58 protein-coding genes and 1 pseudogene (2 of these 59 cut by a window edge) are annotated in these 55013 nt (G+C 66.4%); 31 read left to right on the top strand and 28 right to left on the bottom strand.

The genetic code is table 11. From position 1 onward, the window contains the following. On the bottom strand, positions 1–109 hold the start of the coding sequence (locus ACIA8C_RS02385; protein ID WP_397130445.1) for a DUF4245 domain-containing protein. Its footprint begins 458 nt before the window's first position; the window shows 109 of its 567 coding nt (coding positions 1–109); the start codon lies at positions 107–109; the stop codon falls past the left edge of the window. 194 nt (positions 110–303) lie between these two features. Between ACIA8C_RS02385 and glpX the strand changes: the two genes are divergently transcribed. Together glpX and ACIA8C_RS02375 are read left to right on the top strand one after the other, a co-directional pair. After that, positions 304–1347 carry a class II fructose-bisphosphatase gene (gene glpX / locus ACIA8C_RS02380; RefSeq protein WP_397130444.1) on the top strand — a complete coding sequence of 348 codons (1044 nt, stop codon included), beginning with the start codon at positions 304–306 and terminating at the stop codon, positions 1345–1347. A gap of 299 nt (positions 1348–1646) precedes the next feature. Then, the gene (locus tag ACIA8C_RS02375) at positions 1647–3053 is read left to right on the top strand and encodes a class II fumarate hydratase (RefSeq protein ID WP_397130443.1); all 1407 of its coding nucleotides are present in this window, start codon (positions 1647–1649) and stop codon (positions 3051–3053) included. Positions 3054–3398: 345 nt separating this feature from the next. Here ACIA8C_RS02375 and ACIA8C_RS02370 read toward each other — a convergent pair whose 3' ends face one another. From ACIA8C_RS02370 to ACIA8C_RS02360, 3 genes are all read right to left on the bottom strand, one after another. Then, entirely contained in the window at positions 3399–4253 is an 855-nt protein-coding gene (locus ACIA8C_RS02370; RefSeq protein ID WP_397130442.1) for an acyl-ACP desaturase, read from the bottom strand. Positions 4254–4351: 98 nt separating this feature from the next. Then, positions 4352–4897, bottom strand: coding sequence for an LGFP repeat-containing protein (locus tag ACIA8C_RS02365; RefSeq protein WP_397130441.1), 546 nt, complete (start codon positions 4895–4897; stop codon positions 4352–4354). 170 nt (positions 4898–5067) lie between these two features. Beyond that, positions 5068–6453: a PhoH family protein gene (locus ACIA8C_RS02360; protein WP_150402248.1), complete on the bottom strand. Its 1386-nt coding sequence runs from the start codon at positions 6451–6453 to the stop codon at positions 5068–5070. Between the two features lie 507 nt (positions 6454–6960). Here ACIA8C_RS02360 and ACIA8C_RS02355 point away from each other — a divergent pair. Then, the gene (locus tag ACIA8C_RS02355; RefSeq protein WP_396994116.1) at positions 6961–7233 is read left to right on the top strand and encodes a hypothetical protein; all 273 of its coding nucleotides are present in this window, start codon (positions 6961–6963) and stop codon (positions 7231–7233) included. Positions 7234–7249: 16 nt separating this feature from the next. On the opposite strand, the gene ACIA8C_RS02350 is transcribed toward ACIA8C_RS02355, so the two are convergent. Next, positions 7250–7456: a ferredoxin gene (locus ACIA8C_RS02350; RefSeq protein WP_397130440.1), complete on the bottom strand. Its 207-nt coding sequence runs from the start codon at positions 7454–7456 to the stop codon at positions 7250–7252. A 9-nt stretch (positions 7457–7465) separates the two neighbouring features. Further along, positions 7466–8542, bottom strand: a complete 1077-nt coding sequence (locus ACIA8C_RS02345; RefSeq protein WP_397130439.1) for a cytochrome P450 — start codon at positions 8540–8542, stop codon at positions 7466–7468. 110 nt (positions 8543–8652) lie between these two features. Between ACIA8C_RS02345 and ACIA8C_RS02340 the strand changes: the two genes are divergently transcribed. Then, positions 8653–9357 (top strand): helix-turn-helix domain-containing protein, encoded by a 705-nt coding sequence (locus tag ACIA8C_RS02340; RefSeq protein WP_397130438.1) that lies wholly within the window; start codon positions 8653–8655, stop codon positions 9355–9357. A gap of 18 nt (positions 9358–9375) precedes the next feature. On the opposite strand, the gene ACIA8C_RS02335 is transcribed toward ACIA8C_RS02340, so the two are convergent. Together ACIA8C_RS02335 and ACIA8C_RS02330 are read right to left on the bottom strand one after the other, a co-directional pair. Continuing rightward, on the bottom strand, positions 9376–9795 hold the full coding sequence (locus ACIA8C_RS02335) for a limonene-1,2-epoxide hydrolase family protein (protein WP_397130437.1): 420 nt from the start codon (positions 9793–9795) through the stop codon (positions 9376–9378). Between the two features lie 61 nt (positions 9796–9856). Then, entirely contained in the window at positions 9857–10588 is a 732-nt protein-coding gene (locus ACIA8C_RS02330; RefSeq protein ID WP_397130436.1) for a TetR/AcrR family transcriptional regulator, read from the bottom strand. Positions 10589–10699: 111 nt separating this feature from the next. On the opposite strand from ACIA8C_RS02330, the gene ACIA8C_RS02325 reads away from it, so the two are divergent. The 6 genes from ACIA8C_RS02325 (at position 10700) to ACIA8C_RS02300 (ending at position 15526) form a co-directional block, all read left to right on the top strand. Continuing rightward, positions 10700–11896 (top strand): FAD-dependent monooxygenase, encoded by a 1197-nt coding sequence (locus ACIA8C_RS02325; protein ID WP_397130435.1) that lies wholly within the window; start codon positions 10700–10702, stop codon positions 11894–11896. 168 nt (positions 11897–12064) lie between these two features. Then, the gene (locus ACIA8C_RS02320) at positions 12065–12454 is read left to right on the top strand and encodes a hypothetical protein (protein WP_397130434.1); all 390 of its coding nucleotides are present in this window, start codon (positions 12065–12067) and stop codon (positions 12452–12454) included. Then, complete coding sequence (locus ACIA8C_RS02315; RefSeq protein WP_397130433.1) at positions 12451–13044, top strand: DUF3558 family protein; 594 nt, start codon at positions 12451–12453, stop codon at positions 13042–13044. The genes ACIA8C_RS02320 and ACIA8C_RS02315 overlap by 4 nt, the downstream gene beginning before the upstream one ends. Positions 13045–13067: 23 nt before the next feature. Next, positions 13068–14303, top strand: coding sequence for a hypothetical protein (locus tag ACIA8C_RS02310; protein ID WP_397130432.1), 1236 nt, complete (start codon positions 13068–13070; stop codon positions 14301–14303). After that, positions 14300–15043 (top strand): ESX secretion-associated protein EspG, encoded by a 744-nt coding sequence (locus tag ACIA8C_RS02305; protein ID WP_397130431.1) that lies wholly within the window; start codon positions 14300–14302, stop codon positions 15041–15043. Before ACIA8C_RS02310 ends, ACIA8C_RS02305 begins: the two co-directional genes overlap by 4 nt. A gap of 39 nt (positions 15044–15082) precedes the next feature. Continuing rightward, positions 15083–15526, top strand: a complete 444-nt coding sequence (locus ACIA8C_RS02300; protein ID WP_397130430.1) for a hypothetical protein — start codon at positions 15083–15085, stop codon at positions 15524–15526. 6 nt (positions 15527–15532) lie between these two features. Here the strand turns inward: ACIA8C_RS02300 and ACIA8C_RS02295 are convergent, their stop codons facing one another. From ACIA8C_RS02295 to ACIA8C_RS02285, 3 genes are all read right to left on the bottom strand, one after another. Further along, positions 15533–16306: an SGNH/GDSL hydrolase family protein gene (locus ACIA8C_RS02295; protein ID WP_397130429.1), complete on the bottom strand. Its 774-nt coding sequence runs from the start codon at positions 16304–16306 to the stop codon at positions 15533–15535. 535 nt (positions 16307–16841) lie between these two features. Continuing rightward, positions 16842–18137 carry a serine hydroxymethyltransferase gene (glyA, locus tag ACIA8C_RS02290; RefSeq protein WP_397130428.1) on the bottom strand — a complete coding sequence of 432 codons (1296 nt, stop codon included), beginning with the start codon at positions 18135–18137 and terminating at the stop codon, positions 16842–16844. Positions 18138–18238: 101 nt separating this feature from the next. After that, on the bottom strand, positions 18239–18814 hold the full coding sequence (locus ACIA8C_RS02285) for a TetR/AcrR family transcriptional regulator (protein WP_397130427.1): 576 nt from the start codon (positions 18812–18814) through the stop codon (positions 18239–18241). A 240-nt stretch (positions 18815–19054) separates the two neighbouring features. On the opposite strand from ACIA8C_RS02285, the gene ACIA8C_RS02280 reads away from it, so the two are divergent. The 3 genes from ACIA8C_RS02280 to ACIA8C_RS02270 all read left to right on the top strand — a co-directional run bounded on the left by ACIA8C_RS02280 (position 19055) and on the right by ACIA8C_RS02270 (position 20207). Then, on the top strand, positions 19055–19513 hold the full coding sequence (locus ACIA8C_RS02280; RefSeq protein WP_397130426.1) for a PaaI family thioesterase: 459 nt from the start codon (positions 19055–19057) through the stop codon (positions 19511–19513). 18 nt (positions 19514–19531) lie between these two features. Then, complete coding sequence (locus ACIA8C_RS02275; RefSeq protein ID WP_397130425.1) at positions 19532–19981, top strand: nitroreductase family deazaflavin-dependent oxidoreductase; 450 nt, start codon at positions 19532–19534, stop codon at positions 19979–19981. Positions 19982–20048: 67 nt separating this feature from the next. Next, entirely contained in the window at positions 20049–20207 is a 159-nt protein-coding gene (locus ACIA8C_RS02270) for a hypothetical protein (protein ID WP_397130424.1), read from the top strand. A 243-nt stretch (positions 20208–20450) separates the two neighbouring features. On the opposite strand, the gene ACIA8C_RS02265 is transcribed toward ACIA8C_RS02270, so the two are convergent. Then, entirely contained in the window at positions 20451–21647 is a 1197-nt protein-coding gene (locus ACIA8C_RS02265; protein WP_397130423.1) for a DUF885 domain-containing protein, read from the bottom strand. 235 nt (positions 21648–21882) lie between these two features. Here ACIA8C_RS02265 and coaA point away from each other — a divergent pair, with 235 nt between their 5' ends. Further along, the gene (gene coaA / locus ACIA8C_RS02260; RefSeq protein ID WP_396994135.1) at positions 21883–22815 is read left to right on the top strand and encodes a type I pantothenate kinase; all 933 of its coding nucleotides are present in this window, start codon (positions 21883–21885) and stop codon (positions 22813–22815) included. Between the two features lie 6 nt (positions 22816–22821). On the opposite strand, the gene ACIA8C_RS02255 is transcribed toward coaA, so the two are convergent. Continuing rightward, entirely contained in the window at positions 22822–23436 is a 615-nt protein-coding gene (locus ACIA8C_RS02255; protein WP_397130422.1) for a hypothetical protein, read from the bottom strand. 33 nt (positions 23437–23469) lie between these two features. Further along, entirely contained in the window at positions 23470–24249 is a 780-nt protein-coding gene (locus tag ACIA8C_RS02250; RefSeq protein WP_397130421.1) for an isoprenyl transferase, read from the bottom strand. Positions 24250–24429: 180 nt separating this feature from the next. On the opposite strand from ACIA8C_RS02250, the gene ACIA8C_RS02245 reads away from it, so the two are divergent. The 3 genes from ACIA8C_RS02245 to ACIA8C_RS02235 all read left to right on the top strand — a co-directional run bounded on the left by ACIA8C_RS02245 (position 24430) and on the right by ACIA8C_RS02235 (position 26910). Further along, complete coding sequence (locus ACIA8C_RS02245) at positions 24430–25080, top strand: hemolysin III family protein (RefSeq protein ID WP_397130739.1); 651 nt, start codon at positions 24430–24432, stop codon at positions 25078–25080. Between the two features lie 100 nt (positions 25081–25180). Then, entirely contained in the window at positions 25181–25318 is a 138-nt protein-coding gene (locus ACIA8C_RS02240; RefSeq protein ID WP_397130420.1) for a hypothetical protein, read from the top strand. Beyond that, positions 25315–26910, top strand: a complete 1596-nt coding sequence (locus tag ACIA8C_RS02235) for an adenylate/guanylate cyclase domain-containing protein (RefSeq protein ID WP_397130419.1) — start codon at positions 25315–25317, stop codon at positions 26908–26910. The genes ACIA8C_RS02240 and ACIA8C_RS02235 overlap by 4 nt, the downstream gene beginning before the upstream one ends. Positions 26911–26963: 53 nt before the next feature. Here ACIA8C_RS02235 and ACIA8C_RS02230 read toward each other — a convergent pair whose 3' ends face one another. After that, positions 26964–29009: a thioredoxin domain-containing protein gene (locus ACIA8C_RS02230; protein WP_397130418.1), complete on the bottom strand. Its 2046-nt coding sequence runs from the start codon at positions 29007–29009 to the stop codon at positions 26964–26966. Between the two features lie 149 nt (positions 29010–29158). Between ACIA8C_RS02230 and ACIA8C_RS02225 the strand changes: the two genes are divergently transcribed. Continuing rightward, entirely contained in the window at positions 29159–30361 is a 1203-nt protein-coding gene (locus tag ACIA8C_RS02225) for a Fic family protein (protein WP_397130417.1), read from the top strand. A 163-nt stretch (positions 30362–30524) separates the two neighbouring features. Here the strand turns inward: ACIA8C_RS02225 and ACIA8C_RS02220 are convergent. Then, positions 30525–30686: pseudogene (locus tag ACIA8C_RS02220) on the bottom strand (DUF255 domain-containing protein); the annotation flags it as partial. A gap of 452 nt (positions 30687–31138) precedes the next feature. On the opposite strand from ACIA8C_RS02220, the gene ACIA8C_RS02215 reads away from it, so the two are divergent. From ACIA8C_RS02215 to ACIA8C_RS02200, 4 genes are all read left to right on the top strand, one after another. Continuing rightward, the gene (locus ACIA8C_RS02215) at positions 31139–33070 is read left to right on the top strand and encodes a lipoxygenase family protein (RefSeq protein ID WP_397130416.1); all 1932 of its coding nucleotides are present in this window, start codon (positions 31139–31141) and stop codon (positions 33068–33070) included. Between the two features lie 12 nt (positions 33071–33082). After that, the gene (locus tag ACIA8C_RS02210; RefSeq protein ID WP_397130415.1) at positions 33083–34222 is read left to right on the top strand and encodes a YncE family protein; all 1140 of its coding nucleotides are present in this window, start codon (positions 33083–33085) and stop codon (positions 34220–34222) included. Between the two features lie 45 nt (positions 34223–34267). Then, positions 34268–35044 (top strand): acyl-[acyl-carrier-protein] thioesterase, encoded by a 777-nt coding sequence (locus tag ACIA8C_RS02205; protein WP_397130414.1) that lies wholly within the window; start codon positions 34268–34270, stop codon positions 35042–35044. A gap of 69 nt (positions 35045–35113) precedes the next feature. After that, entirely contained in the window at positions 35114–36205 is a 1092-nt protein-coding gene (locus ACIA8C_RS02200) for a hypothetical protein (protein WP_397130413.1), read from the top strand. Between the two features lie 28 nt (positions 36206–36233). On the opposite strand, the gene ACIA8C_RS02195 is transcribed toward ACIA8C_RS02200, so the two are convergent. Further along, positions 36234–36842: a DNA-binding response regulator gene (locus ACIA8C_RS02195; protein WP_397130412.1), complete on the bottom strand. Its 609-nt coding sequence runs from the start codon at positions 36840–36842 to the stop codon at positions 36234–36236. Positions 36843–37192: 350 nt separating this feature from the next. Here ACIA8C_RS02195 and ACIA8C_RS02190 point away from each other — a divergent pair, with 350 nt between their 5' ends. After that, entirely contained in the window at positions 37193–38419 is a 1227-nt protein-coding gene (locus ACIA8C_RS02190) for an FAD-dependent oxidoreductase (protein WP_397130411.1), read from the top strand. 4 nt (positions 38420–38423) lie between these two features. Here the strand turns inward: ACIA8C_RS02190 and ACIA8C_RS02185 are convergent, their stop codons facing one another. Then, positions 38424–39407, bottom strand: a complete 984-nt coding sequence (locus tag ACIA8C_RS02185; RefSeq protein WP_397130410.1) for an MBL fold metallo-hydrolase — start codon at positions 39405–39407, stop codon at positions 38424–38426. Positions 39408–39499: 92 nt separating this feature from the next. Here ACIA8C_RS02185 and ACIA8C_RS02180 point away from each other — a divergent pair, with 92 nt between their 5' ends. Both ACIA8C_RS02180 and ACIA8C_RS02175 read left to right on the top strand, forming a co-directional pair. Continuing rightward, positions 39500–40519 carry an AraC family transcriptional regulator gene (locus ACIA8C_RS02180; protein WP_397130409.1) on the top strand — a complete coding sequence of 340 codons (1020 nt, stop codon included), beginning with the start codon at positions 39500–39502 and terminating at the stop codon, positions 40517–40519. A 67-nt stretch (positions 40520–40586) separates the two neighbouring features. Beyond that, a complete protein-coding gene (locus tag ACIA8C_RS02175) occupies positions 40587–43289 on the top strand; it encodes an AAA family ATPase (protein ID WP_397130408.1) in 2703 nt (900 codons plus the stop codon). On the opposite strand, the gene ACIA8C_RS02170 is transcribed toward ACIA8C_RS02175, so the two are convergent. The 5 genes from ACIA8C_RS02170 to ACIA8C_RS02150 all read right to left on the bottom strand — a co-directional run bounded on the left by ACIA8C_RS02170 (position 43249) and on the right by ACIA8C_RS02150 (position 47372). Continuing rightward, positions 43249–43767, bottom strand: a complete 519-nt coding sequence (locus ACIA8C_RS02170; RefSeq protein ID WP_397130407.1) for a DUF1772 domain-containing protein — start codon at positions 43765–43767, stop codon at positions 43249–43251. The genes ACIA8C_RS02175 and ACIA8C_RS02170 overlap by 41 nt on opposite strands. A gap of 65 nt (positions 43768–43832) precedes the next feature. Further along, positions 43833–44207, bottom strand: coding sequence for a DUF4267 domain-containing protein (locus tag ACIA8C_RS02165; RefSeq protein WP_397130406.1), 375 nt, complete (start codon positions 44205–44207; stop codon positions 43833–43835). Between the two features lie 32 nt (positions 44208–44239). Beyond that, on the bottom strand, positions 44240–45658 hold the full coding sequence (locus ACIA8C_RS02160; protein ID WP_397130405.1) for an amidase family protein: 1419 nt from the start codon (positions 45656–45658) through the stop codon (positions 44240–44242). A gap of 157 nt (positions 45659–45815) precedes the next feature. Then, on the bottom strand, positions 45816–46289 hold the full coding sequence (locus tag ACIA8C_RS02155; RefSeq protein ID WP_397130404.1) for a DUF2871 domain-containing protein: 474 nt from the start codon (positions 46287–46289) through the stop codon (positions 45816–45818). 156 nt (positions 46290–46445) lie between these two features. After that, a complete protein-coding gene (locus ACIA8C_RS02150) occupies positions 46446–47372 on the bottom strand; it encodes an MBL fold metallo-hydrolase (RefSeq protein WP_397130403.1) in 927 nt (308 codons plus the stop codon). Positions 47373–47506: 134 nt separating this feature from the next. On the opposite strand from ACIA8C_RS02150, the gene ACIA8C_RS02145 reads away from it, so the two are divergent. Next, positions 47507–48451 (top strand): LysR family transcriptional regulator, encoded by a 945-nt coding sequence (locus tag ACIA8C_RS02145; protein WP_397130738.1) that lies wholly within the window; start codon positions 47507–47509, stop codon positions 48449–48451. Here the strand turns inward: ACIA8C_RS02145 and ACIA8C_RS02140 are convergent. After that, on the bottom strand, positions 48403–49305 hold the full coding sequence (locus ACIA8C_RS02140) for a serine hydrolase (protein ID WP_397130402.1): 903 nt from the start codon (positions 49303–49305) through the stop codon (positions 48403–48405). The two genes, ACIA8C_RS02145 and ACIA8C_RS02140, sit on opposite strands and share 49 nt — an antisense overlap. Positions 49306–49395: 90 nt before the next feature. Here ACIA8C_RS02140 and ACIA8C_RS02135 point away from each other — a divergent pair, with 90 nt between their 5' ends. Continuing rightward, positions 49396–49959 (top strand): GyrI-like domain-containing protein, encoded by a 564-nt coding sequence (locus ACIA8C_RS02135; protein ID WP_397130401.1) that lies wholly within the window; start codon positions 49396–49398, stop codon positions 49957–49959. 278 nt (positions 49960–50237) lie between these two features. Beyond that, positions 50238–50423, top strand: coding sequence for a hypothetical protein (locus tag ACIA8C_RS02130; protein ID WP_396994153.1), 186 nt, complete (start codon positions 50238–50240; stop codon positions 50421–50423). 6 nt (positions 50424–50429) lie between these two features. Here the strand turns inward: ACIA8C_RS02130 and ACIA8C_RS02125 are convergent, their stop codons facing one another. Next, positions 50430–51008, bottom strand: coding sequence for a TIGR03086 family metal-binding protein (locus tag ACIA8C_RS02125; protein ID WP_397130400.1), 579 nt, complete (start codon positions 51006–51008; stop codon positions 50430–50432). Positions 51009–51455: 447 nt separating this feature from the next. Between ACIA8C_RS02125 and ACIA8C_RS02120 the strand changes: the two genes are divergently transcribed. Next, the gene (locus ACIA8C_RS02120) at positions 51456–51848 is read left to right on the top strand and encodes a VOC family protein (protein WP_397130399.1); all 393 of its coding nucleotides are present in this window, start codon (positions 51456–51458) and stop codon (positions 51846–51848) included. 10 nt (positions 51849–51858) lie between these two features. On the opposite strand, the gene ACIA8C_RS02115 is transcribed toward ACIA8C_RS02120, so the two are convergent. Both ACIA8C_RS02115 and mca read right to left on the bottom strand, forming a co-directional pair. Beyond that, positions 51859–52128 (bottom strand): hypothetical protein, encoded by a 270-nt coding sequence (locus ACIA8C_RS02115; protein WP_396994155.1) that lies wholly within the window; start codon positions 52126–52128, stop codon positions 51859–51861. Then, positions 52128–52994 carry a mycothiol conjugate amidase Mca gene (gene mca / locus ACIA8C_RS02110; protein WP_397130737.1) on the bottom strand — a complete coding sequence of 289 codons (867 nt, stop codon included), beginning with the start codon at positions 52992–52994 and terminating at the stop codon, positions 52128–52130. Before mca ends, ACIA8C_RS02115 begins: the two co-directional genes overlap by 1 nt. A 119-nt stretch (positions 52995–53113) precedes the next feature. Here mca and ACIA8C_RS02105 point away from each other — a divergent pair, with 119 nt between their 5' ends. Then, positions 53114–53563 (top strand): DUF4307 domain-containing protein, encoded by a 450-nt coding sequence (locus ACIA8C_RS02105; protein WP_397130398.1) that lies wholly within the window; start codon positions 53114–53116, stop codon positions 53561–53563. A 300-nt stretch (positions 53564–53863) separates the two neighbouring features. Continuing rightward, complete coding sequence (greA, locus tag ACIA8C_RS02100; RefSeq protein WP_040738717.1) at positions 53864–54358, top strand: transcription elongation factor GreA; 495 nt, start codon at positions 53864–53866, stop codon at positions 54356–54358. A 106-nt stretch (positions 54359–54464) separates the two neighbouring features. Here greA and ACIA8C_RS02095 read toward each other — a convergent pair whose 3' ends face one another. Continuing rightward, on the bottom strand, positions 54465–55013 hold the 3' portion of the coding sequence (locus tag ACIA8C_RS02095) for a cystathionine gamma-synthase (RefSeq protein ID WP_397130397.1). 594 nt of this gene lie beyond the right edge of the window; 549 of the gene's 1143 nt are visible here — the last part of the coding sequence; the start codon falls outside the window, past its right edge — the gene reads right to left on this strand; it ends in the stop codon at positions 54465–54467.

The following is a 55013-nucleotide window of genomic DNA, read 5'->3' as shown; positions in this document are numbered from 1 at the left end:
TGCATTGGCTCGCGAGACCTGCGAAAACCACGGCGATCAACACGAGCGGGATCAACGACCAGAACAGATCCCGGTAGTCGTTCATGATGCGTGGCTTTTGTGGGGACACGCACTCAGTATCCACTCGCGTGTTCAGTGCTCCATCTCCCACCCCGAACCGGCGAGCAGGGTGTACGCCCGTCCCAGTCGGAGTGAGACAATCGTCCGGACCGTCGCGCGCGGTCAGGGCCGGAGGCGGCAGCTTGCGTAGACCCCGCGCGCGGCGCATCGAATTCTGTACCGACGCACAGGAGGCACCCCGCAATGACGGCATCTTCCCCGACACCGAGCCGCCGCGAGGCGCCGGACCGCAACCTCGCGCTAGAGCTGGTCCGCGTCACCGAGGCCGGTGCGATGGCCGCTGGCCGGTGGGTCGGCCGCGGCGACAAGGAGGGGGGCGACGGCGCCGCCGTCGACGCGATGCGGCAGCTGGTGAACTCGGTGTCCATGCGCGGCGTCGTTGTCATCGGCGAGGGCGAGAAAGACGAGGCGCCCATGCTGTTCAACGGCGAGCTGGTTGGTGACGGCACCGGTCCCGAGGTCGACTTCGCGGTCGACCCGGTCGACGGCACCACGCTGATGTCGAAGGGCTCGCCCGGCGCCATCGCGGTGCTCGCGGTCGCCCAGCGTGGCGCCATGTTCGATCCGTCCGCGGTGTTCTACATGAGCAAGATCGCGGTCGGCCCGGACGCCGCCGACGTGATCGACATCTCCGTCCCGATCGGTGAGAACATCCGCCGGGTCGCCAAGGCCAAGAACCTGTCGAAGTCGGACCTGACCGTCTGCATCCTGGACCGGCCCCGGCACGCCGGGCTGATCCAGGAGGTCCGCGACGCGGGCGCGCGCATCCGGCTGATCTCCGACGGCGACGTCGCGGGCGCCATCGCCGCGGCCCGCCCCGACTCCGGCACCGACATCCTGGTCGGCGTCGGCGGCACCCCCGAGGGCATCATCGCGGCCGCGGCGATGCGCTGTATGGGTGGCGAACTGCAAGGAATGCTCGCCCCCACCGACGACGACGAGCGCCAGAAGGCGATCGACGCGGGCCACGACCTCGACCGCGTCCTCACCACCGAGGACCTGGTAGCCGGCGACAACGTCTTCTTCTGCGCGACCGGCGTCACCGACGGCGACCTACTCCGCGGCGTCCGCTACTACGGCGGCGGCGCATCCACCCAATCCATCGTGATGCGCTCCAAATCCGGCACCGTCCGCATGATCGACGCCTACCACCGCCTGACCAAGCTCCGCGAGTACTCCTCGGTCGATTTCATCGGCGACGAACACGCAACCCCGCCCCTCCCCTGATCCGACCGAAGGCGCCCTTCACTTGGCCAGACCGACCGACGGACCGCTTCAGTCGGCAGTTGTGTTCGACCGAAGGGGCTCTTCAGTCGGTCGATAGACCGAGGACCCCCTCGGTCGGTGTGCGATCCGATCGAAGGGCGCCTTCGTTGGGTCGGGCGGGGCGCGGGAGACATTTGGTCGAGGATGGGTGGACAGGGGCGGATGGGCCTGCGGGTCTGTTCTATTCCGGCCGCCGTATGTGCGAATCACTACAGGCGTGGCAGCCCCGTGGGCGCTCGAGGCGGCATAGGGTCGAAATCATGACCGAGGAGACGCAGCAGTATCGGATCGAGCACGACACGATGGGCGAGGTCAAGGTTCCGGTGGACGCGCTCTGGCGGGCGCAGACCCAGCGGGCCGTGGAGAACTTCCCGATCAGCGGCCGCGGCCTGGAGCGCGCGCAGATCCGCGCGCTCGGCCTGCTGAAAGCCGCCTGCGCCAAGGTGAATCGGGATCTCGGCCTGCTCGACCCGGCCAAGGCCGACGCCATTGTCACCGCGGCGAACGAGATCGCCGAGGGCAAGCACGACGATCAGTTCCCGATCGATGTGTTCCAGACCGGCTCGGGCACCAGCTCGAACATGAACGCCAACGAGGTGATCGCCTCGATCGCCAAGGCGAACGGCGTCACGGTGCACCCGAACGACGATGTGAACATGTCGCAGTCGTCCAACGACACCTTCCCCACCGCCGTGCACCTGGCCGCCACCGAGGCGGTCATCACCGATCTGGTGCCCGCGCTCGAGCACCTGCGGCTGGCGCTGCTGGACAAGTCGACCGAGTGGCGGACCGTGGTCAAGTCGGGCCGCACCCATCTGATGGACGCGGTGCCGGTGACGCTCGGTCAGGAGTTCGGCGGTTACACCCGGCAGATCGCCGCGAGCATCGATCGTCTGATGGCGACGCTGCCGCGGCTCGGTGAGCTGCCGATCGGCGGCACCGCCGTCGGCACGGGCCTGAACGCACCCGACGGTTTCGGCGGGAAGGTCGTCGCGGAACTGGTCCGCTCGACCGGTCTGGACGCGCTGCGCGAGGCGGCGGATCACTTCGAGGCGCAGGCGGCGCGGGACGGACTTGTCGAGGCGTCGGGCGCGGTGCGCACCGTCGCGGTGAGCCTCACCAAGATCGCCAACGACATCCGCTGGATGGGTTCGGGACCGTTGACCGGTCTCGGCGAGCTCCAGCTGCCCGATCTGCAGCCCGGCAGTTCGATCATGCCAGGCAAGGTCAATCCGGTACTGCCCGAGGCGGTTACGCAGGTCGCCGCGCAGGTGATCGGTAATGACGCCGCGGTCACTTTCGGCGGCGCGAACGGTGCCTTCGAGCTCAATGTCTATATCCCGGTGATGGCGCGCAATCTGCTCGAGTCGATTCGCTTGCTGGCCAATGTTTCCCGGCTCTTCGCCGACAGGTGTGTGCGCGGGCTGGTCGCCAATGTCGATCACCTGCGCACGTTGGCGGAATCTTCGCCGTCCATTGTGACGCCACTGAATTCGGCAATCGGCTACGAGGAAGCGGCGGCCGTCGCCAAGGAAGCGTTGAAACAGAAGAAGACAATTCGCCAGACGGTTATCGATCGCGGCCTGCTCGATGAAAAGCTCACCGAGGAAGAACTCGACCGGCGATTGGATGTGCTGTCGATGGCGAAGGTCAAAGATAAGAAATAGCAATTACTTTCGACGCTACGTCGAGCGGCACGTTGGACACCCTCATGGTCCAACGTGACGCCCGAACGTGCGTGTGCGCGGGTATGTCAGCCGAAGCAGACGTACCCGCGCCGGGCATCACAAAAAGATGCCGAGTGCGGCGAGAAATGCAGTCGCGCCGACAGAGGCCAGCGCAAAGAGGCCGCCGAGAATTGCTGCAATCATGATTCTTTCCTTTCTTGCGTCCGCGCATTGCGGATGTACTCAGCTAATCGCGAGCAATGCCGCGTGTGTTTCATCACATTTTTCGCGGCGCAAGAAAGAATCCGGTCGGCGCGGTAAATCCACGCGCCGACCGGGAGTAATTCAGCGCAGGTACGCGAGTTCGGCGCGGGCCTTTTCGCCCTCTTCGCCGAGATCCGTCCGGGTGAAGACGTTCCACCGCTGCAGCAGCGGCTTGAACACCAGCTCGTCTTGCTTGGCCGGATCGTAGATCCCGGCCTCGGCGAGCACGTCGTCACTGTTGCGCCCGTCGGCCAGCGTCACCGACGGCACCGTGAAGCCGGCGACTTGGTCGGCGATGGCGCGCATCGCCTGGTCCGGCGCCACGTTCAGGCCCGCCTCGACCAGTTCGGCGAAGACCACCGCCTGCAGCTCGTCGTCCACCGCGATGCGTTCGGCGATCGCGGTGACCATCGGGCTCTCGCCGAGCGCGGCGGTGTTGCGATGCCGGATCGCGGCGGCGATCTCCTCGAACGCGCAGGCGGCGAGCACGTCGAGCAGGTGCATGCCGGGGCGGCGGAAGCCGGTGGTCATGTTGTCCATCCGCATCCGCTCCAACGCGACCGGGTCCACCGACCTGGTCGTCATGAGGAAGTTGCGGATCAGGATCTCGTGCCGGTTCTCCTCGGCGGTCCACCGCCCGACCCAGCGCCACCAGGCACCGGTGCGCAGGTACTTGCCGAGCTCGCGGTGGTACGAGGGCAGGTTGTCCGCGATCAGCACGCTGACCGTCAGGGCCAGCTTGGCGACGTCGCTGAGCTCGGATTGCTCCGGCGCCCAGTCGGTGCCATGCAGGAACGCGAAGTTGCGACCGTCGTCCCACGGCACGAAGTCGTGCGGCTGCCATCCGTCGGCGGCGTCGATGTGACGGCGCAGAATGGATTCCACGTCCAGCGCGAGGGATTCGAGCAACTCGCGATCGGTCAAGAGAGTTTGCACCTAGACAACCTAGCGGTTGAGCCCGTGATACGGGGATTTTTGGAATGAGACTGGACGGGCGTCCGGGACCGGTCGTGGCGTCCCGGACGCCGCACCGACTACTGCTTCGGGGTGACCGTGGTCTTGCCGTCGACCCAGGTGATCGTGCCACCGGAGAAGTCGCTCTCCTTGCCGCCCGCGATGTCCTTCTCGTCGCTGGTCGGGTAGCCGAGCTTGCCCATGGCGCCGCCGTTGTCTTCCCACGCCTTGCGGATCTCGCCCCAGACGATGTGCGCCTCGCCGTCCTTGGCCTTGTACACCGTGCCGCCGACGAAGTCCTGGTACTTGCCGTCCTCGGGACCGGACTCCTGCGCCTCCAGCGGAGCGCCGAGCGCGCCGGCCGGACCGCCCGACGCCACGTACTTGTTGAAAATCGCACCGGAGACGGTGAGGTCACCGCGCTGCGTAGCGATCTTGGTCTCCTCCGCGGCACCCGAGGCGTGCTCCTCGCCGTGCTGCATCGCGGCCGCGGTGGTCGTGATGGACGCCGCCGCGTTGTTGTCGTTCTTGTCGTCGTCCTTGCTGCAGCCGGCGACGATCAGGCCTGCTGCGGCGAGCAGGGCAGTGTATCCAGCCGTTCGTCGAGCGAAGTGGTGCATTTCCATCCTCTCGAAAGTGGCTTACCGAGGACGTCGCCGACTCGGTGACGCCGCTGGCAGCCTAGGCCGATGTTCAGCAATGACCCGGCGAATCCACCAGGGACACGCCGGGTCATGCCGAACAGCTATCGCAGGGATATTACCCGGCGACTGTGAGCGGAAACACACCACCCAACTCAGGCGTTGGGGCCGTACTCCTCCAGCATCTCGGTGACGAGCGCCGCGATCGGCGAGCGCTCACTGCGGGTCAGCGTGATGTGCGCAAACAACGGGTGACCCTTGAGCTTCTCGATCACCGCGGCCACCCCGTCGTGCCTGCCGACGCGCAGGTTGTCGCGCTGGGCCACGTCGTGGGTGAGCACCACCCGCGAACCGGTGCCGAGCCGGCTGAGCACCGTGAGCAGCACGTTGCGTTCCAGCGACTGGGCCTCGTCGACGATCACGAACGAGTCGTGCAGCGACCGGCCGCGAATGTGGGTGAGCGGCAACACCTCCAGCATGTCGCGGGCGAGCACCTCCTCCATCACCTCGCGACTGGCCAGCCCGTCGAGCGTGTCGAAGACCGCCTGGGCCCACGGACCCATCTTCTCGCTCTCGCTTCCCGGCAGGTAGCCGAGCTCCTGGCCGCCGACCGCGTAGAGCGGACGGAAAACAACCACCTTTCGCTGAGTTCGCCGCTCCAGCACCGCCTCCAGGCCCGCGGTCAACGCGAGCGCGGATTTGCCGGTGCCCGCCCGGCCGCCGAGCGAGACGATGCCGATGCTCTCGTCCAGCAGTAGATCCAGCGCGATGCGCTGCTCGGCGGACCGGCCGTGCAGGCCGAACGCCTCGCGTTCGCGCACCAGCTGAACCCGCTTGTCCGGCGTGACCCGGCCGAGCGCGCTGGAGCTACTGCCCAACAACCGGATGCCGGTGTGGCAGGGCAGTTCCCGGGCATCATCGATATCGAGGACGGAGTCCGAGTAGAGCTGGTCGATCTGCGCCGTGCTGACGTCGAGTTCAACCATGCCGGACCAGCCGGAGGTGACGACGTCCTGTGCGTGATACTCGTCGGCTTGCAAGCCCACCGCACTCGCTTTGACCCGCAACGGAATGTCCTTGGACACGAGCACCACCTGGCGGCCCTCGGCCGCCAGATTCAGTGCGCAGGCCAGGATTCGGGAATCATTGGTGTCGGTGCGGAATCCGACCGGAAGGACCGCGGGATCGGTGTGGTTCAGTTCCACCTGCAGCGTTCCACCCTCGGTGCCGATCGGCACCTGCTGATCGAGCCTGCCGTGCTGCAGGCGAAGATCGTCCAGGTTGCGCAGGGCTTCCCGCGCGAACCAGCCCAATTCATGGTGATGCCGTTTGCCTTCGAGTTCGCTGATGACCACCAGCGGTAGCACGACGTCGTGTTCGCCGAACCTGGTGAACGCCCAGGGATCGGACAAAAGGACCGAAGTGTCGATGACAAAGGTATCGGCCGGGGAATGCGAGGGGTGTGCACCCTTCGCGGCGGTTCCGCCTTTCGCGGAACGGGATTGCGCCGAGGGAGCGGGAACGGAGCGTGAAGCAGTCACGGTGGGCTCCTCTTTGTCCGCGCGGCACCCGCACGAACGATCTCGCTGGACCGGTCCGTCCTGATGGGATCTGGCGTTACCGTCAGATGCCACGAGGGCCGGGTGCCGGCCCCCTCGTACTGATCAGCTCAGTCACGGTCAGGACCTCCCGTACGAGCCACACCGCCGCGGCCCGCACCATCGACGCTACCGCCGAACTACGCTTCCCCGCTCCCGCACAGGTAGGCGTGTCCGTGAATTTGTCGTTAACCCCGAAACACCCAGGCCCGCGTACCCCGCGCCAGCCGTTCCCAAACCGGCCGGTGCGCAGTGATACGGCCGCTCAACGGCGCCTTCGCGGCCGCGGCCGAGTCCAGCGCGGATTCATCTCGACGCCGACGACGTGACCAGCATCATTGCCGCATCATCGGCGATCAGCCAGTGCTGAACTACGTCGGCACGACGACTGGGCTCAGCGGACGGACCGGCCCTCGCCGCCGGTCGGTGGGTCCCGTTAGAGTCGCGGGTATGGCCGGTAACGAGGACCTGGAGAAGTTGTCGTCGAAGGAACTGCACGATCGGGCGGTGAAGCTGGCCGTGCGGCACGGGGACGTGAAGTTCCTGTGGCGGCTGCTCACCTCGATCCCGGCGGCCGAGGCCGCCGCGGGCAACCTTGGTGAGAGCGAGGCGGACATCAAATACGTGCTGCCGATGCTGGACGACTACATCCACGCGGGCGACGGCGAGATCGCCGAGGTGCTGCGGCCGTTCTATCTGGAGTATCTGACCGAGCACAACTGATCGCCCGGTCCGTCGGCTACGAATTCCCGTCCGGCGCAACCATGATGGCGCCGGCCGGGCACACCTGCTCCGCTTCTCTGCTCATCGTGTGTTGCGCGGGCGGCGGCGCGGGGTCGAGTATCCGTACCTTTCCGTCGTCGGCGTCCTGATCGAACACCTCGGGCGCGAGGAGCGCGCACATCCCCGCGCCGATACAGCGGTCGCGGTCGGTGGTGATCTTCACGGGGCACTCCTACCAGGTGACCGGGAGCCGGTGCACGCCATAGATATCCATGTCGTGCCGGAGCGGAACGTCCTGCGCCGGGACGGCTAGCCGCAATGTCGGGAAGCGATTCAGCAAGGCGGGCAACGCGACCCGCATCTCGACGCGAGCGAGCTGCTGACCGAGGCATTGGTGGACGCCATGCCCGAAGCCGACATGGCCGACCGCACTGCGGCGGATGTCGAAGGTGTCCGGCTCGTCGAACTTGGCCGGGTCGCGATTGGCCGCCTGGATCGATAGCGTCACCGTCTCCCCCGCCTTGACCGTCTGTCCGTCGAGCTCGACATCAGTGAGCGCCGTGCGCGGCGTGGTGTGCACGATGCTCAGGTATCGCATGAGCTCCTCGATGGTCTGGTCGGCGAGTTCGGGGCGAGCGCGTAGTTCGGCGAGCTGGGCGGGATGGGACAGCAACGCGAAGGTGCCGAGCGCCAGCATGTTCGCCGTGGTGTCCAAGCCCGCGCCGAGTAGCAGCGCGCCGACGCCGGCGAGCTCGTCGTCGTCGAGGTCGCTCTCGGTGATGTCGCTGAGCAGGTCGTCGGTGGGCGCCGCGCGCTTGGCGACGACCAGTTCGCGGAGGTATTTCACCACCGCCGCGTAGGCCGAGGTCCGCTCGTCCATGGTCGCGCTCGGGTCGTTGGCCACGGCGACGGACTGCCGGAAGGTGTTCCGATCGGTGGCGGGAACGCCGAGCAGTTCGCAGACGGTCAGCGCTGGGACGGGAAAGGCGAAGGACTCGACCAGGTCGACCGGACCGCCGTCGCGCGCCATGGTCTCCAGGTGTTCGGTCGTGATCTCCTCGACGCGCTCGGTGAGCATGGCCATCCTGCGCACGGTGAACTTGCCCGCCAACAACTTTCGGTAGCGGGTGTGCAGCGGCGGGTCGACACCGAGCATGTCGCCCGGCGGTGCGGGTGGCATCGGGCCGGTATCGGCGAGCGGGTTGTGCCCCAGCTCGTAGCGCACGCTGAAGCGCGGGTCGGCGAAAACGGCGCGGACGGTCGCGTGTCCGGTGGCGAGCCAACCGCGGTGGCCATCAGGGAAATTCATGCGGACGAGCGAGGGCAGGGTGGTCAGTTCTGCGGGCGGGTCGAAGGGACAGCCTGGCTGCCGAGCTCTGGGCAGTTCGACGGCAGCCGCCCGATTCAGGAGGCGAGCCCATGCCCGGTGGCAGGCTGACCGAGCACGATCGCAGGCAGATCGCCGACGGCCTCGCGGAAGGGCTCGGGTACGCCGAGATCGCCAGGCAGCTCGGCAGGCCAACGTCCACCGTCAGCCGCGAGGTCATCCGCAACGGCGGCCCGAGTCGTTACCACCCCGGACGCGCCCACCGGGCGACCGAGCAACGCGCCCGCAGGCATCGGGATCGCGGCGCGGCACCCGAAAACACCCGCGCCGCAGGCGATCCGGCCCTCAACGAATTCATGACCCGGTTCACCGCACAGATCGCCAACGCCGGCGTGCCGCGCACCGCGGCCGCCGCGCTGGCCCACCTGTACACCACCGACAGCGGCAGCCTCACCGCCGCTGAACTGGCACAACAGCTTCGGGTCAGCCCCGCCACCATCTCCTCGGCCGTCCGCATGCTGGAAGACCAAGGACTCATTCAGCGCGAACGCGACGCCCGCAGCCGCCGGGATCGCTACGTGGTCGACGAAAACATTTGGATCCATGCGACATTGGTCAGCGCGCGGCAGGTGGCCGACCTGGCCGAGGTGGTCCGGCGCGGCGCCGAGATATTCGGCGCGGGCACACCGGCGAGCGACCGCGCGCAGCACACCAGCCGGTTCCTCGACTTCGTCGGTCGCGACATGATCGAGTCCGTCGAACGCTGGCGAAAGTTCCTCGACCAGCAGCCGGATTAACGCGGCCGCACGGCCGATTCAGCCGCGCGGCAGTGCGGCGCGGAAGAGCCCGACGGCCGTGCCGCGCAGAAGGTTCTCCCAGCTGAAATGGTCGTGCCACAGGATGATTCGGCCGTCGCGCAGTTCGAAGGTTCCGGTCACCCAGAACGCGATGCGGATCGGGCCGAAGCGCAGGATGTCGGTGCGGTCGGTGAGCACGATATTGCCGTCGGCGGCGATGCGGTGCATTTCCACCGCGAAACCGAGCGCGTCCCGATCCAGGCCGAGCAGTACCTTGCGCGCCAGCCCGCTACCCATATCGGGCAGCGAAGTGTTCTTCCACACGGCGTCCGGGTGCAGTAGGTCCAGCGCGTCGGTGACGGGGCCGTGTTCGAGCGCGGCAAAGAACTGCCGCACCGTGGTGATCGCGTCCTGCTGTAGTTCGAGGTCCTGGGTCATGTTCCGACGATAGGCGGTAATCAGGTGGTGTGGCAGCCTCGCGGACGTCGAACGCGACGGCTCAGCCGCCCGATCGGCGCGCGATCAGGACGGCCAGACCGTCGAGCACGCGTTCGATGCCGAAGTTCAGGGCGTCATTCGAGCCGCTGGAACCGGGCGTCGCCGCCTCCTCGGCGAAAGCTGCGGCGACAGCGGGAAAACGATCGCCCGCCTCGGCCATCATCTCCGCGAACTGTTCGGCGAATTGCCCGGCCGGATCATCACCCAAGGATTGCGTCTGATGAGCCAGGCTCCGGACGTGACCGTGCACCAGCACGATGGTGTCGAGGCGTTCCGAGCCGGTGAGACCGGTGCCGGTGAGCGCGGCAAGCGCGGCCTCCGTCCACCCCATCTCGTTGGGGCCGAACGGGCGCGCACCGACCGTGAGTTCGATGGACCAGGGATGCGCGCGGTAGCGCTGGTAAATCGATTCGGACCATAGCCGCAGGCCGGCGCGCCAGACTTCTTCTGCCGAATCGCCATGCGCCGCAGCGGTATCCGGCGGCGGGCCCATGGCCGCGTCGAGCATCAGCGCCATCAACTGCTCTTTGCCGGGCACGTACCGGTACAGCGACATCTTCGTGAAGCCGAGGCTCTCGGCCAACCGCTGCATCGACAGGTTCGCGAGCCCCTCGGCATCGGCGATAGCCACCGCCTCGGCCACGATGCCGTCGAGGGAGAGGGCGGGCTTCGGCCCACGTTTGGGCCGCTGCTGGGTGCCCCACAGCAGCTGAACGGTGGTCGGTGTCGCCATGAGCAAATCCTTCCGAAGAACGGCTTGACTTGAAACTGTGTCTACCATACTCTAATTCGTGTCCAGCGGAAACAGTTTCCATAGGACGCAGGTTAAACCACAGGAGTCATCATGCGTAACAAGTCCGTCCTCGTCTCCGGCGCCAGCATCGCGGGCCCCGCCCTCGCCTACTGGCTGCACCGCTACGGCTTCGACGTCACCGTGGTCGAGCGCGCCCCCGGCCTGCGTCCGGGCGGCCAGGCCATCGACTTCAAGGGCCAGACCCACTTCACCGTCTTGGAACGCATGGGCATCCTGGACGACATCAAGGAGCGCCGGACCGGCACCACCGATACCGTCTTCGTCGACGAGACCGGCAAGCGGCTGGCCACCATGTCCGGCGACTTCACCGGCGGCGACGTGGAGATCCTGCGCGGCGACCTGGCCGAGATCATGTACAAGCGCACCGCGGAGCACTGCGAATACCTGTTCGGCGACTCCATCAGCGCGCTCACCGAACTCACCGACGGCGTGCACGTCGAATTCGAGCACGGCCCGGCGCGCACCTTCGACCTGGTCTTCGGCGCCGACGGCATCCACTCCCGGGTACGCAAGCTGGCCTTCGGGCCGGAAAAGGATTTCGTCAAGTACCTCGGCCACTACTACTGCGTCGCCGGAGCTAGCCCGTGGAGCAAGGACGCCACCGGGCCGCGCGAGCGCGTTACCGCCTACGGCCACAATTCGCCCGGCAAACTCGCGATCAGCGGCGGTTCGAAGGCGCAGCAGCTGTACATGTTCATGTCGCCCCAGCTCGACTACTCCCGCGACGACACCGCGGCCCAGCGGCGCATCGTCGAACAGGTCTACGCCGACATGCACTGGGACGTTCCCCGGATGCTCAGCGAGATGGCCGATTTCAACGACTTCTACCTCGACTCGCTCAGCCAGGTACGGATGAAAGGCGCCTACACCAAGGGCCGGGTCGCGCTGGTCGGGGACTCGGCGTACGGAAATACCCTGGCGGGCTTCGGCACCGGGCTCGCGGTGGTCGGCGCGTACGTCATCGCGGGCGAACTCGCCGTCGCCAACGGCGACTACACCGTGGCCTTCGCGCGCTACAACGAGATCATGAAGGGCTACGCCAAGATCATGGGCAACAGCAACGCCGGCCGGTTCCTCGCGCCGAAGACCGCGCACGGAATCAAGTTGCGCAACTGGTTCTTCGGGTCGTGGATGTTCACCATGATGGCGAAGTACGCCGACAAGGCCGCCAACGACATCGACCTCCAGGACTACCCGACCATGGTCGGCGCGACCGAGATCAACTGAAACCGTTGGCCGCGCTGCGGTTTCGACCCCGCATTGATTCGAGGCCGACCAGTATGCGGGGTCGATCCGCCGATGTGCCCGCACCGGAGAATTCACTGTGTTTCGATGGAACCGAAGCGGGGCGGGGCGCGTCTATAGGGTCAGAGGCACTCATGAAAGGGGACGGTGATGGCGGTGGACAGCCCGTTTCCCGGGTACATCGAGGATGCGAAGTCCGGGGCGTTGCAGGTGCGGATGGATCCGCAGGGGTTTGTCGATATCGACAAGGCATGTCAGGACCTGATCGATTCGCTGGTGGCGGTGCAGACCGACGCACGCGAACTCGGTGAGCGATCGTATTGGGGTCTAGGCGAAGCCAATCCCCGATTGTCGTCCGCCATCGAACTGGTCACCCTGTTCCGCGAGAAGGCATTCGGCGGCCCCAACAACGCCTTTGACACCATCACCGACTACATCGCGGTCGCCCAAGAGATCCAGGCCATGTTCGCCGCCATCCGCGACAGCTACGTCCATGCCGACGCGGGGTTCGCCGCCAAGCTGCGGGAGCTCGGCGTATGAACCTCGGAGTCAGTGGAACGGCCACTCCGCGAATCGGTTTCGCGGCAGCAGCGGCGGGACTTCTACTGTTAGCCGGATGCGGCGAGGAAAAGGGTGCGGGCACACCGACACCGGGCGTCTCACCGACATCGTCCGCAGCCGCCGCGACCACGTCGACCGGATCCAACCAGCCGACGGCATTCGACCCGTGCACGGCGCTGACGCCACAGTTCCTGGGCGAGCACCGATGGGACGCGAAACCGCCGGAACCCAAGCAGGACAGCGCGAGTGGCATCGTCTGGAAAGGCTGCCGTTATGTCGCCAAGGCGGGCTACGGCTTCGTCATCGAGACGACCAACAGCACGCTCCCCCAGGTGCGGGACAAATTTCCGGCCGCCGTCGAGGTCCCGACGGGCACGCGCAAAGCGGTGCGCTACGAGGCCCGGCCCGACGTCCCCGGCGGCTGCTCGGTCAACATCGAGATGCAGTCCGGGTCGCTGTACGTCCTGACCAATGTTCCGCAGACACAGGCGAGCAAGAGCCTGCCCGCCTGTGATGTCGCCACCGAAATCGCCCAAGCAGTCGCACCATTGCTGCCGGCGGGCAGCTGAACAACCCCACGGGGGGAGCGATCATGAAACAGACCGATGGCCGCGCGATCACCAATCCCGAGAACGCGCAAAGCTTTACCCACGCCGAGATCAAGCAGGCGGCCGACGGGATGAACCCGGAGGGGCTGGGCAGCGCGTTCGATGCCTGGTCGAAAATAGCGACGGCGGTGACCGACGCCGGTCACCAGTTCGAGACCGCCATCAAGCAGGCGGTCGAACAGCATTGGGAGGGTGCGGCGGCCGACAGCGCGGTGCGCGGCATCCGCGACTACGCGACCCAGGTCGGCGAGTTCGGTGCGACGCTCCACGCGCAGAGCACACCGTTGTCGCAGGCGGCGAGCGCGGCGGCGAAGTTCAAGATATCGGTGCCCGACGTGGTGGACACCTCGACCAATCCACGCGGGCCCGAGCTACGCAACTCCAACGAGGAGCAGGCGCGCGACGAGATGACCACGCAGTACATCCAGCCGTACGGCACCACGGCCCCCGCCATTCCGACCCTCCCGCCGCCGATCAGCCCGGTCGTCGCGCCGACGCCCGGCAGTGATACCAGTAACGACCCCGGCACGAACCCGATCCCAGGGAAGACTCCCGACAACACCGGCTCCCGCACCGAGGACAACAGTTCCGCCAGTACGGATTCCGGCAAACAGGCGCCGACCGACAAGTCCGGCAACTCCTCGAACACTGACACCCCCGATACCGGGGGCAAGCCGGAAGACACAGCTGCGCAGTCTGTTTCGCCGAATCAGAACAACAACGCAGCCACCACACCCGCCGCGGCGACAACCGCCGCCACCACCCCGACGTCGCCGAGCACCCAGACTTCCTCGGCCAACCCGATCACAACCGGAATCCCCACCACGACACTGCCGTCGACACCGGCCACCGTCACCTCGGCCTCGTACGACGGAACACCGAGCAGGTCGGGCGCGCCGAGCACCGGCAATCGCCCAAGCACCTCGGCAGCTCCACCCACCTCGGCCGGTCCGAACAATGAAGCACGCCCAGGCACCTCCCGCCCGCCGCTGCCCGCCACCACGGCAGGCGCGGCAACACCGCAACCTGCCGCCACCCCCGGTCGAACCGGCGCTCCGGGCACGTCGGGATATCCCGGCATGTTTCCGAACGGCGGCCGAACGAGGGGCGAGGACGACGGCGAGCACAAGTCTCCTGGCTTCCTGCGCACCGAGGAGCACGCCAAGGAACTGCTGGGTGAGGTGGAAAAGACGGTGCCGCCGGTGATCGGGGAAAAGTGACAGCACAGTGGTCGCTGTCGGCGGAACAGTTCGCGGCGGCCTGGTTCGGCACGGGCCTCGATCGCCTGCCCTTTCCGTTCCGCTTCACCAGCCGCTTTCCCGGTTTGCGTGAATACCAGAACTATCAGCGGGAATTCCGCGACGAGCTGGCTCGCCCCGAGCGCGCCCCGCTGTCCCGCGCCATCACCGTGCTCGCCCAACCTGATTGGCGCATCGAGCTGTTCGGCAACGTCAACACCAACGACGGCGTCGAGCTGCGCGCGATCGGCTGCGCCAGTCGCGGCGGTGCGGGCATCATCGCGCAGCAGACGCCCGCGCCCACCGGCGGCCGAGTCCAATTGCGCCGCTGCCGCGTCGACCAACTCGCGACCGAGCTGGTGCGACTACTGCCCGACACCGCCGCGGGCACCACGGGCGAAAAGTCCTTCCTGCTGGACGATCTCAACGACGAACGCCCCGACCCGTTCGGCAGCGCCCCCGCCAGCGAGGTCAAGGATCGCTACCGCCGCTTCTGGCGCCAATCCTGCGGCACCCGCGGCATCGCCGCGGTCCTGCTCGGCCCGCGCAACGCCGAACCGCTGCGCACCGGCCGCCTCCGCTGGATCGACACCGCCGACGGCCGGTACTACGAGGTCCCCGCCAACCGCGCCCTGATGATCCGCCCCGGCACCAGCGCCGACATCATCCGCTACCTCGACGAGGCGATCGCCAGGGCCAGGGCCCGGATGGATTCGGTGTGAACAGTGTGGGTGTCGGCCGGTCTGGGTACGTTGGCCGATATGACTACCACTCGGGATGAAATCGAGGCGTTTCTAGTCGAATACCAAGAATCGTTGAGCACGTTCGACGCCGAACGCGCGGTCACCCACTGGGGTATGCCCGGCATGATCCTCAGCGACACCTTCGTCGGCACGCTCTCCTCCACCACCGAGATGGCCGCAGGCCTGAAACAGTCCTACCCCTTCTATCAGGCACTCGGCCTCGCCTCCGTCGGGCACACCCTGCTCGAGCAGGCCGACCTCACCGCCCGCCTCACCAGGATCCACGTGCGCTGGCATTTCTACGACAGCGACGGCGCCTTGCTCACCGACGGCGACTACGAATACCTGCTGCGCCGCGACGACGACGGCCGGCTGAAGGCGTATGTCGCGGTCGCCATCGATGAGATGGAGAAGCTCACCGCGCTGGCCGCCGCCAAGGGCATCGAACTGCCCACGAACTGAGGCCGATCAGGTGTTCTCGCGGATCGCCTCGATGAGCAGCTGCGCCTCGTGTTGATGTCCAACGGCGTTGGCGTGCAACGGTTGTGCGGGTGAGCTCGGGAAGATGCCTTCGGCCCAGCGATCGTCCTCCGGCGCACATGCGTCGTGGCCCACGCTCGCCGGGTAGACGTCGACGAAGATCGCGCCGTGCGCCGCGGCCTGAGCGACCAGCACCGCGTTGACGGCTTCGACGCCGGAGTAGATCAGGTCGGCCTGTGTCACAGGCAGGGGCACTTGCGGGAAGCAGCCGCCCGCGCGCACCCGCTCGATCTTGCCCATCACAAAGATCCTGGCCTGCGGCGCGCGGGCACGAATATCGTCGAGCAGCGCAGCCAATTTCGGCGCCAGCGCGGTGGCGGTCCAGCCGTCGTCGGCGTAATCGTTGATGCCGAAGTCCACCGATACGATCGCCGCGTCCGAGGTCACCGCGTCCATCTGCGGGATATTCGAGCCGCCGAACGGCAACGGCTGTGCCACATACATATTCGCGATCTTCGCCCCCGAACACGCTGGGTCCCGCAACGTCAGCCCGAGCGCAGCAGCAGTCAGATGCGCGTAATTATGGTCGGACCGGAAGCAGCCCAGCGGGTAGACCTGGTCCGCGATAAAAGGCCCCGCCGCGCTCGACTCCCCAACGGACACATACACACCCGCCGGTTCAGCGCCCCCCGCCACACCCGTCACGCCCGCGCCGACCACCACCAGCGCGCAAACCACCCGGACCACCCACCTACCGACCACCAGGTTGCCTCCACATCGAGTCACCTCCCCGGAAAACCGCCCAACTCCCGCCAACAGACGAGGGCAATCCGCGCAAACACTAGCGGGCCCGCACTCCCCTGATCAGCGACGACACGGCTCAACAACCACATCGGCGCGCCACCCGAGCCCTGCCCCCATCCTGCGGCTAGCAAACACCGCAACCCGCACCCCGACCCCCTACCCTCCGTCGAGGTGAGTCAAATGGTCGCTTAACGATCTCCAATAGCAACCATTTGACTCACGTCAACACACCCCGGACCAGCGTTCATCGAGGTGAGTCATATGGTGGCTTAACGATCTTCGATCGCGACCATTTGACTCACGTCAATGCATACCTGGGGCGGGGCGTGTGAGCCGGACACCGCGTGTACTGAGGGTGCGGCTCACACAGTCGGTGTGCCGTGAGCCGTGAGCCGTGAGCCGTGAGCCGTGAGCGTGTCCATACAACAACTCGGGCTCGTACATCCGGCGAAATACCGGATGTACGAGCCCGTCTCAAGGATCGCGGGGGGACTCAGCCCAGCAGGCGCCAGTCCTCCAGGCCGTCGTAGAGCGGGACGCTTTGGGCCAGCTTGGCGACTCGGCTGCGCAGGGTGTCGACGTCGGAGATGCCTGCGAGGGCGGTGGCGATGATGTCGGCGACCTCGGTGAATTCGGTGTCGCCGAAGCCGCGGGTGGCCAGCGCGGCGGTGCCGATGCGCAGGCCGGAGGTGACCATCGGTGGGCGCGGGTCGAACGGAACGGCGTTGCGGTTCACCGTGATTCCGACCTCGTGCAGCAGGTCCTCGCCCTGCTGGCCGTCGAGTTCGGAGTTGCGCAGGTCGACGAGTACCAGGTGCACGTCGGTGCCGCCGGTGAGCACGCTGACGCCCTTGCCCTTGACATCGGCCGCGGTGAGCCGCTCGGCCAGGATCTTGGCGCCGGACAGGGTGCGCTCCTGGCGGTCCCGGAACTCACCGCCCGCAGCGATCTTGAAGGCGACGGCCTTGGCGGCGATGGCGTGCATGAGCGGTCCGCCCTGCTGGCCGGGGAAGACCGCGCTGTTGAGCTTCTTGGCGAATTCCTGCTTGGCCAGGATCAGGCCGGAGCGCGGGCCGCCGAGGGTCTTGTGCACGGTGGAGGACACCACGTGCGCGTGCGGCACCGGCGAGGGGTGCAGGCCCGCCGCGACCAGGCCGGCGAAGTGCGCCATGTCCACCCACAGGTAGGCGTCGACCTCGTCGGCGATCGCGCGGAACGCGGCGAAGTCCTGCTGCCGCGGGTAGGCCGACCAGCCCGCGACGATCACCTTCGGCCTGGCCGCGAGGGCGATGCTGCGCACCTCGTCCATGTCGATGCGGTGGTCTTCCTTGCTGACGCCGTAGAAGTGCGTCTCGTACAGCTTGCCGGAGAAGTTCAGGCGCATGCCGTGCGTCAGGTGGCCGCCGTGCGCGAGGTCGAGGCCGAGCAGCTTGTCGCCAGGGTTCATCAGTGCCATCAGCACCGCGGCGTTCGCCTGCGCGCCGGAATGCGGCTGCACGTTGGCGAATTCGGCGCCGAAGAGTTCCTTGACCCGATCGCGGGCGAGCGTCTCGACGACGTCGACGTGCTCGCAACCGCCGTAGTAGCGACGACCCGGGTAGCCCTCGGCGTACTTGTTGGTGAGCACACTGCCCTGCGCCTGCAGCACCGCGCGCGGCACGAAGTTCTCCGAGGCGATCATCTCGAGGGTGTCCCGCTCGCGGGCGAGCTCACCCGCCATGGCGGCGGCAAGCTCCGGATCGAGCTCTCCGAGAGACTGAGTATTGACCGAGGCCGTCGTCTGCGTCACCACAACAGTCTATGGGCCGCCACTGTGTTCTTCGGCATGGGGTTCCAGGCGACTCCGCGACCGAGTGGGATACCGGCGAACGGAGTTCGCGCTGGCTGTCGTCAGTTGTCGGCGGGCGGGAGGTACCGCTCGAGCAGGACCGAAAGGTGCTGTTGCGCGTCGGCCAGCGGCTGGGTGGATTTCATGGCGCGCGACTGCACGATGGCGCCCTCCAGCGCGCTGATCACAAAGCTGGCGAAGGACTTCGCCTCCTCGGCGGACAGGCCCGCGTCGGCAAAGCCGGTGCCGAGTTTTTCGTGCCAATCGGCGAATACCGCGCCGGCCGAGGCTTGTACGCCGGGCTCGGATTCGGCGAGCGCGGCGCCGACGATCGGGCAGCCGGTGCGGAACGAGCTGGTGTTCAGCGCGCCGATCCACCAGCCGAACAAGGCGTCGAACCACCGTTGCGGGGGGCGCGAGGTGGTGACCTTCCCGAGCACGGTCGTCAGCCGAGCACCGGCGATCGTGGTGGCCGTCGCGACGAGTTCGCTCTTGCCGGACGGGAAGTGCTGATACAGCGAATTGCGTGACGCCTTGCCGCGGTCGAGCAATGCGGTGAGTCCGGCACCTGCCACGCCTTGCTCGCGGACCAGTTCGATCGCGCTCTCGATCAGCCGAGCGCGTGGGCCTGTGGTCATCGGACACCCCCTGTCCCGTCGAAGTTCCGCGTGCCCGCCGGCGGAGCGAGCACCGCGTCATTGTGACTTACGCCACCCGGCAGTGGCCGACCGGAGATTGCGCCCGTTGTCTGCGGTGTCAGCGCGACGCGAATGCCTCCCACGCGGGTCCTCTCCCTCCAGCACTGTTGCATGAACCGATCGGTCCATGTTGCAATCATGACAGATGTGGACCGATCGGTTCACCGAAAGGACGGATTCATGTCGGAAACCACGATCGACCTCACGCAACTGACGGGCCTGGAAATGCTCCGCATGGCGATGACGATGCGGGACCGCCCGCCGTTCATCGGCGATCTGCTCGGCATGGAGGTGGACCTGATCGAGCAGGGCAAGGTGGTGTTCGCGCTGCGCACCCGTCCCGACTTCGCCAACCCGCTCGGCACCACGCACGGCGGCATCTGCGCCACCCTGCTCGACTCGGTGATGGGCTGCGCGGTGCACTCCACCCTCGACGCGGGCGTCGGCTACTCCACGTTGGAACTGAAGGTCAACTACATCCGCGCCGTCCCCACCGACGGCCAGAAGCTCACCGCCACCGGCACCACCATCCATGTCGGCCGCACCACCGCGACCGCCGAGGGCCGCGTCGTCGACGAACAGGGCAGGCTGGTCGCGCACGCCACGACCACCTGCGTCATCCTGCGCGGAAACCGCTGAGACACAAGGAGCTTCGTCATGAGTGCACGCAGCACCAGCGCCGCCGTCCGCAAGTTCCGCCGCGAACGCCTCATCGGCCGCTACCTGGCCAATCCCGCCGTCGGCCTGCTCGACCGCCTCGGCATCCGCTCAGCGTTCGTTTCCGAGCTGGAGACCACCGGCGCCAAAACCGGTGAGCCACGCCGTGTTCCGGTCACCGTCGCGTACGACGACGAGGGCGCCTGGCTGATCTCCCAGCACGGTTACCGTTCGGGCTGGGCGCGCAACATCGCCGTCCACCCGAAAGTTCGCCTGCGCCAAGGCAAGCTCTGGTACACCGGCACCGCCGCCTTCGTCCCCGACGACGATGTGTCCGCCCGCTCGCGCAGCATGGCCCGAGGCCGCGTTCCCGAATCGGCGGCGGAATGGGTGATGAAAGCGCTGGAAAGCGACGCGATCTCGGTGCGCATCACCTTCACCAACGCCTGACGATCCCCTGCCCCCGCTCCTCGGGGCACCTTGATTCGGGGCCCGGCCGGACGTAACGAGACCTCCGATGCCACCGGTTGAACAGGTGAATCGGCCGCCGTCCCGAGGAGTCACCATGGTCGCCCTGATCTCGGTTCCCACCAACCCGATCGAAGGACTGCTCCGCCAGCTGTCGCTGCTCGTCTGCACCATCTCCGCCGGCCAGCACTGCGTGGTCATCCAGTAGCGCAGGGAATTCCGCCGCCGCAAAGCCACGGCGAGCGCGGACATTCGATCGGCCGGCACGAACCGGAGGGGATCGCGCCGTACGGCACTCCGCCGCGCCATCGCCCTCGGGTATTCGCACCCGCTGCCACTGCCCGGCAGCGGGTGCGAATCCATCCAAGCTGCTCGCAGATCCGAATAGGTGGTCGTACGGGACCCGACTCGCCGACTCCACCCCGAGCAGGGGCACCGAGCGCGGCGCGGCTCAGTTCCGGCGAACCGCGCCGGGCGTGAGCGGTTCGTCCAGCAGCCTGCGGAAGCGATCCGAGCGATCATCGGCGTCGGCCGCCTGGTCCAGCCAGTCGCCGAGCAGGCGGTAGCCCTCCACATACGTGGAGATGTAGGCGCGCCAGAGCGGGGAGGACAGGAAACGCAGGGATTGGCGGGCGCGTTCGGGGGTGGTCAGGCTCCAGGTTTGCAGGAACTCGGCGACCTCGTCCTCGCTGCGGTGCTGGTCGTGCAGGAGCAGTGCCGCGTCTTGGCGGACGTTGAGCAGTTTCGCCGAGGCGGTCGAAAGGCGTTCTGCCCGTTCGCCATCGAAGCGCAGGCCGAGGTCGGCGTAGATTTCCTGGGCCCATTTGCCCCAGCCGGGTCCGACAATCGAGCGCAAGGCCAGATCCGCGAGGCCCTCGGCCATCAGGCACTGCGGGGTGTTCACCAGGAACAGGGTTTGCTCGGCCTGTCCGGCCGCGACGAGTCCGGCCTCCTTGCGGCAGTGCTCGGTGTGGTGGCCGGGGTAGGACTCGTGCGCGATCAGCGACGGCAGGTGCGCCATGTGCTGTTTGAGGTCGGAGTTGATCGCGACGCGGGAGTGGTAGTTGCCGAGGTAGTAGTTGAAGCCCGACCATGGCTTGTCGCCGACGACCTCGTAGGTGACGTGCTCGTGGTCCGGCAGCGGATACCGATCGCGGACCAGCTCGCGCAGTGCGCTGGAGAAGGCCTCGACGCACGCGGCCAACCGCTCCGGCGGGATCTCGTCGGCCTTGCGGTGCGCGGCCACCCGTTCGGCGAGCGGGCCCGCACCGGCGAGCACCTCGTCCATCTGCCGATGCGCGTCCCGATAGTCCTCGACGTCGCCCGGCGCGATGTCCACGTCGAAGTAGGCGCGCACCTCGTCGACGAAACCGATGTCGTCCCCGGCGAACTTGCGGCCGGAGCATTCCAGCGCGCGCAGGTGCACGTCCAGGAATTCGGTGCGCTCCGGCGTCAGCCCGGCGTCGCCGAGCCCGGCACGCAGTTCGGCCGCCCGGCGGGCCAGCTGCCGCGGCTCCGGCGCGGGGGCGTTGTCCACCTCGCGGCGCAGGGCCGGATCGCCGGTATACGCGTCGACGAACCCGTCTTCGAGCCGGTCGAATGCCAAGCCGAGCCGCAGGTACTCGGTCACCAGTGGATGCGCTTCCATCCGTCCGACCTTAGCCGCACACCGGCAGCCCGTGCCCGGCATATTCGCGCGATGCCACGCCGCGCCCGCCCGGTGAAATGCGCTCAGCATCGACCCGGTTACCCCACTATCGGTACCCCGCTTTTCGCACGCTGTTGACGCAGAGCAGAATTCGGCTATGCGGCGAGAGTTAGACCGAATGACACCGAGCCGGCACGGTATGTGTACGCGTTTGCCGAACTGGAGCGTCGGGTAAGTGGGACGAATGAGCGAGCCCAGTCCGTATGTGGAATTCGACCGGAAACAGTGGCGCACACTGCGTAAGTCGACTCCCCTGGTGCTCACCGAGGAAGAACTGCGGGGCCTGCGCGGTCTCGGCGAACAGATCGACCTCGAAGAAGTCGCGGAGGTCTATCTGCCGCTCGCTCGCCTCATCCATCTGCAGGTGGCCGCGCGCCAGCGGCTGTTCGCCGCGACCGCGACCTTCCTCGGCGAGACGCACCCCGATCGGCAGGTGCCGTTCGTGATCGGCGTCGCGGGCAGCGTCGCGGTCGGTAAATCCACCACCGCCCGCGTGCTGCAGGCGCTACTCGCCCGCTGGGACCACCACCCGCGGGTGGACCTGGTCACCACCGACGGATTCCTCTATCCCACCGCCGAACTCACCCGCCGCGGCATCATGCACCGCAAGGGCTTTCCGGAGAGCTACGACCGCCGCAAGCTGCTGCGATTCGTCACCGAGGTGAAATCCGGCGCGGCCGAGGTGTGCGCGCCGGTGTACTCGCACATCTCCTACGACATCGTGCCGGACAAGTTCCACTGCGTGCACCAGCCCGACATCCTGATCGTCGAGGGCCTGAACGTGCTGCAGACCGGGCCCCGGCTGATGGTCTCGGACCTGTTCGACTTCTCGATCTACGTGGACGCCCGCATCGAGGACATCGAGAGTTGGTACGTGCAACGGTTTCTCGCGCTGCGCGAGACCGCCTTCGCGAACCCGAACGCGCATTTTCACCACTACTCCGGATTCACCGACGAGCAGGCGACGCATGCCGCTTCGGAGATCTGGAACAACACCAACCGCCCGAATCTGGTGGAGAACATTCTGCCGACCCGGCCACGCGCCACCCTCGTGTTACGCAAGGACGCCGACCACAGCATCAATAGGCTGCGACTGCGTAAATTGTGATCCCGCTTACAATTTCCACGCTTCGTCGAGGCGTTTGGCCACATTGATATCGCGGGCCGCGGCAATGTGCGGTTTCTGGATCTCCTTGGCGATATAGCGGGCGACGAAACGCCGGATCTCTTGATCGACGCTGGCGAGGACGCGCAACAGTTGCCCGCGAATGGTGCCTGCGGCCACATTGATCCGGACGTCGCTCGACCGCGGCGTCGCGATGTCGATCACCACGCGCAGCGGCGCGGCGGCCCGCACGATCAGGTGCAGATGGATGTGGCCGTCCACCTCGAACCGATGCTTGTCCAGCGCGAGATCGATGAGCATGTCCACGCTGAGCGGGATCTTCAGCGCGAACGAGATCACCTCGTCGATGTCGCGCCGCACCTCGGCCTGCCCGAGCTGAACCTGCGCGCTCGCCTTCGCCAACCGGCCGGGGCCGACCCCGATCGGGCCGAAATCGAAGGCGGCGCCGGTCAACTGGTCGAAGGCGCCGAGGATGCGCTGCTCGGTGGCGGCGTATTCGAGGAATCGCCTGCCGAAGTCCTCGTAGCTGATGTAAGGAATCGGTTCGGTCGCCTCGGGGGGCGCGTCCTGCGGCCCATCAGAGCGGCTGTCGAGGTCACTCATGACCCACCCACCCGGTTTGCCGCGGGCCTGGCGTCAGATACCGAAGCGCCGGTGCCGGGCCGCGAAGTCGCGCAGCGCTCGCAGGAAGTCCACGCGCCGGAATTCCGGCCAGTATGCCTCGGTGAACCATATCTCCGAGTATGCGCTCTGCCACAGCAGGAATCCGGAGAGTCGCTGTTCTCCGGAGGTGCGAATGACCAGGTCCGGGTCCGGCTGGCCGGAGGTGTAGAGGTGCTGGCCGATCGCGTTCACGGTGATCGACTGCACCAGATCCTCGCCGGTCTCCCCCGCCGCGATCTCCTGCCGGACCAGCGAGCGCACCGCGTCGGTGATCTCCTGCCTGCCGCCGTAGCCGACGGCCACGTTGACGTGTACGCCGCTGTTGCCCTCGGTCCGTTCGGCGGCGGTGCGCAGGCGTTTGGCGATCAAGTCGGGGAAGCCGTCGAGCGTGCCGACGATGCGCACGCTCCAATTCCGTTCCGGGTCGGACAGCTCCTCGACGACGTCGGTGATCACCTCGAACAGCGTTTCCAGCTCGTCGGGATCGCGCTGCAGGTTCTCGGTGGAGAGCAGATAGACGGTGACCATCTCGATGCCCTCGGCCTGACACCAGCCGACGAGTTCGGCGATCTTCACCGCGCCGACCCGATGACCGTGGCTCACGTCGGTGAAACCGTTCTCGCGCGCCCACCGCCGATTGCCATCACACATCACCGCGACGTGGCGGGGATGTTGTTTGCCGGCCAGCTGCTTCATGAGCCGGGCCTCGTAGATGCGATACGGCAAACCCCGCACCTGAACCGGAAGCTCCACGCGGCCACCCTACGCCTCAGCGGCGCGATCCTGGCAGCGACCGGGTCTCCCGGTACAGTAGCGAGGGGCCGCAACCTACGGTCCCGTAGGTTACCGGTGAGTTCAACCAGGAGGTAGCTCGTGTCCGAATCGCTCGGCGCCACCGACACCGGAGCGGCCGACGGCTCGGGGTCCGGGTCCCTGGCCGCGGCGCTCGTGAAGCCACGGATGCGCGGCTGGATCCACACCTGGGCGGTCGGCATCGCGGCCGTCGCCGCCATCGTGCTGGTGGCAAAGGCGGCCACCATTTCGGCGACCGCGGGCTGGTCCACCGCGGTCTATGGGCTGACCGTGTGCGGGCTGTTCGGCATCAGCGCGATCTACCACCGGGTCACCTGGCCGACCCCGCAGGCCCGCATCCGGATGAAGCGGGCGGACCACTCGATGATCTTCCTCTTCATCGCGGGCAGCTACACGCCGTTCGCCCTGCTCGGTCTCCCAGGCCGCACCGGACAGACGCTGCTCATCGTGGTTTGGGCGGGCGCGCTGGCCGGTGTCGCGCTGAAACTGTTGTGGCCCACCGCTCCTCGCTGGGTCGGCGTGCCGCTCTACCTGCTGCTCGGCTGGGCCATCGTGCCGGTCGCCGGGCAGCTGAACAGTCAGATCGGCATCGCGCCGCTGATCCTGCTGCTGATCGGCGGGCTGATCTACAGCGCAGGCGCGATCCTCTACGCCACCAAGTGGCCCAACCCGTGGCCGACCGTCTTCGGCCATCACGAGTTCTTCCACGCCGCGACCGTGCTCGCCGCGCTGACCCACTACGTCGCGGTCTGGCTCGTCGTGCTGCGCTGACCGCCACGAACGGCCGACACAACAGGCCCACTGTCCCCTTTTCCCCGATTCGGCAATAAAGTCGGCAACGAGGTCGAAACGAGACGGGGCAGCAGCGACGATGGCACAGCAGACGATCGAAGTCGGCGTACCGAATCCGGTGCCGAGTGCCCGGCGGTGGCTCGATCATCGCCGAGTGGCAGCCGGGCGCACCAGCCGCGGCAGCGCGCTGCCCGTCGCGCCGCGGCACGCGCGATGACCGCCCGGCTGATCATCTGGGCGCTCAAGGCCCGCGCCGGTCTGGCCGCGGTGGTTATCACCGCCAACCTCAGCGGGTTCGCCGTCATCGTCACCGAGCTGTGGCTCAGCGGTTCTCTCAGCAGATTCGGCCACGACTGGATCCGGTCCATCGTGCTCGCAGGCATCTATCCGACGCTCGGTTTCCTGGCCGGGGTCGCGCTGGCCATCCGCGACCGTTCCGTGCACTTCGGTTGGCTCGATCAGGGCCGTAGACCGAGCGAAGAAGAGGCGCGTCAGGTGCTGCGCCTGCCGCTCTCCATCACCGCGCGGTCATTCGCCGTGTGGATCACCGGCGTCATCGTTGCCACCATCACGCTCATCCAGTTGGCTCCGGACAACGACCCGGCGGTCATCGCGGCATTGTTCGCACTCGGCGGTATCGAATCGATCGGACTCACCTTCCTCATCGTGGATCGGCTGATCCGCCCGACCATTCCGGTGGTCGCCACCGTGCTCGGACCAACCATGCACTGGAGTTCCTCGGTGTTGGTCCGCGTGGTGGTGAGCTGGGCGGTCGCCTCGGCGTTGCCGTTGCTGATGCTGATCGTGGTGCTGGCCAATCGGGCGGCGGCACCGCCCGACCGGATCCGCACCGCGATCTACCTCTCGGTGGTCGGCCTTGGCGTCGGCGCGCTGGCCACTGCCTTCCTGGCCCGCGCGGTGGCCACGCCGATGCGCACGCTGCGGCTGGCGCTGGATCGCATCACCAGGGGCGATCTCGACGTGCGCGTCCCGGTGGGCAGCACCAGCGAGATCGGGCGGTTGGAGAACTCGGTCAACGAGCTGGCCGCGAATCTGCGTGAGCGCCAACGGATGCGGGACGTGTTCGGCAGGCACGTCGGCACCGAGGTGGCCGAGCGCGCGCTGGCCGGCGGGCTTGACCTGACCGGTGACGTGCGGGTGGTGACCGCGCTGTTCGTCGACGTGACCGGGTCGGTCGAACTGTCCACCGGGCTGCCGCCGGAGGAGTTCGTCGCCAAGCTGAACCGGCTGCTCGCGACCGTCGTCGCCGCGACCGAGGAGAACAACGGGTTGGTCAACAAGTTCGAGGGCGACGCGGCACTGTGCATCTTCGGCGCGCCGATCGCCTTGCGCGACAACGCGACTCCCGCACTGCGCGCGGCGCGCCGGATCCGCGACGAAGTGGTCGCGGCCGGTGAACTCGATATCGGCATCGGCGTCGCACACGGCCCGGTATTCGCGGGCGATATCGGCTCGGACACCCGGCTGGAGTACACCGTCATCGGCGACGCCGTCAACGAGGCCGCCCGCCTCACCACCGAGGCGAAAGAGGTCCCCCGCCGAATCCTGGTGAGCGGCTCCGCCATCGAGGACACCGCGCCGCACGAACGCGCGAAATGGACGCTCTACGAAACGATCCTGCTGCGCGGGATGAAGCAGCCGACGGCTTGTTGGACCGACATCGATCAGTCCGCTACCGACCTGAGCGCCAACGGTTCGCAGTCCGCCGCGCCGAGCGGCACCGCGGATCCGGAGATCGATCGCAGCGCGGTGGTCGAGGTTCGTACCGCCGCAACGGAAACCGACTGAGACATCCGCCTTTAGGCCGCACAGCAAGCGGTCGGCTCGCGATACAGCGGCGCTTACTTCCGTTCCAGGGCCGCACGCAGTTCGGCTGCTGTCGTGACCGGCAGGTCGCAGACCGTACCGCGACAGACGTAGGCGGCTGGCTCACCGCCCAGCACTGGGCGGTCAGCCAGCAACGGCGCCGAATTCGGTGGGCCCGCAAGGATTACTGTGCCACCGGGGGCAATGGCCCGTGCCGTAGCGAGCAGTTCGCTTGGCTCGCAGGGTGTTTCGGTGGTGATGGCGACCTGCAGTGGGCCGCGCATGGCCGCCTCGGCGACCGTCATCCACTGGCCCGCGGAGCGTGGGGCACGGGCCAGCACGACCGCGCCACGCTGCAGGGTCTGTTCGGCCAGTGCGAAGTACGGGATGGCCTGGTCGGGATGGCTGGCGGCCGCCGCGGTGAGCAGTGCTTCGGCGAGCGAGGACGCGCCGGCCGGTGTCGCGCCGTCGACGGGATCGCGGGGGCGAGCGACGAGGGTTTCGGCGTCGTCGGCGGTGTCGTACCAGCTGCCGGGGATGGCGGGATCGGCGAAGTGCTGAATTGCCGTGTCCAGCAACCGTTGTGCCTGGTCGAGCCAGTCGAGTTCGCCGGTGGCCTGGTGCAGGGCGAGCAGGCCGGTGACAAGCCAGGCGTAGTCCTCCAGCACACCGGGCGAGGTTCCCGCGATGCCGTTCAACGAGGCGCGGCGCACACGACCGTCGATCACGTGCTCGGACAACAGGAATCGCGCACAGCGGACTGCGGCGGCCACCCAATCGTCCTCACCGAGCGCGGCGCCCGCTTCGGCCAACGCAGTGATCGCCATGCCGTTCCACGCGGTGACCACCTTGTCGTCGCGGTCGGGTTGCGGTCGACCGTCGCGCGCCTTGCGCAGGGCGGCGGTGATGCGCTCGAGCCGATCGATATCGGCGGGTGTGGGGTCGGTGTATCGGGTGAGCACCGAGGTGCCCTGCTCGAAGTTCCCGCCGGTTGTCACTCCGAAAAACTCTGCGGCCCAGGCACCGTCGATCGGCCCCAGTTCGCCGGCCAGCTCGGCGGGTGTCCACACGTAGGTCGCGCCCTCCACCCCGGGCTGCCCCGCCTCCAGATGCGTGTCGGCGTCCAGGCCCGAGGCGAAACCACCTTGCTCGGTGCCCAGATCATCGAGCAGAAAATGAACGGTTTGGCGAGTAACCCTATGCGCCAACGACTCCGGCTCAACCGGTGCGCGCCGCGCCAAATGCCCATAGACCCGCAGCAACTGCGCATTGTCGTACAGCATCTTCTCGAAATGCGGTATCAGCCAAGCCGGATCGACAGAGTAACGCGCGAAACCGCCACGCAACTGGTCGTAGATGCCACCACGCGCCATCGCCTCGGCCGTGCGGCTCACCGCAGCGAACACAGCCTGATCACCGCTACGCTCCCAACTGCGCAGCAACCCCTCCAGCAACGCCGACGGCGGAAACTTCGGCGCCCCACCGAATCCCGCGTGCTTCGGATCCTCGTCCCGCAGCACCGCCGCGACCGCATGATCGAGCAGTTCCGCCGTAATCGTCAGATCCGAGTCGGGCAACCCCGCCGCCTGCGCCCGCAACGCCTCGGTCACCTGCGCGGACGCCTTGTGCACCTCATCGCGCCGCTGCTGCCACGTCTCGGTGATCGCGGTGAGCAACTGCGTGAACGACGGCATCCCACCGCGCGGCACCTTCGGGTAATACGTCCCGCAATAGAACGGCTCCCCCGCCGGAGTCAAGAAGCAGGTCATCGGCCACCCGCCCTGCCCGGTCATAGCCACGGTCGCATTCATATAAACCGCATCCAGATCAGGCCGCTCCTCCCGATCCACCTTCACACAAACAAAGTTCTCGTTCATCAACGCCGCGGTAGCGACATCCTCGAACGACTCGTGCGCCATCACATGACACCAGTGGCAGCTCGCGTACCCGATGGACAGAAGAATCGGCACATCCCGCTCCGCCGCCTCCGCCAAGGCAGTGGCATCCCACTCCCGCCAATCAACTGGATTGTCGGCATGCTGACGCAGGTAGGGGGATGTCACAGCGGCCAATTGGTTCACGCTTCCAGCCTGCCATACCGGGGTGCACGCAAACCCGATCCTTGCGCGGCTCTCGCGTCCGGGGTTAACTCGGATTGATCGTTGCGTTAGTCCGAGTTATGAGGTTAAATCGGACTAAGGTCGTGGTATTTCCGGGTTAGGAGGCGTCTGTGTCGACAAAGTGGCCCGCGCACGACCAGGAGCGGCGAGCGTGGCAGCAGACGCATCGCGGCGGCACCCGGGACGATCGAATGCTGCGGGAGATCGAGGTGTCCCTGCCACCAAGGATCGCCAGACAGGCAGTTGACATCGATGCTGCGCTGTCGACCGAATTGGAGGCGGCGGTTCGGGAGATCGCGGTGTTGGACGCCGCGCATGGGGACCAACTCGAGGCGTTGGGGTTACTGCTACTGCGCACCGAGTCGGTGGCGTCGTCGAAGATCGAAGCCATCGACGCCGATCTCGACGACTACGCTCGCGCGCTACACGGCATTCGGAGCAACCCTTCGGCGGTGGCAATGGCCGCCGCAACAGACGCGCTGGACGCACTGATTGGCTCCGCCTCCCGGGAGCGTCGGGTCACCATACCGAATTTCCTTGCCGCGCACCGCATTCTCATGGCCGACGACAAGTACGAACACATGCGTGCAGGGCGCTTCCGGGACATGCAGAACTGGATTGGCGGCAGCGACCATTCGCCGCGTGGTTCGCTCTACATTCCGCCACCACCGGACACCGTGGCCGACTACATGGCCGATCTAGAGACGTTCGTCAATCGGAGCGATCTGTCGGCGCTCGCGCAAGCGGCGGTCGCGCACGCGCAGTTCGAGTCCATCCATCCGTTCACCGACGGCAACGGCCGGATCGGGCGGGCGCTCATCAACAGTGTGCTGCGGTTGCGTGGCGTAACCACACTGGTGGTGGTTCCGCTCGCGTCGGCACTGGTAGCCCGGCGCGACCGCTACTTCGAGCTGCTCACGCTCTACCGGACAGGTGACGTGCGGCCACTCATCTCGGATTTCGCGCGATGTGCGGCGATCGCGGCGGCGCAGTCGCGAACGACAGCCGAGCGGCTGCGCGACGAGATCCCTCGCGAGTGGCGCGACCTGCTCGGCGGCGTGCGCGCTGGCAGCGCCGCCGCTGCGTTACTCGGACACCTACCTGCCCACCCGATCCTGTCCGCCGAGGAGGCGGAAGCCTTGACAAACGCTTCTCGCAGCAGTGTTTTCGCAGCAATCGACCGCCTGGCCGAAGCTGGCGTACTACGTCCGCTCACCGACCGGAAACGCAACCAGATCTGGGGCGCCGGCGCAGTCCTCGACGAACTCGACGATCTCGGCGTCCGGATCGCCGACGCGGCTCGCCCAATGTGATCATGTCGGCGACTTTCTCTGGGTTGTCGATACGAACTACGGGCCACACTCTCCGTGTCCAACCGGCGAGGACGGCACCATCGACAGCGCGGGAATCTTCGTCGGGTTGCGTCACATCTCCGCAGGTAGCAACATCTCTCGAAGACTACGGTACTTCGCAACTCACATGACACCAGTGGCAGCTCGCGTACCCGATGGACAGAAGAATCGGCACATCCCGCTCCCTCGCCTCCCCCAACGCCTCGGAACCCCCCTCCTGCCAGTGCACCGGATTGTCCGCATGCTGCCGCAGGTACGGAGAGGTCGCCTTCCCGAGCCGATTCATACCCCCACCGTCTCACATTCCGGCGTCGTGCGATCGGAATGAAGGCGTGCAGGGGGCGACCGTTCTCGCATGATGGCCGGACGGTCGATCTGAATCGCGCAGTTGCCGTGATGTAGGCATCGCTATCGCGATGGTCCGACTATCTGTTACATGATGTCGCACATAACGTGACCTGGTTCACAGTCGCTTGGCGGGTGGGTTTCCACTGGCTATGGTTGCTGAAATGTTGCTGCCATATTGCTGATTCGCGATTTCGTATTCCAGTTCGACCATGGACAAGTCGTAAAGAAACGTCAGGATTGACAATGGATCGAAGGCAATTCTTCAGAACTTCCGCGCTGGTCACCGGAACATCGGCGGTAGGCGCGCTGGCGTCACCTGCTACCTCCGCTAATGGCACACCGCCATTCGACCTTCCGTTACCATTCGGCGACCCGACGGCGCCCGGACCGGTGAATCCGCTTCTTCCACAACATGATCCGAATCCGGCAGGGCGGGCGGCCGAACTCGGCCGTTTGCAATCGAAGTACGTGTGGACCGAGGATGCCAACTTCGTGCACGGCGTACCGATGGCCGCATCATTATCGATCGAGGACAACCCGACCCTCGAATGGTTGGTGATGGTGATAGATGAGCACTACCAGGTCATCTCGAACATAGCGCTGGCGCTGATCAGGCATTTCGACCATCTGATCGGTGACATGCTGCAGCCCTTGGTGGATCAATTGTTCGGCCTCAAGGCATCGGTCGATAATGTCGTCCGCATCGTGGCACCTTTCCTGGAAAGCCCGGTGGCCCAGCCACTCGATCTCGCCACGCGCGGTCCCTTGTACCTCCTCACCGAAACCGTCCAAACCGTGCTGCGCACCCTCGATCAGATCCGCGACGACCTCTTCAAGACGCTGCGAAAGATGTTCGACAGCCCGGGCTTAGGAAACTTCGGCACCGTGGACGGGGTGCAGCGATACCGGCAGTTGTACGCCACGATTCCGGTGCCCGCCATCGATGAAAGCCTGCATGACGACATCGTTTTCGCTCGTATGCGGGTCGCGGGGCCGAATCCCATGGTGTTGCGTCAGGTGCGCGGTACCATGCCTGCGAACTTTCCGCTCGACGACAAGGGCTTCCGGTCGGTCATGGGGTCCGGCGACAGCCTGCGTACGGCGATCTCGCAGGGGCGGATGTACCTGGTCGATTACGCGGAACTCGGCCCTGCCGCATCAGAGTCCGCAACATACAAATTGCTGACCGGGCCGGGTTACAACACCGCTCCGATCGCCGCCTTCGCCGTCCCTGCCGATGGCGGGGAACTGCAACCGGTGGCGATTCAATGCGGCCAGGACCCCGCGAAACACGTCATGTTCTTGCGACCGGATCCCGGTGATACCGACCACTATTGGGCCTGGCAGATGGCAAAGACCGTGCTGCACACCGCGGATTTCAACCACCATGAAATGCACTCGCACCTGGCGCGGACGCACCTGGTGACCGAGGCGTTCTGTGTGGCCACCCGCAGGCACCTGGCCGCCAACCATCCACTGAACATCCTGCTGACTCCGCACTTCGAGGGCTTGCTGTACATCAATAAGTTCGCCACATACCTGATCCTGGCTCCGGAGCTCACCGGCGACCTAATTCTCGCACCCTTGCTGGAGGACACTATTGCCACGGCCGGGCAGGCCCGCTTGAGCTGGGATTTCTACGAGAAAATGCCGAAGAACGAATTTGCCGAGCGCGGCGTAACCGATACTCACCTCCAGTTCCCGTATCGGGACGACGCGTTGCTGCTCTGGGATGTCATTCATGACTGGGCCTACAGCTACGTGCGCACTTATTACGGGTCCGACGGCGACGTTCGCGACGATTTCGAACTGGTCGCCTGGGCCGACGAAATCCGCCGGGTGGGAAAGATCAAGGGCTTCAAGCGAATCGACAGTGTCGATCAGCTGGTCGATGTCGTGACCATGATCATATTTACGGCCAGCGCTCAGCACGCCGCCGTCAATTTTCCGCAGAAGGATCTGATCGAATACATGCCGTTCTACAGCGGAATGACCGCCGCTCCGGCCCCCTCCGGCACGACCGGATATACCGAATCCGACTGGATTCGAATGCTGCCGTCGCTACTGACATCGATAGCCCAACTATATCTTTTCGACGTTCTCGGCAGCGTCCACTATCGGCCACTCGGTGACTACCGCACGAACAACTTTCCCTTCGCGAACGCGATCAACGATCTTCGGATCACCGCGCCCGATGGTCCGCTGGATCGGTTCCGAGCGGCGTTACGCCGTGCCGAGGACACGATCAACGATCGCAATTCGCAGCGCGCTCCGTATACCTACCTGCTGCCGAGCACGATCCCGACAAGCACCAACATTTAGCAGAGGACCGACATGAATACCCTGTGCCGTCTCGGCATTTCGTCGATGCTCGCGCTATGCGTCGCAGCGGGCGCGGCGCACGCCACGCCACCCACGGATCTGCCCGCGCAGCCGCTGGGACCGGCCGGCGAACTGTATCTGCCCGAAGTGCAGGGCAACACCGTGGCCGTGATCGACACGGCAACCAACACCGTCCAGCAGCGGGTACCGACGGGACCCGATACCAAACCCGGCGTCCTGGCGGCGTCCAAGGACGGCAAGAAGATATACGTCGACAACTTCGGATTCACACCCCCGAGCGTCACCGTCATCGACCGGCCGTCGAACACCACCAGGTCCATTCCGGTCGAGAGCCCGCCGCTGGGCATCTTCACCTCGAACGACGGAAAAGAGATCTTCGTGCCCGAAGTGGGCTTCGTGATCGAGGTGATCGATGTCGCCACCGATACCGTGGTGCGGCGCTTCCGTTTCCCGGATCTGGCCACCGGACGGTTTCCCGACATACCGGCGGGAGCGATCCAAGGTCCGGACGACCTGCTCTACGTCGGTTTCATGAACACCGGCATGATCGAAGCCATCGATCCGATCACCGGCAAGGTCGTCCGTCCCCCGTTGATCGTCGGCGGATTCGGCACCTTCTGGTACACATTCAGCAAGGACGGATCCAAACTCTATGCCAACTCGATCAATACGATCAGCGTCATAGATCTGCGGAACTGGCGTGTGACGAAGCTGATCCACACCAGCGCGGACGGCAACTATCATCCCGGCAATCCCGGGGCGTTCGTCTCGACGCTGACCCCGGATGGCAGCAAGTTGTATGTCACCGTATTCGGCGGCAAAGACGTGCTGATCATCGATACCGCGAAAGACGAAGTGATCGGACGTATTCCGACCACCGGCGCGTCGACCGCCGTGATGTTCAGCGAGGACGGAACCCGCGGCTACATTTCCGATGTCGGACCGTCGACGAATGCCTACCCGGGCCCACTGCTGGACCCGCTCTTATTCGGCAACCTCGTCACCATGGGTGTCGGGCTCACGCCGGGACAGGTGATCGTCTTCGATCCGCGCACGGACCAGATCGTCGGGGATCCGATTCCAACGAAGGTCGGTCCCGGCGTTCCGTTGTGGCTCCCGACCCTGCAGTAGCGAAGCCGTCGCCCAGCACCGCGCCCATACGCAGATAGAGGTCAGATGACAGACGCTGTCAGCACACTTCCGGATCCGCCCGACAAGGCCGCCGGCTATACGACCCGCTGGCCGGTACGCGCCGCCGATGTCGATCGCCACGGCCGGCTCCGGCTCGACGGCATCGCACGCTACTTGCAGGACATCGCGTGGGAAGACTTGAACGCCAGCGGCTTTGTCGACTCCGATCCGGCCTGGATCGTGCGGCGCACCGTAATCGAGGTGATCAAGCCGGTTCGGTGGCCCGACCATGTCACGCTGCGCCGCTGGTGTTCCGGCGTCTCGACCCGATGGGCGAATATGCGGGTCCGAATCACCAGCGACGCGGGCGGACTGATCGAGACCGAGGCGTTCTGGATCAACGTCGACGAAAAGGCAGGCACGACAGCACGAATCAGTGATTCCGGCTTCGCGCATCTGGCCGCCACCACCGATCAGCTCCGGCTGCGCTGGGCCCCGATGCTCGACGCAACCCCGCCGCAGCGGTCGGCAGGTGATCTGACCTACCCGATCCGGGAGGTCGATATCGACCTCCTGATGCACATGAACAATGCCGCGTATTGGCAGGCCGTCGAGCAATTCCTGCCCGCCCACTCCGGCCTGCTTGCCCAGCCGTATCGCGCGATCATCGAGTACAACGCGCCGATCACCGGCGATCAATCCCTGCATATCCGGTCGGGGGACCGTGGAACCGGACTCGAGCTGTGGTTCGTCACGGCAGAGAAATGCCACGCCGCTGCCCAAATCAGCGCGATTCAGCACCCGTCGGTCAACACAGAATGAGTTCTTAGCGTGTTCGAGCACATCGGCAGAAATGTATCCAGGCTGTTCCGGCGCACCACGGTCCTCATCGTGACCTTTGTGACCATCTTCGTCTTGACTTCGGTTGCCGCACTGGCGAATCCATCGATATCGGGTTCGACGAGCGGGCCGGACGGACCGATCTGGATACCGAACTACGGCACGGGATCGGTGCTGCGGATCGACCCCGCCACCTCGGCGGTACAGCAGGAAGTGCCCCAGGTCGGCGACCATCCCATGGTCATCAAGGCACTGCCCGACGGCTCGCGTATGTTCGTCGGCAACTTCGGCCCGGTGAACCCGTTGACCTGGAGCGTCACGGTGATCGACATGCCGAGCGGCCAGGTCGTCAAACGGATCCAGACGCTCGGAGCGCCCTACGCGACCATCATCCTGTCGCGTGACGCGCGCTATCTGTTCGTCCCCACCGCCCTGTCGATGGTGCAGGTGATCGATACCCACACCCTGGAAGTCGTGCGGACGCTACCGGTCCTGTTCCCGCCCGGTCCTGCGCACATCGAGGTATCTCCGGACGGCTCAGCTATTTACGTCATGTCGGCGGCCGGGATATTGACGAAATACGATGCCTATACCGGTGCGGTCATCGCGCCGCCGCTGTTTCTCAATGGGGCCGCCCCCGGCTGGGGTGCGCTGTCGGCGGACGGCGAGACGCTGTACGCGATCAACTTCTGGTCCGGCGTCACGATGGTCGACGTCCGTACCTGGACGGTGCGCAATACCGTGATATTCCCGAACCTCTGGGCGGAACCGATCTCGGCGACCCTGACCCCCGACGGCACCCAGTTGTGGGTGAGCAACTACGGCTCCGACGAAGTGATCGTGCTCGACGCCAGGACCGGCGCGCAGCTGAACCGCTTCGCAACCGACGGCGCGGCGGTTTACGCGGGCTTCTCCCCCGATGGCCGAACCGCCTACCTGTCGATCGTTTCGGATGGCACACCACTGATCTACTTCAGCCCGCTGGCCGGGTGGTACCACTCGAAACAGAATGCTTGGGACCCGTTCATGGCCAACCTGGCAAACCTCGACACCTCGCTGGTCACCTATGACACAGCGACGCTGAAGCCGATCCGGTCGTACACGACGAAGGGCGCCTTCGTCGCCGGTGTCTATCCCGGCTGACAACTGCGTGCTGTCGCTGATTTGCCGATCACAGCCAAGCCTCCTCGGTCGCGATCCGCACCGCATCCAGCAGGGTGCGGGCATTGAGCTTGGCAACGGCAGCGCTCAAGTAGTTGCGGACGGTCGAGCGAGCGATGAAGAGCTCGGTGGCGATCTCGCCGGCGGTGCTGCCGCCCCTGGCCAGTCGGAGCACGGCGATTTCGCGCGGGGTCAGCGGGTTGGCCGGGAGGGTGAGTGCCTGTGCGGCGAGTGCCGGGTCGATCACGCGCCGGCCCGCGGCGACCTGCCGGATCGCGGCGGTGAGCTCCTGTGGCGGTATGTCCTTGGTGAGGAAGCCGCCGACCTGGGCGGTGAGCATGGCTCGGCGCAGGTTGGCGACGCTACAGAGCGAGGTGAGGATCAAAATTCGGCAGGAGGGGAGCTTTTCGCGCAGATCGGTGGCGGCGGTCAGACCGTCCATGCCGGGCATATCGATGTCGAGGATGGCGATGTCGGGCCGGTGTTCGAGTGCGCTCGACACGATCATTCGGCCGCAGTAGACCTGGGCTACCACTTCGAGATCGGGCTGTTGATCCAGCAGGTTCGCGAGCGCACCCCTGATGAGTTTCATGTCGTCGGCCACAAGCACCCGAATCATGGAGTTCCTCTGATATTTCGCCGCTGGAGATTGGCTTACGGCCGTGACGGATTCACAGTCGAGCCTGGGAAATGATGACTGTTTCCGGCACGGATTTCGACGCAGACTCTCGGAGGAAGGTCGTGATCATCCCCCAGATGATCGTCTGCGGCGCGGACGCACGCCAGGCGATCGGTTCTCATCGATTCATCTTGGACGCGGCTCCTTAGGCGGCCACGTGAACCGCGTTCTCCCACAGCGCTTTCCGGCTCAGCGCAAATTTGCCAAACTAGACTCCAGACAACTAGTTGCTAAGACACTAGTTGTCTGGATACTATAACTGCATCACAGATCGACGGATCGGAACCGAAATGAGCAAGACCGCAACAGCATTGGTGATCGGCGGCGGCGTCGCCGGGTCGGTGACCGCGCTGGCATTACGCAAAGCCGGCATCGACGCCACCGTCTACGAGCGTTACCCCACCGCCGCAGACGGCATCGGCGCAGGATTGAGCCTCGCTCCCAACGGCCAGCAGGCGCTGCGGGCCATCGGCGGCGAACGCGCTATCGACGCACTCGGGCTCGAATTCCCCGGATCGATCTTCGGCGACGCCAACGGCAACATCTTCACCGAGTTCGCCGGCTTCCCGGATCTGCCTGCGACCCGAGTCATGGCGCGCGCCGACCTTTTCCGAGCGTTGGCCGACCACGCGGCGGCGGGCGGCGTGCACTTCGAATACGACAAGAAACTCGTCTCCGTCAGCGAAACCGCCGACGCGGTGACCGCGACATTCGCCGACGGGAGCACCGCGACCGCCGACGTCTTGATCGGGGCCGACGGCATCCGGTCCACCGTGCGCACACTCATCGACCCTGCCGCCCCCGGCCCGGAATACGGCGGTGTACTGAGCTTCGGCGGCATCGCTCGCGGCAGCGACGTGGTGACGAAAGACGGGATGATGTATTTCGCCTTCGGTCAGCACTTTCTCGGCTACTACGGCGTCCCGGCCGGTGCCATGATCGGTGTCGGCCGCGGTGGGCGCGACGATCCGAATTCCGGTGACAGCGATAAAAACACGGTCTGGTTCGCCAGCCTGCCGCGCACCGAACCGATGACCGCGGCGGAAACCACCGCGATCTCCAACGCCGAGTGGCTGACCCGGCTGCGCGAGTTGTACGCGGGGCACCTGCCCGGCGAGGCACTGCTTGCCCACACCGCGCCCGAGGACGTCACCGTCGTCGGTCCGATGGAACTGATGCCGTCGGTGCCGACCTGGCACCGTGGGCGAATCGTGCTGGTCGGCGATTCGGCACACGCGCCGTCATCCAGTTCCGGACAGGGTGCGTCGCTGGCCATCGAAAGTGCCGTCGAACTCGCGCGGTGCCTGCGCGACCTACCCGTTCCCGCGGCCTTCGCCGCGTACGAGCGGCTGCGCCGCCCCCGAGTGACGGCCATCGCCGACGGCGCACGCGGCACCAACAAGGCCAAGGCGGAGGGCAAGCCAGCGGGGAAACCCGCCCTCCCCGCGCCGGAAGAGATGTTCCGCCACACCCACTACTACTCCATCGACTGGGACCAGACCGTCACCGCCGAGTAGACCCTCACTTGCACGAGGAAGGCAGTGCGTTCGCGTCCTCGGCTCGCTCTTCCTTGGCCACGGTCTGGACGTTGAGCTGTGGCATCGTCGGCAGCGAGGCGACGGCGGGGTACCCGGGGTAGCTGCGGTCGAGTTCGGCCAGAATCGACCGTTGTTCGTCGTCGGTCACCTCGGCGGCGCCGGGCGAGGCGGGAGCTATGGCGGTGCGGACCAGACCGCGGACCTTCCGCAAATAGGTTCGCTGCTGGTCGATCAGCTCCGGGCCCGCCGGAGCACCGTGGCCGGGATAGATCGTGCGGATGCCGGGGAATCGCTCGGTCAGCTTGTCGAGATCAACGAGCCATCCGCACGAATGTCCTTCCAGCAGTGCGGGAGTGGCCTGGTCGGCGACGAGGTCACCCGCGAACAGCGTGCCGCTGCGCGGCTCGAAGTAGGCGGTGGCCGCCGCCGACTCACCGGGCTCGAAGTCGGCCGACCGGAGCTCGGTGCCGCCGATGCCGACCGTGGCCCCCGGCTCGAAAGTGTGGTCCGGCACCGTCATTCGGGGCGCGTAGTCGGAATCCGGCAGGCTCCGGGTGAGATCGTAGAACTGCAGCGGGTCGGTCTGGATCTCCGACGCGGTGACCTTCGACGAGTAGATCGGCGCCTCCGGAAAAGCCTCGTGCAGCACACCGATCCCGCCGACGTGGTCGGGATGCGAGTGGGTGATCAACACCGCCGCGACCGGACGACCGGTGGCCTTGATCGCCGACACCGCACTGCGCGCGTCCGTCAGCGAGCGCTGAGCATCCACGACCACCAGGCCATCCGGGGTGTCCATCCAAAAGGTGTTGACGGAGCCCGGATTCGACGAAGCGAACTGACCGACGGCCGGTGCCGCAGCAGGCGCGGTGGTGGTGCCGGTCGAGGAACAGCCGCTGGCGAAAACCATGAGCACCGCCGCGGCAGCCATACCCGATGGCACGAATTTCCTGGTCGATGGGGTCATACGGACGACGTTAAATTCGCTGGGTAGCCAATTGTATGGCTGATACGCTCGCTTTTTTGTCAGAGCGTCTTCGGTGTGCGGTGAGGTTGCAGGTGGATGTATTCAGTGACGCCCTCACCGCGCTGCGCACCGGTACCCCGGTATTTACCCGCACCGATGCGCGAGCGCCGTGGAGCATGCGATTTCCCGCGGTCTCGGGTGCCAGCTTTCATGTAGCGCTGCACGGGAGTTGCCTGCTCGTCCCGCTCGACGACGGCCCGCCGACCCGCCTCGATACCGGCGACATCGTGTTCCTGCGGCAGGGCAGCGGGCACACGCTGTGCAGCGACCCGGCCCTGACGCCGGATGTGTTCGCCCAGAATCGAATCGATGACAGCTCGTACATCAGGGAGCTGCTGATCGATGGCAAGGCGGTCGACCAGCGAGTGCCCGTCGAGGAGAATCAGCCCGTCGTCGGTTGCGGCCTGTATCAGGACGGACCTGGTGCCAGGACGCTACTCGCCTGCGGCGCTTACAAACTCGACATCACCCGGCAACATCCGCTGCTCGCGGGCATGCCCGAGGTGATCCATCTGCCCGCGGCGGCCCACCAGCCCGCGCTCCGCGTCGCCGTCGGCCAGCTGACCGCCGAGATGGACGATCCGGGTCCAGGCAGCGACAGCATCGTCGCGGCCCTCATCGACCTACTGCTGCTGTTGATCATGCGAGCCTGGTACCGGGACATCACCGACGATTACGCGAAAGGCTGGTCGGCGGCCGTCTCCGACCCGCTCATCGCGCCCGCGCTCGGCGCCATCCACGCCGATCCCGGCCATCCGTGGACCGTCGAAGAACTCAGCAGGGCATCCGGGCTGTCGCGCGCCGCGTTCGCCAAGCGTTTCACCGCCGTCCTCGGCGAACCGCCGCTCAGCTACCTCACCAGCTGGCGGATGACCACGGCGGGCAGGCTGCTCCGGGAAACCGATGCCCGGCTGTCGACCGTGGCCGAACGCACCGGTTACCGCTCGGAGTTCGCCTTCGCGAAGGCATTCAAACGCGAATACGGCGCCGCGCCGGGCAGCTATCGGCGTGCCTCCCGCAATGGGTTCGCCGACGGACAACTCTCGGGGTAGTCGACCATCCATTCCGGAGTTCGCCGCCGGCTTGCTGAATCTGCACGACGCCCCTTAGGTTGACGCAGTGCTATACGGTCGGGCCCGCGAAGAGCGACAGATCAGCCAGTTGCTCGAAGACGCGAGGACGGGCTCGAGTGGTTCCTTGGCGATCGTCGCCGAACCCGGTGTCGGCAAGTCGGCGCTGCTCGACCGGGCGGCGAACATGGTCGATGACAGCTGGCAGGTGTTGCGCTGCACTGGCGTCGAGTGCGAGTCCGAACTGCCGTTCGCCGGGCTGCAGTTGCTGCTCGCCGGGGCGATGGACCGGCTCGCCGCGCTGCCGCCGTTGCAAGCGGCCGCGGTGCGTGGTGCGTTCGGACTCGATGGGTCGCCGCGCACCGAGGATCGGTTCCTGGTCGGCCTCGGCACCTTGTCGCTGCTGGCCGAACTGTCCGCGGCCGGACCGGTGCTGGTGCTGGTGGACGACGCGCACTGGGTGGATCAACCATCGATCGAGGCAATGTTGTTCGTCGCCCGTCGGCTGGGCGCCGAAGGTGTTGTCGTGTTATTCGCCGCACGGACGGAGTTCGCCGCGCAGGGACTGACCGAGCTGCGACTCGGTCCGCTCGACCCGCAAGCGTCCCGCGCCCTGCTCGCCGAGACCGTGCCGAAGCTGGCGCCGGAGACCCGTGACCGGGTGCTGGCCGAGGCCGCGGGCAATCCGCTTGCCTTGCTGGAAATGCCCGGCATGAACCTGGATCTGCTTCCCGTCGGCCCACTTCCGCTGCCGGATCGGTTGCGCAGCGGCTATCAATGCCATCTCCTGGATCAGCCCGAGTCGATCCGGACCGCCCTGCTGGTCGTGGCCGCCGAGGAGACCGGCGATCTAGCTTTGGTGTTGCGCGTGCTGACCGGTCTCGGGTTGACCGAGGAGGTGCTGGCCGCCACGGAGCCGACCGGCATGCTGACGGTGTCGGAACTGACGATCGCCTTCCGCCATCCACTCCGGCGCGCCGCCGTCTACCAGTCCGCCACGTTCACCCAGCGCCGCGCCGTACACGCCGCGATCGCCGCCGCTATCACCGATGATCCCGATCGCCGGGCCTGGCATCTCGCCGGTGCCGCGAGCGGGCCGGACGAGGAGGTGGCCGCCGCTTTGCAGGTGGCCGCCGAAAATGCTTGCGCCCGAACCGGTTACGCCACCGCCGCGGTCGCGCTCGAGCGATCGGCGCGGCTCACGCCGGACCCGGCCGACCGGGTGCGCCGCCTCGTGCTCGCGGTCGAGGCCGCCGCGGACGCGGGCCGCCCGGAACGCGCACTCGGCCTGATCACCGAGACCAAGCGGCTCGCCACGGACCCGATCGCGGCCGCCCGGCTGGCCGGTGTGCAGGCCAGGATCGAGTTCGATCGTGGCGCGCTGCAGGTCGCCTACGAGCTGCTGCTCACCGCGGCCGTGCGGGTCGCAACGGTCGAACCGGAGATGGCGGCGAAGATGCTGGTCGAGGCCGCCCAAACCGCTTGGACCACCGGTGATCTGGCCGGCGTCCGGGCAGCGCGGGCACGGCTGGCCGAGCTACCAACCAGCCCACTGCTGGCCGACATGATCACGGTGATCGACGGTCCGCTCGCACTGCACTCGGTGGACCCGGTGACCGGAGTACAGCTGATTCGTGCCAACGTCGCGCGCATCAAGGCGGTTTCCGGCGGTCCACCGGCCATGCGGTTCACCATGGCGGTCCAGTCGATCATCGCCAGCGACCTCGGCGTGGCGCGAGAAATCCTGGCCGGGTTGGCCATCGAATGCCGGGAGCAGGGCATGGTGGGCTGGCTGCCCACCGTCGGCTGCGGCCTCGGGATGGCCGAGTTACTGCTCGGCCGGTTCCGCGAGGCGGAGGTGGCGCTGACCGACGCGTTGCGGATCGCCGAGGATATCAGCCAGCCGGGCCAGGTCTGCCAGGTCCATTCCGTCCTGTCCATCCTCGCGGCCATCCGCGGCGACGAGGCCGCCTGCCGGGACTTCGCCAGACGCGCGCTGCGGCAGGCGGATCGGGGATTCAACTCGATCGGCGCGGCCCGAAGTGGTTGGGCGCTGGCGCTGCTCGATCTGGGTTCCGGTCGGCACGAGGCGGCCGTTGACCGGCTGGAGGCGATCCATCGAGACCCGAATCACGCACTCGGCCAATGGATTCACTTGCTGAGTGACTATGTGGAAGCCGCAGTGCGCCTCCGCCGACCGGAACGCGCGCGCGAACCGATGGCGTTGCTCGAACAATGGTCGGCGGCCACCGGTTCGGCGTGGGTCCGAGCACACGAATTGCGCTGCCGCGCCATGCTCGACGACGACGGCGCCCTCTTTGCGCAGGCGCTGAAAGTTCATGTCGCCGAGGGGCGTTGGTTCGATCAGGCGCGCACCGGATTGCTGTACGGCGAATGGTTGCGCCGGGAAAGGTATTTGACGGAGGCGCGCTCGGAATTGCGGATGGCGCTGGAGATCTTCGAGCGACTGCACGCGCACCCGTGGGCGGAGCGCGCACGCAACGAGCTGCGTGCCGCGGGCGTCGGCGTGATCGACACCGCAGCGAGCGACCGGACCCCGTCGGATCTGGCCGCACTCCTCACGTCCCAAGAACTCCAGGTGGTTCGGCTGGCCGCCGCCGGTGCGACCAACAAGGAGATCGGCGCCCAACTGTTCCTGAGCCCCAAAACCGTGGGGAACCATCTCTATCGCGCCTATCCGAAGCTCGGCGTCACCAGCCGGGTCGCGCTGGCACGCCTCCAATTGGACTGACCGGTGCCGTCTTCCGGACCCGGCCGAGCAGCACCAGCGCCCAGGCGAAGCTGCCGAACGAGACCAGGTTGGCGACCGCCCTTGCGCTGTTCCACAGCACCCACTTGTCCTCGAAGGCCGACCGCACCGCAGCCAGATCCGCCTGGTCCGGCGCACCGGCGGCAGCCAACTGATCGTTCAGCGGCACGTTGATCCCGGTGGTGATGCCGAGCATCACCACATAGGACAGCAGCCCGGCGAACAACCAGGCGCGCAACCGGCTGTCCGCACCGCGCCAAAGGCCAGCCACCGCAACGGCTCCCACCGCGACGCCGCCCATGAACAGGCTCATGAAGAGTGGATTCACGATCGCGACGTTGATGTTCTGCATCACCTCGACGAACGCGTGATCCCCGCTCTGTTTCAAGCCGGGCATCACCGAATACGCGAAGCCGGCGAACAGTCCCGCCATCAGCCCGGAGACGACGGTGGATGCCACCAATGCGCCTGTCTGCCAACTCTTCACGGTTGAATCTTCTTTGGTCATTGTCAAAACTCCAGACATCAGGCAGCGAGCAGTAGGGCAGCGCTGATCAGCACGATCACCGCGGTAGCGAAGTGGATTCCAAAGGCAGCGGTCTTTGTACCGCCGTTGCGCAGCACGATGGCCGTGTCACCGAACGGCGTGAGCGCGACGGCCAGCATCGCCCAGCCCGCGGGATGCGCTCCGGCGCAAGCGAGTACGACGAGACCGATAACGCCGGAGGTGACATCGCGCAGCCCCTTGACGGTCAGGTAGGTGCCCGCGTCACCGGCCGACCTGGCGGGGACGCCGAAGCCCGCGGCGGCGGCATCGGGCCTGCGGAAGAACCGCACGCCGATGAAGATGATCAACAGGTCGAGCAGAATCGCCAGACCGTAAGCGAGGGGGATCAGCACGTTTCTCCTGGTGCGCTAGTGGTGGGTGACCGTCACCGTCTCGGATCCACCGGCGTCTCGATCCGGAAGGCGTGCTCGAGCACCGTGGCCGCCGCGAGGCCGCGGCGCTCGGCGAACGGTGCGGTGATCAGTTGAACGCCTAGCGGCAGCCCCTCGGCCGTCTGTCCGGCCGGCAGCGTAACCGCGGGCAGCGCAAGGTAGTTGGCCGCGATGGTGAGTCGTTGCGCCGAATACATCGTGGCCACGTTCGCGGCCCCGCCGATGTCGTATCCCACCGGCCATGGCGGCGCGGACGACACGGGTCCGAGGACGATCGGATATTCGGTCAGGAATTGGGACCAGGCCGCGCGCACGGTGAGGCGATCGCCAAGCGCTCCCATATATCCCGCCAAATCCAAGGGCGGAAATAGATCTAATGCGGCGTCGATGAACGCGTTCAATCCGGCACTACCTACTGTGCGCATCAATTCCAGCCGCTGCACCACCACCTCGGTCGACACCAACCGGCCGTAGGCGGTGGCGACGTCCGCCAGTTGTGGCGGCGCGAGCTCGGTGACCGGATAACCGGCCCGGTCGAGCGCGTCCGCGGCCGACCGCACCGCGTCGCGCACCTGCGGGGCGACCCGGTCGGCACCGCCGTCGAAGGTCACCGCGACTGCCGGTAGCGCTCCGGTCGGCGCAACATCCGGGTCCCGCACCGGAACCCAGGCGGGATCACGCGGATCGCCGCCGATGACGGCATCGAAAACCAGCGCGAGATCACCCACCGATCGCGCCACCGGTCCTGGCGCGGCGAACATTTGGAGGGTGGGCGACGGCGGTGGGCCCGGCAGGCTCGAGGCCACCGCGACCCGGCCCGGTGTCGTGCGCAACGAGGTGACACCGCAGAACGCGGCGGGCACGCGCAGCGATCCGCCGAAGTCGGTACCGAGTCCGAGCGGGGTCATACCGGTGGCGACGGCGACCGCGTCGCCGCCACTGGAACCGCCGGGGCTGCGCGAGGCGTCCCAGGGATTGAACGTCGGGCCCGCGACGTCATTGTCGGTGTGCCATCGGGTGGCGAAGTCCGGCATGTTAGTTCGGCCGATCGGAATCGCGCCCGCCCGGCGCAATGCGGCAACGATCGGCGCGTCGACGGGTGCGACGGCGTCGGCGAACGCGGTAACTCCCCAGGTCGTTGGGCTGCCTGCCACATCGAGGTTGTTCTTTACGGTGAACGGAACGCCGTGTAGCGAGCCTCTATGACCCGTGTGCCGGTCGGCGGCTTCGGCTGCGGCCAGCGCGGTTTCGGTGTGCACTGAAGTCATGGCGCCGACCACCGGATCGACTTCCGTGATGCGGTCGAGGTGCGCCACGAGCACCTGCGTGGCCGTAATCTCTTGCGCGGCGATCATGGCCGCAAGTGATGTCGCATCCAGTCGCCAGAGGTCGGTGCGGTGTCCGGTGGTCATAGGATCTCCTGATATTCCGGGGAGTTGGCGGTCGATACGCGGCGCGATTAGGCGTTCGGCGAACCAGCCTGGGCAGCAAGCAATTTGGCGATAGCGTCGAGAAATTCGGCTGGCCCGGTGAGCTCTGGGGTCGCGGCGGCAGTGGTAACCCGTCCGGTCACACCGGCCGAAGTTCGGCCCCACGCTCCGCAGTCGCTGCCACATCTGTCGAAATCGGCTGTTTCGCAGTAAGTTCCGAAATACGTCGGCCGAGGTTGACGAAGAACAGGATCAGGCCGACCGTCAGTACGATGTGCCCGATCCCCGCGGTTCCGGAGACGGCCGCGCTGGTGCGCACGCCAAGCACAGTTTGGCAGCCGTGCACGGTCATGATGGCGACGGTGAGCACGACGCCTGCGTTGTAGGTCCAGAAGGACCAGGTGAAGAGCTTGCTCGACGATAACGCGAACAGCTTCTCCAGCACCAGCAGAATCAGGTGGAACAACATGCCGAGCGCAAGCAGGTGCGTGTGCACGGCCGCCAGCTGGGTGTCACCCGTGAAGTCGTTCAGCTTGGTGAATTCGCGATAGAACAACCCGCTGATCACCCCGATGATCATGTAAGCGTGTGCGGCGTAATAGATCTTCTGCACAGGGGCTCCTCGAGTCAGGCGGTGATCAGCTACCTGGCGCTGAACGTCGCTGGTGGCGAGAAGAAACGTATGCCCGGGCCGCCCCGTGGCGGTATGAGGCGATCTCCTCTACTTTGCCGATGTGGCCGCCGACTCGGATGGCGACAATTGGCAGGCTCAGGGGGTGAAGGTCTTCAAGTGGTCGACCGTGACGAACTCGCTGGTGGGACTGGCTTGCGCGACCGCCTTGCGCAGCGATTCGAGACCACCCCAGTCGCGCGCGGGCTCGGCGAGTGGATAGTCGAAATCGTCCCAGTGCGTGGGAATTACGTAGCGCGGATTGCCAGTCGCGCGCAGCAATCGTGCGACGTAGTCGTAGATCTTGCCGCCGCCCGCGGGCAACAGCAGCACGTCCGGACGCAGACCCGCCAGCTCGGACTCGATGTAGTTCGAGCCGCCGAAGTTCAGCACGCTCACCCCGCCGCCGCTCACCTCGTAGGCCAGCGTGCCACCCTCGACCAGATGGCGAATCACTTTGGGCTCCGGTAACTTTCCCGCACCGAGACCCGGCCGGGTGCCGGCGAAAGCCACCTCGGCTCTGGCACCGGAGGCCGAATGCAACGAGCGCAGCGCGCGAATGGTGTAGCCGTCGAAGCGAAGGTGCTCGCCGCCGGTGGTGATCGAGAGCTGGTCTTCCGGTGCGCCGAGCGCGGCCATCAGGTTGAGATGGGTCTCGGTGCCCAGCACCGTGGCGCCGGTCTTCTTCGCCAGGTAGGGCACGTCGGTGAGATGGTCGTAGTGACCGTGGGTGACCAGGATGTGGTCGGCGCGCAGTTCACCCCTGTCCACATAGTGGTCGATGAGTGCCGTGTCGACGGTGATCGGGGTGTTCGGGTCGGCGCCCGCATCGGTATAGGTGCCGGTATGGAACCTGGTCAGCCACGGGTCGATCAGCACCGTTTTGCCGCCGGGCAGCCGGATCTCCCAGCCGTTGTTACCCCACCAGCGCAGCGTGACCCCGCCCGGAGCCCGGGTCGGGCTGCCGACCGCCGGGCTAGCGGATTCTGTTCCGCCACATGCCGCTACGCCTGCGAGCACGGCCACGCCCGCGGTGACACCTAAGAATTTCCGACGACCTAAACCTGTCATGCAGGCACCACAACACAGGGGCGATCCCGCTGTCCAAGACCGGCGCGGCCGTCCGGCGATATCGAAACAGATATCGTCGCAGCGTGGACATGCTGCGTCAGCTGCGGTACTTCGTTGCCGTCGCCGAAGAACTGCATTTCGGCCGGGCCGCCGAGCGCCTCGGTATCGCCCAGCCGCCGTTGAGTCAACGCATCCGCAAGCTCGAACACGACCTCGGTGCCCGGCTGTTCGATCGGAACAGCCGCCGGGTCGAGCTCACCGAGGCCGGCCAGATCCTGCTCGCGGAGTCCCGCGAGCTACTCGCCCGCTGGGAGCGCACGACCTCGCTGGTCGGCAAGGCGCATCGCGGCGAGATGGACGCGTTGCGGGTCGGTGTACCGCCGGAACTGGCGGGGCGGCTGCTCGCCGCGATCCTCACCGCGTTCGAAAGCCGTGACGTACGAGTGGATCTGCAGGAGCTGACCACCGCCGAGCAGGTCCGCCTGCTCGCCGACCGGCAGCTCGACGCGGGCCTGCTGCAGCATCCGGTCGACGTGGTCGGCCTCGAGCTCGGCCCAGCCGTGGACACGCCCGTCGGCGTGGTGCTGCCGCGCGATTCACCACTGGCCGTGCGTTCTTCGCTCACCCTCGCCGATCTGGCCGGACTCGGGTTGGTGATCTTCCCGCGGGCGGCCGCGCCGGGACTCTACGACGCGACGCTGCGCACCTGCTGGGAGCACGGCTTCAAACCCGCGCGGGTGCAGCATGCCCGCAATCCCGAATTCGTGCTCGGCATGGTGCTTTCCGGCCGCGGCGTCGCCTTCGATCAGGGCATGGTGGCACAGAAGGAACCGAGGGTCGTCTGGCGGCCGCTACCCGAGGGCACGCTGAGCTGGCGGCTCTCGCTGGCCTGGCCCGCGACCGCGCCGCACCCGCTGGTACCCGAACTCGCCGAGCTGATCGTGCGAGTTGTGCAGGGCGACGGCGCCTCTCGCCCCGCCGCGGTTCAGTCCGCGCCGCAGCGACCGTGGCATGTGGTGTACGGCAGGCCGTGAGAGATCCGGCCGATCGCGTGCGCGGCGACGGCGCCGATCGCACGATCCACCTCGGGCAACCGTTGGGCAAGGGTGCTCACCCTGGTGAAAACCGATACGGCATAACGGGTTCCGTCCGGGTACTCCAGCACGCCGATCTCATTGCGTATCCCGGGCAACGTGCCGGTCTTGGCCCACACCTGCACCTCCGGCGGAAACGCACCGGCGAGCCGATGCCAATTCACCTGCTGGCGCATGAGATCCCGGACCCACCGGCACGCCTCGGCGGGACCGGCGCGATCCTGACCGATCAGCGTGAGCAGGCGGGTCATCTCCCGCGGCGTGCTCGCGGTGGTCCGGTGCGGATCCAGGGCACGAGTGCCGAGGACCTCGTCGGCCGTGAGCGCCGGGAACCTCTCGGCGAACTCCGCGGCGTCGGGCGCGCCGATGTCGTCGGCCATGCTCTGCACGATGTTTCGCGGTGCGCCGACGATACGGGTCGACTCGAGGCCGAGTTCGCGCACCAGCGACCGCACATTGTCGAGGCCGACCCGGTCGAACAGCAGGTCCGCGGCGGTGTTGTCGCTCAACGTGAGGGCGAAGAACGCGGCGTCACGCAGGCTCAGGTCGACATCGTCATGACAACCCGCCGTGCCGACCCCGCCGAGGCGATCCGCGCCGCCCGCGCGCACCCGGTCGGTCGGATCAAGCTGACCCGCCGCCACCTGACGGGCGAACTCCAGCACCAGCGGCACCTTCACCACCGAGGCGAGCACCACTGGCTCGTCGGCACCCGACCCGGCCTCCGCACCGCAGTCGAAACACTGGGCATGCACCCAGCCGCGCACCCCGGCATTCCGAAAGAACTCCTGCACGACTCCCCAACCTGCCACACCGCTTGACTCTCCCGGCGCTGGAGCGTTCAGGCTGGCCTTCCATCCGACAAGGCGAACTGGAGAACAGGGATGAAGCTCGACCTGGCCAAAACCGACAAGCACTACTACCACGCACCCACCGAACCGACGCTGCGCACCTTCGGCAGCTACGGGTACGTGACGGTCACCGGTTCAGGAGCTCCGGAAGGCCCGGAATACACCACGGCCGTCGAGACGCTGTATCGAACCGCGTACGGCGCCAAGAAGATCGCCAAGGCCGCCGGGCACGATTTCGTCGTGCCGAAACTGGAGGGGCTGTGGTGGGTGGAGTCCGACGAACCTCCGCTCACGGTGCCGCGCGAGGAGTGGCATTGGAAGCTGATGATCCGCATGCCGGAGATCGTCACCGCGGCCTCCGTGCACGGGGCGACCTTCGAGCGGCTCACCGAAGGCGACGCGGTCCAGGCGCTGCACGTCGGTCCGTACGCCACGGAACCGGAGACGCTGGCCAGAATGGACGCGTTCATGACCGCCGGTGGGCTCGCGATGAACGGTCGCCATCACGAGATCTATCTCTCCGACCCGCGCAGGGTTCCCGCCGCGCAGGCCAAGACCATCCTGCGCCACCCGGTCCGCCGCGTCACCGAAAAATAAGATGCGCCGGTCGAATTCGACCGGATACAGTTCGCAACGCGCCCGGTGCGCGGACAACGGTCGATTCGACCGAATCGGCGGATCAGGTAGCTCGACCGGTAGAGCTACCTGTCGTCGGCTCGAATATGGGTGAGTCGGCGGTGGCATACCGCGAACTCCGGTGCGCATGAATACGCACCCACAATGCGGCGTACGTTTCCCTCGTGTGCCCGAAATACCGTGGGTGCCTGGGAAATCGGATGGATAAACCTGCAGCTGAACGAAAGGGCTGAATTGCCATGCGCAAATTCACCAGCAAACGCCGGAATGCGGACGCCGCGCAAGATATCACCGCGGCGACGTCGTCGGCGCATGCCGAGCAGCACGCATTACATCGCAACCACGGTGGCCGACTCGGCTACCAGCAGATCGCGGACAGGGAGCTGTTGCTGCTCGCAGCCTCGTCCGTGGTGCGGATCCGTTAACCCGCGCTACGGCGTGCGCGCGAGCACTTCCCGGCCGAAATAGCCGAGCAGCCGGCGATGAGCGGGCGCCCCCTCTTCGACAGCGACTTCCGCGTCGAAGACGCCGGGCCCACGGAACTTATCGATGCCACCCCTGGCCTGCATGGTGGCGAGAAGTTCGCCACACAGCTCATCGTCGGCCAGCTCGGGCCTGCCGACGGCGACCGCGAGGTCGACGCCGTGCACAACCAGTTCGGTGAGGTGCACAAGAGCCGCCATCGGCGCGGGCAGCGCGCCGAACGACACGTGCACGGTGTTGTCCAGCGCGTCGGGGCGATGCCAGGCGGCCCGATCCACCTCCGCCGCCGCCGCGTACGCGCCCTGCGGATCGCCGCCGAGCCAATCGGATTCGTGATCGGCGCCGGAATCCGTGCCGCTCAGCGCGGCCGCGAAGAAGTGCATGTTGCCCACCATGTGGTTGAGCACGGCACGCACATCCCACTCCCGGCATGGCGTCGGCGCCGTCATGGAGCTCTCGTCCAAGGCGGCGACGATCACGCTCGTCGCATCGAGTGCACGGTCGATCTGTCCGATCACGTTCTCCATGAGCTTCCTTCGGTCGAGCGGTCTGGCTGAATTGGTAACACAGGCGGGCGACATATGGCGGTCGTTACGAAAGCTGGTCGCGGCGAATTAGGTTGCCAGCAGTGTGCTTCTCGGTGGCCGTCGGATTAAGCGGATGCGCGAGCCGAATGCATGCTCGCTACAGTGTGCAATGCGCTCGGTGCGCACGCAACGGTCGCACCAGAACGTTTGAAAACCGTTGCGTTAGCGACGTTGTGACCGTAGAGCGCGCTATGCAGTGGTGTGAAGCTGACAACCACTTCCGATTAAGCTGGACCCGTAGCGCTATCTTTATCCACTTCAGGCAGCGTTCAAACCTGTTACCCTCGATTGAAATTCACACCGCCTGCCCGCGCCATCGTTGCCGGTTCAACCAGCCGATTTTCGCCGCGTCCGCGGGCAATGGCCGTCGCCTATCATGTCGTGACCATGCGAATCGACCTTTGCACCATCGTTGTCGAGGACTACGACCCCGCGATCGCCTTCTTCACCGGGCCGCTCGGATTCGACTTGATCGAGGACTACCCCGCACAGACGAACGACGGGCGACCGAAGCGCTGGGTCGTCGTTCGCCCACCCGGCGCCCAGACGGGCCTGCTGCTCGCCCGGGCGGACGGCGCGGAGCAGGCCGAGGCGATCGGCGACCAAACAGCGGGCCGAGTCGGATTCTTCCTCCGCGTAGACGATTTCGACGCCGCGTTCCATCGAATGGTGTCGTACGGCGTCGAATTCATCACCGCGCCAAGGCAAGAGCCCTATGGACGGGTAGCGGTATTCCGCGATATCGCGGGCAATCGCTGGGATCTGCTCGGTCCAGCCTGAACTGCGGAAGTCAGGTCTTTTCGGCCCGGCTGTCCGGCTCGGCCTCGTCGGGCCGGGTGGTGATGCCGCGCTCGGTCCCCTCGTCGGCCTCCTGGTCCGGTTCCGGATGTTCCGGCTCGAAGGTCGCGGGCAGCTTCTTGAGGTGCTTGTTCATCGAACGCACCAGCAGCACCGTGCCCGCCAGCAGGATCAAGATGATGACCAGGCCGAGCGGGGACGCCTTGCCGAACTCCGGCCCCGTCGGGGTGCCGCCGGGGGCTTGCGCGAGCAGAACCAGCATCACCGCTGCTCGTCTTCGATGCCGGCGAACAGGTCGGTCTCCGGCAGCGCCGTCTTGACCCTGGTCTTGGCCAGCTCGAACTCCTCGGTCGGCCAGAGCCGCTGCTGCAGCTCCAGCGGAATGGCGAAGAACGCGCCGTTCGGGTCGATCTGGGTCGCGTGCGCGCGCAGGGCGTCGTCACGCTGCGGGAAGTACTTGGCGCAGTCGATCTGCGTGGTGACCCTGGAGAACACGTCGCCGCGCTCCGGGACGTACTTGCGCATCCGGTCCAGCCACTCCTGCAGCGGGAACGGCTCACCCATCCGCTCGTATTCCTCGGCGAAGATCTCCATCCGCCGGGCCGTGAAACCGTGGTCGTAGTACAACTTCAGCGGCGTCCACGGCTCGCCCGCGTCGGGGAACCGTTCGGGATCGCCCGCCGCCTCGTACGCGGCGACCGATACCTCGTGGCAGCGAATGTGATCGGGGTGCGGATAGCCGCCGAGCTCGTCGTAGGTCGTCATCACGTGCGGCTTGAACTCGCGGACCACCCGGACGAGCGCCTCGGTGGCCTCCTCCAGCGGTATCACCGCGAAGCTGCCCTCGGGCAGCGGCGGCAGCGGATCACCCTCCGGCAGACCGGAATCGACGAATCCGAGCCAGTGCTGGCGCACGCCGAGCGCGCGCGCCGCGGCGGCCATCTCCTCGCGGCGGACCTCGTTGATCCGGTCCAGGACACCGGGGGTGTCCATCGCGGGGTTCAGGATGCTGCCACGTTCGCCACCGGTCAGCGTCACGACGAGGACATCGTGTCCTTCGTCGGCGTACCGGGCGGTCGTCGCGGCACCCTTGCTCGATTCGTCGTCGGGGTGGGCATGCACCGCCATGAGGCGAAGGCCACTCACGTCTCGTTCACCATCGCTCTCGCTCGCGGGTGTCGGGTCTTCGTTCCCTATAGTTCCATTCGACCGACTTTTGTTCCGACGTACCCCCCGGGAGCGACCTTGTGACCGATCGAAGCGACGCCTCGGGTCCGGCGACGAGCAGTAGGCCGACCGACCGGTATGGAACCAAGCCGCCGGTCGACCGCCGCTGGCTGCCGATGGTCCTCGGCGTGGTCGTGGTGTTGCTCGGCTGCGGCGTCGCCTTCCTCGGCTACCAGAAGTACGGGCCGAAGGACATCGAGTCCGAGCAGCTCGGCTACACCGTCGTCGACGACGCGACCATGACCATCCGGATCAAGGTCACTCGCAAGGACCCTGGACAAGCTGCGGTATGTTTCGTCCGCGCAATGGCGCGCGACAGCGTCGAGGTCGGCCGCCGCGAGGTGCTGATCGAGCCCTCTACCAGCGGCACGATCGAGCAGACCACCACGGTCAAGACCTCGTCTCGACCAGCGTCGAGCAGTATCTACGGCTGCAGCGGGCAGGTTCCCAGCTATCTCCGAGCAGGGTGATATGCCTCTTTTGCCGTACCATTTCTCCTCGAAATTAACCCCGACCTGCACGTTTGTGATTCATGCTAAAATGGCCTGATACACGGTTCCGGGGTTCGGAGCCGTGTTTGCTGCATTGGCGGCCAGCGCTATCTGTTCCGGATTATGAGCTTTGCCCGGAACCAGGGTCTGTCGGGGTTCGATGAACTTCCCAGGATCGCTCTAGCCGTCGACTGGTGCGTGCCCGCCCCACGGGTGGGTACTGCGGCAGTTATCAGGGAATCCCGGCCTGCCGGGAACAACTACTAGGGAGTGATCGAGATGACTGAGACGCAAGTGACTTGGCTGACCCCGGAGTCGCACGACAGGCTCAAGGGCGAACTCGACGCGCTCATTGCCAATCGTCCCGTTATCGCTGCCGAGATCAACGAACGCCGTGAAGAGGGCGACCTCAAGGAGAACGGCGGATACCACGCCGCGCGCGAGGAGCAGGGCCAGCAGGAGGCGCGCATCCGCCAGCTCCAGGAACTGCTCAACAACGCCAAGGTCGGTGTCGCGCCGACCAAGTCCGGCGTCGCACTCCCCGGCTCGGTCGTCAAGGTCTACTACGACGGCGACGAGTCCGACACCGAGACCTTCCTCATCGCCACCCGCGAAGAGGGCCTGAACGACTCCAAGCTGGAGACCTACTCGCCCGCGTCCCCGCTCGGCGGCGCGCTCATCGACGCCAAGGTCGGCGACACCCGCGAGTACACGCTGCCCAACGGCAAGACGATGAAGGTCACCCTGGTCAGCGCGGAGCCGTACCACAGCTGATACTTGCGGCCGCGGTCTCCCGCGACCCGGCCGATATGTTCCCCTGAGACACGAACGGCCGCACCCGAATCCGAGGTGCGGCCGTTTCGTCATCTGTGCGCGGTTCCTAGCCGAGCGCCTGCTCGATATCGGCGAGCAGATCCGCGGCGTCCTCGATACCGACCGAGAGCCGCACCAGATCCGCGGGGACCTCGAGCACGGAGCCCTCGGTGGACGCGTGCGTCATCGCGGCCGGATGCTCGATCAGCGATTCCACCCCGCCCAGCGACTCGGCGAGGGTGAAAACCTTGGTGCGCGAGCAGAAGTCGCGGGCCGCGTCCGGACCGCCGTGCAGCCGCACCGAGATCATCCCGCCGAACCGGCGCATCTGCTTGGCGGCGACCGCGTGGCCGGGATGCTCCGGCAGGCCGGGATAGATCACCTGGGAGATGGCCGGATGCCTGGTGAGGAACTCGGCCAGGGTCTCCGCGTTGTCGCAGTGCCGATCCATCCGCACGGCAAGGGTTTTGGTGCCGCGCATGGTGAGGAACGCGTCGAACGGGCCGGGCACCGCGCCCGCGCCGTTCTGCAGGAAGGCGAACGCCGCGTCGAGCTCGGGATCGTTGGTGATCAGCGCGCCGCCGACCACATCGGAGTGCCCGCCGAGGTATTTGGT

This window comes from Nocardia sp. NPDC051321, from assembly GCF_044455225.1.
Taxonomy (GTDB): Bacteria; Actinomycetota; Actinomycetes; order Mycobacteriales; family Mycobacteriaceae; genus Nocardia.
The sequence above is the reverse complement of the archived record's forward strand: the minus strand, read 5'-3'. Positions and strand labels throughout refer to the sequence as shown.

What these genes read in the sequence shown, in the direction of transcription:
- ACIA8C_RS02205 (WP_397130414.1), top strand. Translation starts at nt 34,268, where the DNA reads ATGACAGACGCTGTCAGCACACTTCCGGATCCGCCCGACAAGGCCGCC.
- ACIA8C_RS02285 (WP_397130427.1), bottom strand. Translation starts at nt 18,814, where the DNA reads ATGACCACAGGCCCACGCGCTCGGCTGATCGAGAGCGCGATCGAACTG.
- ACIA8C_RS02265 (WP_397130423.1), bottom strand. Translation starts at nt 21,647, where the DNA reads ATGGAAGCGCATCCACTGGTGACCGAGTACCTGCGGCTCGGCTTGGCA.
- ACIA8C_RS02190 (WP_397130411.1), top strand. Translation starts at nt 37,193, where the DNA reads ATGAGCAAGACCGCAACAGCATTGGTGATCGGCGGCGGCGTCGCCGGG.
- greA (WP_040738717.1), top strand. Translation starts at nt 53,864, where the DNA reads ATGACTGAGACGCAAGTGACTTGGCTGACCCCGGAGTCGCACGACAGG.
- ACIA8C_RS02330 (WP_397130436.1), bottom strand. Translation starts at nt 10,588, where the DNA reads ATGGCGACACCGACCACCGTTCAGCTGCTGTGGGGCACCCAGCAGCGG.
- mca (WP_397130737.1), bottom strand. Translation starts at nt 52,994, where the DNA reads ATGGCGGTGCATGCCCACCCCGACGACGAATCGAGCAAGGGTGCCGCG.
- ACIA8C_RS02240 (WP_397130420.1), top strand. Translation starts at nt 25,181, where the DNA reads ATGGCACAGCAGACGATCGAAGTCGGCGTACCGAATCCGGTGCCGAGT.
- ACIA8C_RS02135 (WP_397130401.1), top strand. Translation starts at nt 49,396, where the DNA reads ATGAAGCTCGACCTGGCCAAAACCGACAAGCACTACTACCACGCACCC.
- ACIA8C_RS02300 (WP_397130430.1), top strand. Translation starts at nt 15,083, where the DNA reads ATGACTACCACTCGGGATGAAATCGAGGCGTTTCTAGTCGAATACCAA.
- ACIA8C_RS02340 (WP_397130438.1), top strand. Translation starts at nt 8,653, where the DNA reads ATGCCCGGTGGCAGGCTGACCGAGCACGATCGCAGGCAGATCGCCGAC.
- ACIA8C_RS02185 (WP_397130410.1), bottom strand. Translation starts at nt 39,407, where the DNA reads ATGACCCCATCGACCAGGAAATTCGTGCCATCGGGTATGGCTGCCGCG.
- ACIA8C_RS02160 (WP_397130405.1), bottom strand. Translation starts at nt 45,658, where the DNA reads ATGACCACCGGACACCGCACCGACCTCTGGCGACTGGATGCGACATCA.
- ACIA8C_RS02255 (WP_397130422.1), bottom strand. Translation starts at nt 23,436, where the DNA reads ATGAGTGACCTCGACAGCCGCTCTGATGGGCCGCAGGACGCGCCCCCC.
- ACIA8C_RS02280 (WP_397130426.1), top strand. Translation starts at nt 19,055, where the DNA reads ATGTCGGAAACCACGATCGACCTCACGCAACTGACGGGCCTGGAAATG.
- ACIA8C_RS02355 (WP_396994116.1), top strand. Translation starts at nt 6,961, where the DNA reads ATGGCCGGTAACGAGGACCTGGAGAAGTTGTCGTCGAAGGAACTGCAC.
- ACIA8C_RS02145 (WP_397130738.1), top strand. Translation starts at nt 47,507, where the DNA reads ATGCTGCGTCAGCTGCGGTACTTCGTTGCCGTCGCCGAAGAACTGCAT.
- ACIA8C_RS02210 (WP_397130415.1), top strand. Translation starts at nt 33,083, where the DNA reads ATGAATACCCTGTGCCGTCTCGGCATTTCGTCGATGCTCGCGCTATGC.
- ACIA8C_RS02235 (WP_397130419.1), top strand. Translation starts at nt 25,315, where the DNA reads ATGACCGCCCGGCTGATCATCTGGGCGCTCAAGGCCCGCGCCGGTCTG.
- ACIA8C_RS02125 (WP_397130400.1), bottom strand. Translation starts at nt 51,008, where the DNA reads ATGGAGAACGTGATCGGACAGATCGACCGTGCACTCGATGCGACGAGC.
- ACIA8C_RS02345 (WP_397130439.1), bottom strand. Translation starts at nt 8,542, where the DNA reads ATGAATTTCCCTGATGGCCACCGCGGTTGGCTCGCCACCGGACACGCG.
- ACIA8C_RS02315 (WP_397130433.1), top strand. Translation starts at nt 12,451, where the DNA reads ATGAACCTCGGAGTCAGTGGAACGGCCACTCCGCGAATCGGTTTCGCG.
- ACIA8C_RS02195 (WP_397130412.1), bottom strand. Translation starts at nt 36,842, where the DNA reads ATGATTCGGGTGCTTGTGGCCGACGACATGAAACTCATCAGGGGTGCG.
- glpX (WP_397130444.1), top strand. Translation starts at nt 304, where the DNA reads ATGACGGCATCTTCCCCGACACCGAGCCGCCGCGAGGCGCCGGACCGC.
- ACIA8C_RS02335 (WP_397130437.1), bottom strand. Translation starts at nt 9,795, where the DNA reads ATGACCCAGGACCTCGAACTACAGCAGGACGCGATCACCACGGTGCGG.
- ACIA8C_RS02130 (WP_396994153.1), top strand. Translation starts at nt 50,238, where the DNA reads ATGCGCAAATTCACCAGCAAACGCCGGAATGCGGACGCCGCGCAAGAT.
- ACIA8C_RS02270 (WP_397130424.1), top strand. Translation starts at nt 20,049, where the DNA reads ATGCCACCGGTTGAACAGGTGAATCGGCCGCCGTCCCGAGGAGTCACC.
- ACIA8C_RS02325 (WP_397130435.1), top strand. Translation starts at nt 10,700, where the DNA reads ATGCGTAACAAGTCCGTCCTCGTCTCCGGCGCCAGCATCGCGGGCCCC.
- ACIA8C_RS02375 (WP_397130443.1), top strand. Translation starts at nt 1,647, where the DNA reads ATGACCGAGGAGACGCAGCAGTATCGGATCGAGCACGACACGATGGGC.
- ACIA8C_RS02365 (WP_397130441.1), bottom strand. Translation starts at nt 4,897, where the DNA reads ATGGAAATGCACCACTTCGCTCGACGAACGGCTGGATACACTGCCCTG.
- ACIA8C_RS02310 (WP_397130432.1), top strand. Translation starts at nt 13,068, where the DNA reads ATGAAACAGACCGATGGCCGCGCGATCACCAATCCCGAGAACGCGCAA.
- ACIA8C_RS02275 (WP_397130425.1), top strand. Translation starts at nt 19,532, where the DNA reads ATGAGTGCACGCAGCACCAGCGCCGCCGTCCGCAAGTTCCGCCGCGAA.
- ACIA8C_RS02115 (WP_396994155.1), bottom strand. Translation starts at nt 52,128, where the DNA reads ATGCTGGTTCTGCTCGCGCAAGCCCCCGGCGGCACCCCGACGGGGCCG.
- ACIA8C_RS02320 (WP_397130434.1), top strand. Translation starts at nt 12,065, where the DNA reads ATGGCGGTGGACAGCCCGTTTCCCGGGTACATCGAGGATGCGAAGTCC.
- ACIA8C_RS02120 (WP_397130399.1), top strand. Translation starts at nt 51,456, where the DNA reads ATGCGAATCGACCTTTGCACCATCGTTGTCGAGGACTACGACCCCGCG.